Below are 52287 nucleotides of genomic sequence, written 5' to 3'. Positions count from 1 at the left end.
CCAGCACCACGGCACGAACCTGGGAAGACCGTGAAACGAGCCGAAACCCTCACCGAACACGTCCGCCTGAAACAGCAGCGGGGATAAAAATCAAGCTAAGCGCTTGGCCGCAGGTTCGAGTCCTGCCGGGGGCGCCTTTGTCAGCCCTCCCTAGTGGGAGGGCTTTTCGCTGGTCAGGCCGGGTTTCACCTTCGAGCCGCCTCTTGAGGTCGGGAAGCTGCCCCTCGACACAGCGGGCATACGTGGCCAGAGACACCGGCTGCCGCAGGATGCGCGTCAGAGCGGGATGCCCCGGCACGGTGCGGGTCTCCCCCTCGACACGGCCCTTCAGATCGCGCTCTTCGTGGATCTCCCCCGTGTCGGTCCACTGCTTGCCGACCTCCGGCGTCGCCGTGTGGATCAGAAGTTCACCCCACTGGTCCTCGGCTCCAGGAACGGGCAACGTCACATCTTTCACCCGAACGGCCACTGCTTCCTCGGGACGCGGACCGCAGTAGTACAACGTGGCGAAAAAACGCATGCAAGCGCCTGCCTCCGCGCGGCCACCAGGAGGGGGGCGCCGTCTCCGACCGCGGGTCCGTCGTGGCGGATGTTGGGGGCTCCCATCCCGCACACCATCGACCCAGGCAGAGCCGAGCAGACGCGGCCCCTGGCGTACGGGATGGGAGCTGGGGAGGGTGGTGGGTTGGGGAAGGTGGGGCGCCACCGGTACAGCAGATGGTGACCACCCGCACGGGTCAGGGCGCATGCGCGGTCAGGACTGCCGGGATTGACTCCACGTATGAGTACCGATCAGCCACCGCCGGGCTCCGAGGAACCGCCGGAGGAGCCGTTGAGGGGGAAGCCTGACGTACCCGGTCCGCCGGCCGGTATGCCACCACTGGCGGCCAGGTGGCGGCGGCTTCTGGCACGGATCATCGACTACGTCCTGATCATCGGAGTCCCCTCCAACCTCATTGTGTGGATCTACGGTCGCATTCACCCTGCTCTCGGTTTGATGGGGAGCGCGCTACTGGGCGTGATCTTCTGGCTCGTGTACATCGGCTACGACGGCTACCTGCTCACCACCCGCGGCCGGACCTTCGGCAAGCAGTGGATGAGGATCCAGGTCGGTATGCTCCATGACGGATCACTCCCGGCCGGCCGGCCTGGCTGGCTGCGCGCCGCGACTTACGGCCTGCCGGGGGTCCTCACGAACGCCGGATGGGCACTCTGGGCGATCAACGTCCTGCCGGAGTCCGTCCCGTCCACGGTATGGGTGCTCTGGCTGATCAACGTCCTGTGGTTGCTGTGGGACAAGCCCTATCACCAGGCGCTGCACGACAAGGCGGCCAAGACCGTCGTGGTCCCGGCCCAGTGAACGGTACTCACGGTTCGGCGGCGCTCCGGCAGCCGTATCGCCCGATACGCGGGCTCGGCCAACCTTGTTGAGCCCCGACGTCCCGGGCTCGGAGCCCGCGCCCCCGACGTGCTAGGGGGAGCTTCCTCATGCGTGCTCGCAGAATCCTGGTCGCGGCGGCGGCGTCCGCCTGTGTCCTCCTTCCGGCGACCTCCGCCGTGGCCGGCACAGGCCCCGCTCCGTCGCCGAACAAGCAGCACATGACCGCACGTTCGGCCGCTCCGTCCGAGGCGGGCAACCCGATGAGCGTCAAGGCCCAGGCCGTCGGCGTCTGCACGGACGCGTACCAGATCGGCGCCACCGCCTACATCGACCGAGGAGGAGCGCACGTCGCCTCCGTGAAGCAGTTCTACTCGCCGAAGTGCGGCCGCAACTACGGCTACCTGTGGGTGTGGCAGAGCTTCCGCGGCAAGATCAAGGACTACGACGTCAGCACCGGCGTGTACAGCTACGCGCGCGACAAGGTCGTGGGCCAGGCCTCGTGGAAGGCCACCAACGTCCAGGAGTTCTGGTCCCTGCCGGCGGACACGGTGACGGAGTGCACCGCGGCCATCGGCAGTCTGCGCGCCCCCGGCGACCCGGTGGCGGGCCAGGCGGTCACGTCGAAGCGCTGCTGACCAGCCGACCGCTCCGCCCCGCCTGTCGGGATCCGGCGGGGCGGAGCCGTCCTTCCCAGCAACGCCCCAGCGTACTGAGGCCCGTCCCGCGGAGCTTGTCGGATCCGACCACACCCGCCGCGCGACTGATGTCTCCGGCATCGACAACCGGAGACTACCCGGCGAAGTGTGGGCCCGTGTGATGTAAGCGCCGCCGTGCGGGCTGCAGGATCACTGGGAGACCCTCCGCGGGACGGGCCCCGGACCAGACGAAATCGAGGTCGCGCTGGGCGGCGACTCCCTCGCGGACGTGGGCATGCTCTCGGAAACCGAGTCGACCGCGTTCGGTCCGGTGTGGCCTCCGCACCGCCTCGTCGGCACATCGCGCACTCCGGCGAAAAGGGAGCCGGAGCGCTTCAATGTGTCAGGACGGTGGCTGGAGAACGGAGTCGATGACATACACAGTGGCGTTCGCGACCTTGATGTTGCCGAGCCCCGGCAGCGGGTGCGGGTGGTCCGTTCGTCGGCGCGTGAGCCCAGGCTCGTGGCCGTTTCCGGGAGTCGGCAGAGAGCTCGGACAGCTTTGATCAAGAGCCCGATCCCTATGTGTCCCGTTCAGGAAGGACGTTGGATCGTCGGGCGCATCCCGCCTTACGGTGGCGCCATGAGCGATCACTCGGAAGCGCCTGCCGCGCCCGTCGAGGCCTTTGAACCCCCCTACTACGTGGCTGTCTTCACTACGGTGCGCACCCAGGACCAGAGCGGCTACAGCGAGACCAACGCACGCATGGAAGAGCTGGTGAAGGACGTCCCTGGGTTCCTGGGGATGGACCACGCGCAGACCCCTGGCGGGCTGGGCATCACCGTCGGGTACTTCCGCGACGCCGACGCACTCGCGGAGTGGCGGAGCAACGCCGAGCACCGCGCGGCGCAAAAGCGCGGGCAAGCCGAGTGGTACCAGAGCTACACGCTGCATGTGGCGAAAGTGGAGCGGAGCCACGGGTTCACGCGAACGTAGGTCCCGCAGAGCCCGACAGCAGGCTGACCAATGGCCGGGTTTCACCGGGCACGACGAAGCCCCGGGCACTCCCCCGATGATCACGGAAGGCTCCGGGGCTGTCCCGCTGTAACCGGTTTCACCTGGATGGCCACCGCTTCCACGGGACGCGGACCGGAGTAGTACAGCGTGGCGAAATACGCGTGCAGGCGTGTTCCGACGGCCCGTGAGACCGACGTGTGTTCCGGCACACGCCCCGTCGGAGTCCTCACGCTCCGGCGGTGTCAGTCTCCGGCCGTGCCGCTCGCGGCGGCGGTCTGCTCGTCCCAGTCCTGCATGACGTCCTCGACGTCCTCGACGTTCATCGGGTCGAAGTCCACGACGTCCGCGATGGCACTCACGCCCGAGATCATCGAGATGAACCCGACACGCGAGTTCTGCGTGACCATCTTCTGGATCTGCAGGGCCCGCTCCTCGTACTCCTCGCGCAGCCGGGTCGGGTCCATGAAGAAGCGCACGTAGGCCAGGATGTCCTTGAACATCTGGCGGTACAGCGTGTCGAACCGCTCCAGGGCGAGTTGCTCCTGCTCCGCGTCCTCCAGTGCGGCGCCGATCGCCCGCGCCGCCAGCCAGGCCGCGGAGGTGCCGAGCCACACTCCGGAGGAGAACAGGGGGTCGATGAACGCGGCGGAGTCGCCCACCGCGACCCAGCCGGGACCGTGGAAGGTGTCGCACACATGGGACCAGTCACGTGTGGTCTTCAGCTCGCCGACGGCCCCCAGGTCGACCATGGTCCTGGCGAGGTGACTGGACTCCAGGCAGTCGAGGAAGACGTCCCGCTGGGTGCGACCGCCACGGGTCTCCTCGGAGAGCCTCCCGGCGGACAGCACGTAGCCCATGCTCAGCCTGGTGTCCGAGAGCGGAATGCCCCAGACCCAGCCGCCGCCCTGAATGGCCTCGACAAGGATGTCGTCCTTGTACTCGATGGGGGTGTAGGAGTCGAAGTAGGTCCACACCGCGACGTTGCGCAGGTCCTCCTGCCAGGTGGTCTCCGTCATCTGACGGGTCAGCACACGGCCCTGTCCGGAGGCGTCGACCACGAAGCGGCTGGTGGCCCAACGGGACTCACCGTCCTGCGTGTACGCCACCCCGGTCACCCTGCCGGCCTCGTCGCGCAGGATCTCGGTGACGTGGGCCGCCTCGTGGACCGTGGCGCCGAGCTTCCGGGCGTTGTCGAGCATCAGTTGGTCGAACTCGCTCCTGGTGACGTGCCAGGCGTGGGTGAAGTGGCTGCCCGTCGCGGAGAAGGCCGCCGAGAAGTCGCTGCGCCAGGGTTCGGGGTCCCTGCCCCACCGCAGGGAGATTCCGCTCTTGTGCTGGAAGCGCGCGTCCAGCTCTTCTATGAGGCCCAGCTCCTCCATGAGCGGAGCCATGCCCGACACCATGGACTCCCCGATGTGATAGCGGGGAAAGGTCTCCCGTTCCAGGATGAGCACCGTGTGGCCGGACTTGGCGAGCAGGCTTCCGATCGTGGAACCGGCCGGGCCCCCTCCCACGACGACGACATCGACGTTCTCGGTACGGGACATGCGGTCACGCCCTCTCTGCTGACGAATGGACAAGTTGTGTGATCAGGGGAGGGGAGATGACGCCGTCCCCGGCCAGGAGAACCCGGCTCCTACGCGCCACGCCGGGCAGGCGGTACGCCCGGCTGCCCACGCGTCATGTCAGTCCGACGTCCGATGCCGACACGCCCGACGCGCTTCCCAGGATCTGCAGGAGGTCCTGGGCGGCCGCCTTCGGACCGTGGACCTGCGCGACACCGATCGTGTTCAGGACCAACTCGTCCACCCCGGCCGCGGCGAACTCGGCGAGCCGCTCGTGGATCTGCTCGACGGTCCCGTACAGGAACGCGCCCGCGTCCACGACCCGCCCGGCGTCCTGCGCGTCGCCCTGGTCGGACACCGCTATTCCGGCCTTCCGCAGTGCGTCCTGATAGTGGGGTGCCTGCAGATGGTTTCCGCAGGTCGCCTGGACCAGGGCGGTGACGTCGCGGTCCGGGCGCGCGACCGCCAGCGGCACAATGGCCGTGGTACGCACCGGCTGTTCGAGCTTGCGGTCGGCGCCGCGCATCGCCGGGACCAGCGTTTCGGCGAGATAGCCGGCCGGCAGCAGCCAGGTGATGGCCCGGTCGGCCACCTCGCCCGCGAGGGCCGCCATCTTCGGGCGCAGCACCCCGAGGCCCACCTCCACCTGTGGCGCAGGGCGCTGCAGCAGCCGGGCGGCCACCGAGAAGTACTCGCCCTCGACCATGGCGTCCTCACCCGACACCAGAGCACGCACGATCGTCGCGTACTCCCGGGAGGCCTGCAGCGGTCTGGCGTACGGCCGACCCAGAAGGGCGCTCTGGAACGACACCGGACCTGGCCCGAACCCGGCCACGACGGAATGACCGGTGGCGAGTGCGACCGAGCGCGCCTCGAAGGCCGCCTGGTAGGGCGACCGCATCGGCATCAGGGACACCCCGAATCCCATCGGGACGCGGATGCCGATTCCGGCGAGCCACTGGGCCAGGTGGTGGGGGTCGAGCACCAACGACTGCCCCTGCCAAAGACGTTCGGCAGCGGTCCACTGCACGAGGTTGGCGAACATCACCGCCGGTTCGGGGCGGGCCGGCACCACCGGCAGTAACACGGAGTACTTCATCGTCGCCTCACCGCCTCCGCCGACGTACCGACACGATCAGCGAGATGACGGCGCCGGCCGCCACACCGAGCGCGGCCCCGCCCCAGTTGTCCTGCGAGATGGCGACGGTCGCGATGACAACCCCGATGAACAGAGGGAACGCGGGTGCCATACTGCCTTGCTTGCCTTGCTTCATGACTGCTACTTCCTTGCTTTCGGTCGTGATCGCCAGTCTTCCGCGACGACGGTCGCGTCACGCTGCCGTGGTACGGCCGGGGCCGGTACGGGCGGTGCGGTCAGCGCGACCGGCACGAAGGCCGGGTCGGTTCCGTCGAGTGCGGTGTTCAGCATCAGATCGGTGTGGCCGATGCCCGACCAGCCGAACATGTAGCCCAACAGCGAGGTCCTTCCCGGGCATCCGGTGTGGAACCCGTTGCCGCGGGCCGTCTCCGCCACCCGCCGCCGGAAGCCGGCCGCCCGGTCGAGCAGGGACCGGTCCCCGAGGATCCGGCTCGCCGCGATCAGCGACTGGATCACGCCGCTGGTGCCGTGGCACACCGACAGGTCCACCGGACCCTGGGCCGGCAGCCGCGTCGCCCCGTCCGCCAGCTCCGGCAGGCGGCCGTCCGTCAGCACCTCCGGCCGGTCCGCCGACGTGAGGATCTCCGCCGCGACCAGCAGCAGACCCGCGTGACCGTTGCACCAGCCGGGAACCGGGGGCAGCTCGCCCTCGGCCAGTTGCTCCGTCAGCCAGTCGCCGGCCGCGCGGGTCAAGCCCCGGTCACCCGTGAGGCGGCCGATCCGCGACAGGGCCCACTGCATCCCGAGGTCGCCGTGCGCGACGTCGAACCACGCGCGGTCCCGTGCTCCCTTGGCCTGATCGAGCACCAGGTCGCGCAGACGCGACAGCCGGCCGGCGTCCAGCAGTGCGTCCTGGCCCGCCTCCAGACGGGCCAGCACGGCCATGAGGAATCCGGCGGGACCGTTGGCCAGGTCCGTCTCCAGCGTGCCGGCCTCGATCCGCTCCGGGATCCTCCGGAGGAGCTGCTCCACCCAGGCCCGGTCCTGCTGGTCGGGCCGGATGAGCAGCATCGAGGCCGCGCCGGTGAACACGCTCTCGGGAGCGGTCATCAGCGCCTCCCCGTACGTTTCGAGGAGCGCGTTCAGACCGCGGTCAGCACTCAGATACAGCTCCCGCAGCCCCGGGTCCTGCCGCGCGGCGTCCTGAAGGAAGGTGACGACCCCTCCGGTGTCGTGGAACGAGAGGTAGTTCCCCGGGATGATGGTGGGCACCCCGCGGTCGGGACCCACTCCGCCGATCCAGCCGGCCTCCGGACCGTGCTCGCCCTGGTGGGACACCCGCGTGTCCTGGAGGGTACGGGCCACACCGGGCCACCAGGGCTCGTCCGGGGCGGTGTGGACGACGGGGGCGAAGACGCTGTGGGAGGACACCACGTCCGGTGCCGCCTGGGCGAGTTCGCCGAAGCACTCCTCCAGCACGAACCGGTGGTACACGTCGCTCTGTCCGGCGTTGAGCGCGAGGCCCGCCCGGGCGAAGTCCGCCGGTGACGACTCGTGGGCTCCGTCGAACCGCGAGGTGCCGGAGGCCAGTTCGGTGGATCCGGCCCGTAGCGTGAAGTAGGGCACGTTCCCGGTGTCCATGGCGGCGCGCTCCGCCTCGGCGACGTAGGCGCGGGCCTCGGGCGACAGGTGTCTGGGGTACTGCTTCAGCAGCCCCAGGAGGCGCTGGTTCTCGCCCGTGTCGCGGAGGTAGCGCGGCTGTGTGGCCGCGTCGAGGAAGCGGCCGTACACCATCGTCGAGCGGATCAGGCAGCGTATGGGCAGCTCCGCGTACCGGTCGAGCACGCCCTCGATCGCATCGCGCTCCCGGACGGCCCGAAGCGCGTCGGTGTATCCGGCGACGATGTCCCCGAAGTACCGAACGGACGCCAGCTTCTCCTCTCCGAGCCGCGGCACGTTCTCCTTGTGCTGGTACACAAGGGGTTCCCAGCGCAGGCGGACGGCGTCCGTGCCGGCGTCCTGGATCACGGTCTTCTTCATCTTGCCGGACACCTGCTCGCCGCCGACGCCGACGCCCGCCATGATCACGTCGATCGGCGAGTCGGGCCTGACGTTCGGGACCAGCATGGTCGCCGAGACGGACAGCTCGACATGGTTGATCAGCCGGTGCTCCAGCGAGTCGTTCCCGGGTCCGGTGCCCGGCCGCAACATCATCTCCGAGTCGATGACGCACGGGTGCTCGCCGGCGGCCAGCAGGTTCTCGTCATGGAGATCGGACGCGCCGATGGCACCGAAGAGCGCGCACAGCGCGCCGAAGCGGTAGAAGTACCGGCCCGGCTGGTCGGGCGTGGTCATGGCCCGCGGGGTGACGAACTGCTGCCATCCGTGGTCGCCGACGGACAGGGACTTCGGCACACATCCGTCGAGGGTGTGGGCGAGATAGGGCTCGGCCACGGCATACAGGTCGCGGACGAAGGTGTCGGTGTCCAGCGTGCGCGGCTTGTAGACCAGCTTTCCGCCGGAGGCCAGGCGCACTCCCATGACCCGCCGGTTGTCGTTGTGGGGGTCGCCTCCCGTGGCGAGCAGGCCGGCGAGCGTCTCGTCCTCGCTCTCCAGCAGCCCGCGCGCCACGAGCTCCGGCCGGTCCTGACGCCAGGCGGCGAACAGGTCGTCGTAGGCGTCGAGGAAGTGGTCCAGGACCAGGGTCAGCCGGCGGCCGAGCACCTCGTACCGGGCCAGGAGTTCACGGCAGTTGCCGGGATCGGCCAGGTGCCGGCGGAACTTCCGGAGCGCCTCGTCGCTCTCGGCGGACATGGGGAGTCCCCGGGACTCCCGGAATTCGTGGAACTCACCGACCAGCACGCGAAGGGAGTGTCCCTCCACGGTGGTCACCAGGTCCTCCCAGATCTGGTCGACCAGTTCTTCCGCGTGCTCGGGCGCGGCCACCCGGGAGATACCGGCGAGCAGCCGGTCGGCCACCGTACGACGGGGTATCCGGTTCGTGTAGAACGGCAGGAACTCGGCGACTGCCACCTGCGGGTCCGTCATGCTCGCTCGCCTCCCACCAGCGTGTCCTCCCGGCGGTCCTCACCGTAGAGATCCGCGTACACGGCGCCTTCGCCGAGGAGTTCCTCGTGCGTCCCGGCCTCCGTGATCGTGCCGTTGTCGAGGACATAGATCCGGTCGGCCGACCGCACCGTGGCGAGGCGGTGCGCGATCACGACCTGAGTGGCCCCGATGTCCTCGATGACCCGCATGACACGGCGTTCGTTGATGTTGTCGAGTGCCGCCGTGGCCTCGTCCATGACCAGGATCTTCGGATTTCCCAGCAGCGCCCGGGCGATGGCGATCCGCTGCCGCTGGCCGCCGGAGAAGTTGGCTCCCATGTCGGAGACCAAGGTGTGGAACCCCATGGGCAGTTCGTTGACGAAATCCAGGATGCCGAGCTTGGCGCAGAAGTCGCGGACGTACTCCTCGGACAGGTCCTTGCCCAGCGTCAGGTTCTCCAGGATGGTGCGGTTGTGCATGTGCACCTCCTGGGGGATGTAGCCGATGGTGCGGCGCAGGGAGCTCTTGTCGTACTCCGTCAGGTCATGGCCGCCGAACTCGATCGTGCCGGCCGTGGCCTCGTAGAGACCGCAGATGATCCGGCCGAGCGTGCTCTTCCCCGAACCCGAGGGGCCGACCAGGGCTATGCGCTCCCCCGCGCCGATCGTCATGGTGACGTCCCGGACCACCAGTTCGCTGTGCTTGGTGAACCGGAAGCCGACGTTCTTGAGGCTGATGGACGGGACGTCGAGCTCGGTACGGCTGCCGCCCGTCGACTCCGGCTCCTCCTCGGAGATCTCCGACAGCCGGGTCACGTACCGGGACACCTCGTTGAACGAGGTGTACGTCTGGAACACCGAACTCGCCAGGGCGAAGTAGGTCGCGGAGATCGCCTGGACCGACACGGCGGCCCCGAGGGAGATACGGCCGTGACCGACCAGGTAGAGGCTGAGCAGCAGCAGGACGAGCGGCCCGAACATCTGCGTGGTGGTCGACAGCCCTGCGATGCGGCCCTGTTGGAGACGCATCCGCGTCCTCATCGCGTTCAGCGAGTTGCTGAACGTCTCGTTCCAGCCGCTCAGGAACTCCTGGGCGTAGCCGCCCATCTTGATCGCCGGAATCGACACGATGGCGTCGAGCTGGGTGCCCTGGCTCTTGGCGAGATACGCGATCTCCGAGTCGACGGCCTCGGTGACCCGGTACCGGGTCTTCATCAGGTACAGGGCGTTCAGCAGGAAGACAGCGACGGCGACCGAGCCCAGGCGCCACTCGGTGACCAGCAGATACACCGTGACGCAGATCAGTGTCCCCACGTCGAGCACACCCTGGGCCACCCGGGACGAGATCAGGTCCCGTACCGACGTCACACTGTTGAGCCGGTAGATCAGTTCGCCCGGCGGCCGTGTGGTGAAGAACTTGAACGGCAGGTTGAGGAGCCTGGCGAACGTCTGGCTCATCAGGTCCTTGCCGAGAACGGCGATCAGCGAGGACAGCAGGACGATCCTCGTCAGGTGCAGCGCGAAATAGCAGAGGGCGGCGCCCAGTACGGCCCCCAGGAGGACGGCCGAATCGCCGAGTCCGTGCCAGTCGGCGTACCGGTCGACGGCCCAACGGGTGAGGACGGGAATGCCGAGCACCGTCCCGTACCCGCTGAGCGACAGCAGCGCCACCATGCCTATGCGCTTCTTGGCCTCCGGCGTGACCAGCAGGAACTTGCGCCAGTCGGAGAGCGGTCTGGCCCGCTTCCGCTCGAACCGCTCGCCCGGCTCGGCGGCGATGACGACCTCGGTGAAGCTGCTCTCCAGCTCCTCACGGCTGATCCGGCGCCGTCCGACCGCCGGGTCCATGACGACCGCCGTCCGGCCGTCGAAGCTCTCCATGACGACGAAGTGGTAGTTCTCCCAGTAGAGAATCACCGGCGAGGTGAACTTCTCGAGGGCGGCGATGTTCCTGACCCGGTACGCCTTGACCCGCATGCCGCGAGATTCCAGGAACTGCGCGAGCTGGCTGGCCGACAGGCCGTCACGCCCCGCCTCCATGACCTCGCGGGCGCTGACGATCTCCTCCGCGCGCCCGTAGTACCGCAGCAGGGCGACGCACGAGCACAGCCCGCACTCCGTCTGCGTGACCTGGGTGACGGTCGGCACCCGGCGGGCCGTGAAGACCTTTGTCCGCTTGTCCTTCGTCTTGTCCGTGGTCATGGTCAGCGCTCCCCCGCGGTGAGGGTGAGCGGGCAGACGCGCAGGTCCGGCTCGATGCGGTTGAGCAGGTGCAGCGCCAGGCCGGCACTGCCGACCATGAGGCTGTTGGTGTGCGCGTAGCGGCTGTGCGGGTCGGCCATCTTGCGGCGGAACACGTCCGGCTGGAGCCACCTGCGTTCCTGCTCCCGCACGTCGGCGTGCAGCGGTGCGCCGGCCGGTCCTGCGATGGAGCGCAGCGCGCCGTGGCTCCCCAGGTCGCCGTGGCACCAGGTGAGGTTGCGCCCGAAACCGAGGCTCAGGATGTTCCCGACCGCCTGGTCCAGCGTGGCCGTGACGTCTTCGGCGCCGGTAACGGTCGCGTATGCGGACAGGCCCAGGGCGATACCCGTCGAGCCGTGGCACCAGCCCGTCGCGAAGGTTCCCCGCCCCGACGCCCGGGACGTCCAGTTCTGCTCGTCCGCGTCGAAGAACACGTCGAACCGCTCCACGAGCGAGGCCAGCGCAGACTCGACCAGTGGTCTGCGTTCCTCCGGCAGCAGGGGATGAGCGCGGCTGAGGGCGTGGACGACACCGCTGATGCCGTGGGCGAACCCCGACTGGTCCAGTACCGACCGGGCGAAGAGTCCATCCCGCTGGAGGGCTTCGACGAGCAGGACCGCCACTTCGGTGACCGCTTCCGGCGCGTCGGGGCCACCGATGGCGATCACGCAGCTCAGCACACCCGCGAGGCCACCGATGACGTCCAGCATCAGCCTGTCGGGCCGCTCCCCGCGGATCTGGTCGAGGACCAGCGGCACCGCTCCCTGGGCGGCGCGCACCCAGTCGTCCTCACCGATCAGGCGGCCCGTCGCGGCCAGGCTGAACAGGGTGCCCGCCATGCCGGTGTAACCGCCGTAACCGGCATGTTCGACGCTGCGGGCCTCATAGCGGTGCGAGGACAGGATCTCGGCGGTCGCCGAGAAGATCTGCCGGGACACGTTCAGGTAGCGCTCGTCGTCCAGGACACGTCCGGCGGCGCCCAGCGTGAGAGCGAGTCCGGTCCGCCCGGTGTACAGGTCGTAGCCGAGCACGCCGGGAGGCCAGGGGCGGTCCGCCTCGGCGGACGCCAGCGGGCCGATCCAGGTCCGGGGCAGATGGGCGAAGCGATCGGGCAGGGAGGTCTCGACCAGGACGTCGCAGAGTTCACGCGCGAGAGAGACCAGGGCCTGGCGCTCGCCGGAGCCGGCACCACCGTCCGCGGGGGCTCCCGTGTGCTGTGCGGGAATCAGATGGTTGTCCGGGAACTGAGCGGTGAACGCCGAACGGATCAGGTGCAGTTGCTGCGCGAGGTCGAACTCGCCGAGACCGGCTGCCTTCTGGAGGGCCAGATCCAGAGGGGAGCTGTCGAGCGCGGCGCCGACCTCCATGCCGTCTCCGTCGCAGACCTCCGTGCCGGTGGCGCCGACCGTGAAGTACGGCACGTCACGCTCGGCCATCTGACGGAGCTCCGAGACGATGATCTCCCGGGCGGAGTTCTTGCTGGCTATGGAGATGCGCTTGAGCAGCGCGAGATAGGTGGCCGGATCGTCGAGCGCGCTCGGTCCGGTCGTCATGCGCAGCGTCTGCCCGTAGAGCGCGGTGGGATTGTGGATGTAGCGGATCCGCAGGCCGTCGGCCGTCGTGCGCAGCAGATCGGTCCATGTGCCGGGTGCCGCCAGGACGGCGCGGTACACCCGGGTGAAACCCTCCGCCATCCTCTGACCGAGATGGAGTATCTCCTCCTCGGTCCGCTCGCCCACGACGGTCTTCCGCGCGGTCACCTCCTGCTGCTTGAGGAGCAGCCTGATCCGGTCGGTGTACGGATCCTCGAAACTCACCTGCTTGAAGGGAGAGGTACCGGCTCCCGGCCCGCCGAGGAATCCGAGGTCCACATGGCCGGCCTGGTCCTTCTTGCCGGCCATCACCAGCGGCAGGATGCCCACGCCGTAGACCGAGTGCGCGATGGTGTCGTACGCGTTTCCGTCGGCCTCCGGGACCTTTGCGACATGGATCCGGTCGGGATGGAGGATGGTCTCCAGGTCCACCGGAACGGGGCCGCGCCGGGTCGGCACGATGTTCTCGAAGTGCATGTCACGCGCGTTCAACAGATAGAGGACAGCCCCGAGTTCGCCGCTGTCCCGCATGAAGCGCTCGGACATGTCCGACACGTCCTCGGTCTCGATGTACTCGACGTACCCGTAGCCGTCGCGGGCGAGCACCTTCGCAGCGACGAGACGGGTGCCGAAGGCCGCGTTGAATTCGTCCGCGAGCTTCGCGAAGCCCGCCTCGCAGGACACGTCGCGCGGTTTGCAGACCAGTCGCTTTCCGGACTCGAAGGTGAGCACGCAGACCGCGCGCCCGTGATGGTGGGTGTCGCCTTCGGGCGCGCCGAACGAGGTCAGCCGGTCCTCCGGCGCGAGGCCGAAGGTGTCGCGGAGCGCCTCCCGGTCGGCGACCAGCCTGGCGCAGAGTTCGACGACGCTGTCGACCGTGCCGGCCAGTACGACTGGCGTGAGGTTCCGCAGCACGGGAAAGCTGAGGCCGCCGATGTCGGTGAACGAGCTGCGGATCGCCTCGTCCAGGAAGTACTGGTAGCGCTCGTGCGGGGTGTCTCCTTCGAGGAGGCCCTTCTCACGGGCGTGGTTGACCGCTGCTACCAGCGGGCGGGTGTACATCTCGCGAATGCGGATCTCCGCCCGGCCGAGCAGTTCGACCAGTACGTCGTCCGGGTCGGCGAACAGGTCCGGGAAGGCGGCCAGCGGATCACCGTCCGCGACGCCCGCCGCGACCGCCCTGATCACATGCTGGAACGAATATTCCTCCGGCTGTGACAACCAGTCCTTGACGACCGCGGGCCGGCCTGCCGCCGCGGAACCCTCGGCCGGCTTCTGCGGCTCCCCACCGACAACAGCAAGAACATGCTCGTCGAACGACGCCAGCGGTGTGATCGTTTCCTCGATCTCCGTGTCGTCGAACTCCGGATAGAAATTGATCGCAGGTGTCATTGCCTGTCCTTCTGCACGCGATGTCAAGTGACCCCCAAAAGACGGGGCGGAAATGGGATCCTTGGGGGTCCAGACCCATTCCGCCCCGTCCGCTTACACCGACCTACAGAGAACTCAGCAGCTGCTGGTGCACTTGGTGGTCGGGCAGAAAGCAACGCTCGCCGCGACGGTGATCGCGACGGAGACCGGCGTGGTACCGCCGGTCACGTCGGCCTCGCTCAGCTCGATGAGCACGGCCTCGTCGTACATCCCGAGAATGTTCTTCTCGTCCTTCATGATGCTTTTCCCTTCCGTAGACGAGGGTCAGCTGCAACTGGCCGGGGTTTCGGACGCCGTGCCGGCTGTTCGACCGGCGCCCGAAACCCATCCTGGGAGGGCGACATTCGACCTCCGCACTCCCGACGTCGGGGAGCGCGCATCGGCCGCGCATACGGTCCGCACGCCGGACCACCGCCCAACCGACGCCGTCAGACGTCGCGCTCCCTCCGCTTACACCGACCTACAGAGAACTCAGCAGGACTTGGTGCACTTGGTGGTCGGGCAGAAGGCAACGCTGGCCGCGACGGTTATCGCGACGGAAACCGGCGTCGTACCGCCGGTCACGTCGGCCTCGCTCAGCTCGATGAGCTCGGCCTCGTCGTACATCCCGAGAATGTTCTTCTCGTCCTTCATGACGGTTCTTCCCTTCCGTGGACGAGGGTCAGCTGCAGTTGGGCTGGCATTCCTTGGTGAGCGTGCACCAACCACCCTTGTTACCCAGGAAGTCCGAAAGGGAGAAGGTGTTCGTGGTGCACGCACCGTACGCAACACCCTCGAAGTCCTGCTCCTCGATCTCCTCGAGGAGAGACAGGTCACCCTGGTACATTGGAGCCTCCTTGTGTGATGGGGTTTCGGACGCCGTGCCGGCTGTTCGACCGGCGCCCGAAATCCATCTTGGGAGGGCAACATTCGACTCCCGCACTCCCGACGACGGGGAGCGCGCATCGGCCGCGCATACGGTCCGCATAGGCCGGATCAGGAAACTCGACCACCGGCCCCGGCGCAGCAATTCGACCGGCCCCGACTCGGCCGGACCACCGCCCGGCCGACGCCGTCAGACGTCCCGGCGCCGCATCGCCAGATACCCGGCCACCGCCGCGGCTCCGGTCCACACGGCGAGGACCGCCAGCCCCGACCACGCGTCCAGCACGTAACCCTTGGGCGCGTCCCGGTAGAGGACCATCCCGCCGGCCACGTCGGGCAGGAACTGCGCGGCCTTGCCGACGCCGGGGATGCTGGTGAGGATCGTCGAGACCGTGAAGAAGAGCGGCACCAGAATGCCCATGGTGAGCGCGGAGGAGCGCAGGACCGTGGCGACGCCCATGGTGAACAGGCAGAGCATGGTCATGTACAGCACCGCCCCCACCAGCGCGCGCGGCACGCCGTCATCGCTGAGGGACACCCTCTGCCCCGCGCCCATGGTCGCCTGGGTGGCGAAGAAACTGGTGAGCGCGACGACGACCGACGTCCCGAGTGCCGTCAGCCCGCCGGTGAGCATCTTGCCCGCGTAGAAGGCCCCGCGCCGCGGCACCGCGGCCAGAGAGCTGCGGATCGTCCCGGACGAGTACTCGCTGGTGACGATCAGCACGCCGAACACCACGAGCCCCATCAGGCCCAGCCGCAGCCCGCTGAATCCGGTGGAGATCGGATCGAAGGAGGCACGGGCCGGCTTGTCGGGGTACTGGTGCTGTACGACCAGTCCGGTCACGACGGCGAGCACGAGACTGAGTACGGCGAAGAGGACAAGGCTCCACACCATGGAGCGCAGGGTGCGCACCTTGGACCATTCGAAGGCGACGGACGCGCTCACATCGCTGCTCATCGCACTGCCTCCTGCTCGGCCTGCGCGGCCCGCTCCGCGCGGAACTCCACGGAACCCGCGGTGAACTGCATGAACGCCTCCTCCAGTGAGGCCGTCCTGGGGCTCACCTCGTAGACGGGGATCCGGTTCTCGGCCGCCAGGGTGCCCACTGTCCTCGGGTCGGTGCCCACCGCCTCGAGGGACCCGTCGGCCCCCTGGTCCACGTGGATGCCACGCGCGGCCAGGAGGTCGCGCATGCGCTCGGGCTCGGGCGTGCGGATGAGGACGTAGGAACGGGAGTTGCCCGCGATGAACTCCTCGGCGGGGGTGTCGGCCAGGAGCCTGCCGCGTCCGATCACGACCAGATGCCCGGCGGTCAGCGCCATCTCGCTCATCAGATGGCTGGAGACCAGCACCGCACGGCCCTCGTCCGCCATGTGCTTCATCAGATCGCGGATCCACTTCACGCCCTCCGGATCGAGGCCGTTGACCGGTTCGTCGAGCAGGAGCGCCTGCGGGTCACCGAGAAGCGCGGCGGCGATACCGAGCCGCTGGGCCATGCCCAGCGACAGCCCTTTGGCCCGCTTGCCGGCCACGCTCGTGAGCCCGACCATCTCGAGGAGTTCGTCGACTCGCCGCAGCGGCAGACGATTGCTGCGGGCCAGACCCGTCAGATGCCCCCGCACGCTCCGTCCACTGTGCACCGCGCGCGCGTCGAGCAGCGCGCCCACAGTCGTCAGGGGGCGGGGCAGGTCCTCGTAGCGCTTGCCGTCGATGAGGACTTCCCCGGAGGTGGGACGGTCGAGACCGATCATCGCGCGGATCGTCGTGGACTTCCCGGCGCCGTTGGGTCCCAGGAATCCGGTCACCCGCCCCGGCTGGACCCGGAAGGTGAGCCCGTCGACCGCCCGGGTCGTCCCGTAGTCCTTTGTCAGCTCTCGAACCTCGATCATTACGATAAGCCTCCCATCAATTACTCTCCGCACATAAAATGGGGCACGAAAAAGGAAAGCCCGGGGATCACGCCAGGCGCCCGGCGGGAAACACCGCCCTACGGCTGGTCGGACTCGTCGGCCGGCATGGCGTGTGCCGTCGCCGCGATCCGCTGCAGCGCCGACGCATGCCGCACGAAGGCCTCCCGGCCCTTGGGAGTAAGCCGTACGAGCGTGCGCCGCGCCCCCGTGCCGAACTGCTTGCGCACCTCGACATACCCCTCACCGGCGAGCGCCGACAACTGCTTGGACAGCGCGGAGTCGCCCATCGCGAGCGAATCCCGGATGAACGCGAACTCGGTCCACCCGGCGGGTGCCAGCAGCGCGACGATCGTCAGCCGGGGTACGGCGTGCAGGAACTCGTCGAAGTCGCTGCCCGTGTCCATCAGCCCTGCCCGCCCGTCCGGCGGCGCAGGCGCGCCTCGGCGACTCCTCGGGCGCGGGTCGCCACGAGCAGGCCCGCCCCCACCACGACCACCGCCGCGATGAGATGCGGCACCGGTGCCCCAGCCGCCTCGAACGCCGCCGCCAGGCCGCTGAACACCGCGAACACCGCGATCCCGCCGACGATCGCGAGCAGCCACGCACCGGCGCCCGGCTTGCCGCGGACCGGCGCGCGGTACGCCCAGCGGGACGCCATCAGCGCCACCAGGACCAGTCCCGGGAGCAGCACCGCCCCGCCCCAGGGATTGGGCAGGTCGAAGGAGGCGAAGGCGGCGAACAGCAGCAGCGCCGCCGCCAAGAGATAGAAGCGGGACAGACCGTGCCGCAACTCGGCCATGCCGGACTGTTCCCGCCGCCTGCGGATGTCGTCGAGCGCGGCCTGCGCGGCGGCCGGCGTCACCTCCTGCCGGTCCGGGTGGTTGCTGCCCTGCGTGTCGTCGGATCCCATGGCCCCTCGCATCCTCCTCGGGAGCACTCCTACTTTCCTCTTGGGAAAGTAGCAGGTACTTTCCCAAGAGGAAAGTACGCTCCGCGGAAGACCATGCGACTGGGAAGCAGAAGGAGGGGGTGGGCTCGTGAAGCCTCTCGGACTCGAGAGCGTGTCGAAGAGCTTCGGATCCCAACAGGCACTGGACTCACTGACGTTCACCGTCAGACCGGGCGAGATCTTCGGTTTCGTCGGCGGCAACGGGGCGGGCAAGACCACCGCCATGCGCATCGGCGTCGGGGTCCTCGCACCGGACCAGGGGCAGGTGCTCTGGGGTGAAGTACCCGTCGGACGGCTGGAGTCGGCGCGGTTCGGCTACATGCCGGAGGAGCGCGGACTATATCCCAAGATGACCGTCGCCCGGCAACTGATCTATCTCGGCCGGCTCCACGGCCTGTCCCGGGCCGACGCCCAGGACGCGATGGTCCGTTGGACGGAACGGCTGCGGATCACGCACCACCGCGAGAAACCGGTGGACAACCTCAGCCTGGGCAACCAGCAGCGCGTCCAGCTGGCCGCCGCCCTGGTCCACGACCCCGAAGTGCTCATCCTGGACGAGCCGTTCTCCGGTCTCGACCCGATCGCCGTGGACGCCATGAGCGAGGTCCTGCGCGACAAGGCCGCACAGGGCGTGCCCGTGCTCTTCTCCAGCCACCAGCTGGAGCTGGTCGAACAGCTCTGCGACCGGGTCGGAATCGTGCGCGCCGGGCGCCTCGCGGCCTGCGGCTCCCTGGAGGAACTGCGGCCCACGGAGGTGAACAGCCAGGTGTACGTCGAGGTCGAGGGCGCCCCCGAGGACTGGCCCGCGCATTGCGCGGCGGTCGCCGGGTTCCGGACGCACCAGCAGGGTGTCCTGGTCGACCTGGCCGCGGACCGCGCCGAGAACGACCTGCTGGCGGAGGCCGTACGGCACGGCACCGTACGCCGGCTGCAGCGGCAGACACCCAGTCTTGCCGAGCTGTTCCGGGACCTGATCGAGCCGGCCAAGGACTTACCGCCGACGCACGCCGAGGCCCCGCCAAAGCCCCGCAGTGCCAAGCTGGACGAGGTGTCCTCATGAAGCGCCCCGACGCCGAGCAGCGCTCGCTGCGCCCCTCCCGGGTCCGCCTGGTCTACCTCCGGGAACTGAGGGCGCGGATGATGACCAGGGGCTATCTCATGAGCCTGGTCTTCCTGTCCCTCATCACGTTCGGCCTGGTGTTCGGCTTCAATCTGATCGGGAAGAGCAGCTCCGCCGATGTGGCCGTCTGCGGCGCCCCGGCCTCGTCTTTCGGTACCGCGCCTCCCGACGTCCGGGTGAAGACGTGCGCCGGCGCGGGTGAGGCGCGGAAGCTCGTCGAGGACAAGCACGTGGACGCGGCCGTGGTCGTCGCGGGCGGCCACACGTCCGTACTGGTCCGCGCCGACACCGGTGACCAGGCACGGGCCGGAGCCGCCGCACTGGCCGGGAACCGGGCCACCACCCAGGCCCTGATCCGGCAGAAGGTGGACCTGGGGCAACTGGCCCAGGACACAGCGGCCGCGGCGCCCACCACGGTGACCGTGGGGAACGCCGTCGGCGGCCTCCAGGTGGGCGCCGCCGCCAGCCTGATCGTGATCCTTTTCATGCAGATCGTCGGTCAGGGATCGATGATCGCGCAGGGCGTGGTCGAGGAGAAGTCCACACGCGTGGTGGAGGTGCTGCTCGCCACGCTCACCCCCCTGGAACTGCTCGTCGGCAAGGTCTCCGGCATCGCCACGTCCGCCATGGTGCAGGTGGGCACGATGCTGGGCGGGGTGGTCGCGGCCCAGTCGATGGTGTCCGACCAGGTCGCCACGATGCAGGGGCCGAAGGACATGATGGTGACGGTGCTGTGGTTCCTCCTGACCTTCGCCATGTTCGCCTCGCTGTACGCCGCGGCGGGGTCACTGGTGTCACGACCGGAGGACCTGCAGGGTGTGCTGACACCGGTGATGGTGCTCGCGCTGGCCCCGGTGGGCGTCGCGACGGCGGCTGCCGCCCATCTGTCCGCGCCCTGGGTGTCGGTCGTGCAGTACATACCCCCGTTCTCCGGCCTGGTGATGCCGCTCAGGTCCTCGGTCGGCACGGTGACGACGGTCCAGCAGTTCGCCGCCGCCGGCGTCCTGCTCCTGGTAACGGCCTGCTGCATGGCCCTCGCCGCGCGGATCTACCGCAACTCGGTGCTGAGGGTCGGTGCGCCGGTCCGGTGGCGGCAGGCCCTGGCCGCCTGACGGGTGTTTCCGGCGGCAGGAGGCAGGGGCCCGGCGGCGAACCACCGGGCCCCCGCGCTGCCCTCGACGCCGGTCCTCTGCCCCGCCCCTCCCGTGGGTGGGCGTGCCGTCCCCTCTTCCCGAAAGCTGCCCGAGAGCCGGAGGATGCCATGGGCGCCAACCCTGACCTTGTGCACCTGTTAGTGGGACTCGCCGCCGCCGTGCTGCTGTCCCGGATCGCCGGACGGGTCGCCGTCCGGCTGCGGCAGCCACCCGTGGTCGGCGAGATCGCCGCCGGCGTGCTGATGGGCCCCACGATCCTGCACGGCGCCGTCGGCGAGTTCCTCTTCCCCCACGACATACGCCCGCTGCTCACCGCGGTCGCCAACATCGGGCTCGCCCTCTTCATGTTCGGCGTCGGCCTGCACCTGCAACCGGCAGCCCTGCGGGGCCAGTTGAGAGTGGCGGGAGTCGTCGCGGCCGGTGCCACGGCTCCCGTGTTCCTGCTCGGCACCGGTCTTGGACTGCTGTTCTTACCGGAAGGTGCCGACGACCGGTCCGGCGGCGGTCAGGCCGGTGCCGTCATCTTCCTCGCCCTCGCGCTCTCCGTCACCGCCCTGCCCGTCCTGGCCCGGATCCTCGTCGACCGGGGCCTGACCACCACCCGCGAGGGCGCCGTGGCCATGGCGTCCGCCGCGGTGGTGGACGTACTGGCCTGGATCGCGCTCGCCGCCGTCACCGCGGCCGTGTCGGGCGGCGGGGCCGGTGCCCTGCTCTTCGTGCCGTATCTGCTGCTCATGCTGATGGTGGTACGGCCGCTGCTCGCGCGTATCACCTGGCGGCCCGGGCCGCTTCTGCTGATCGTCGGCGCGCTGCTCTCCGCTGCCGCCACCGAGGCGATGGGAACGCATCTCGTCTTCGGTGCGCTCCTCTTCGGCCTCGTCGTCCCGCGCGACCACGGGAACTCCGGCTCCGCGTCCCCGGGCTCCGCCTCCTCCGGCTCCACCCCCTCGGCGTACGACCGGCTGCGCGACACCGTGGAGCAGTCCTCCTCCCTCCTGATGCCGGCCTTCTTCGTGCTCAGCGGCCTCACGGTGGACCTCACCGGCCTGAACGGCCACGGGTTGCTCGAACTGGCGCTGATCCTGGTGACCGCGGTGGCGGGCAAGACCGGCGGCACCTACGCCGCCGCACGGCTCGGCCGCCTGCCGGCCCGTTCGGCGGCCGTACTCGCCACCCTGATGAACACCCGCGGCCTGACGGAGCTGGTGATGCTCTCCGTCGGCCTCCAGCTGGGCCTGCTCGACCAGGACCTGTACTCGATCATGGTGGTGATGGCCCTGGTCACCACTGCCATGACCGGTCCGCTCCTCTCCCTCCTCGAGCGCCGCCGCCCGGCGTCGGATCCGGCGCCCGAAGACGCCGGATCCGACGACAGGCCCGTGGCCGGCGCCGGGCGCCCGGCACCCTCCGACACCTTCGGCTGAGGCCCACGGCACCTTTCACGGACGGGCCCTGGCCGCGATGCCGGGCAGGATCCGACGAGGCCCCCTACCTCCGGGTGTAGGGGGCCTTCGACGGCTGCTGCGTCGCCCCTTCGCCCAGTCCGCGCCCTTCACGATCACGACTCCGGGCACTAACGGGCAGGCTCGCAACCTGCCCTATCCGCGGGCCGGCGGAAATGCCGCTGTGAACTCGTCACTTGTGGTGAGATCGCCGCGTGTTCAATGTCTCACCCGTCAACGGAATACCAAGACCGGTCACAGCGTGGGCAAATTCACTCCACAGCCTCGACTCATCGGGTCCAAAGACAGGAACAACACTCCGCTTCGCATACAACACGGAGCGTCAGTGCAGCTCAGCGGCATGGCCTTGATCTTTCGAATACACCTGGCCACAGACGCTTCGCGCAGCCGCGCATGCATTTCGTGAGGGGCGTCACTCGGTTACTTGAAGGTCACATCGGGCACAGTGATACACCGTCCCTTCAAACAAAATCCTCCTGTTCTCCCTGGAGTCAGGGATGTCCCATAGGTAAAGTCCGCTGAAATTTGAAGGAAAACATCCGTACGCATCGGCTTCCGGCCCGCGGCCATCTGAGCGCGCAAGTCGGCAAGTCCGTGCACAAGGATGGTGATTGGCCTGGAGCCCGCGAAGTTGTCAGCAATACCCCCACCCGCTCGGTTGCGCACCGCCGCGGCGCGCCTCCTCCTGCCCGCAGTGCTCGCCCTGTCGTTCGCCGCTCAGGCAGTAGGTGCGCTCCTCCCCAGCGTTCCCCTGCTCGTGGCCTCCACCACTGTCGGGCTGGCGGCGGACATGGCCCTGCACCGGTGGCAGCGGAACGTGACCACCGCCCTCGGGAAGCTGCACGCGACCGTGACCGTGCGCCAAGTCATCCGGGACCTTCTGCTGGTGACCGGCCTGACCCGCATCAGCAACGAGGACTACGAGACGAAATACCTGGCTCTGGTCTGCGGTCTGCTGCTCTTCTACGCCCTGCACTTCGCGTCCCAGGCGCTTGCGATCCTCGTACGCCGCACCCGCACCCTGCCCGTGGTGACCCGGAACATCGACACCTCGCCGCTGCTGCTGAGCCCCGCTCCCCCGGCGCTGCTGACGCAGCGCTCCGGGCAGCGGCTCCTCGCGTTCGGTCTGCCCTCGGCGGCCGGACTGCTGACCACCGCGGTGGGTGGCTCGGCCTGGTGGGCCGTCGCGGGAATCGCCCTGTCAGCCGCCCTCGCCCTGGTGGCCAACGGCATACTGCTGCGGCGGCTGCTGCCGGGACGCAGGCCGGTGACGAGCAAGCAGGCGCTGGAGTGGTTCGACGCCTGGCTCGCGGAGTACCAGCCGACGGTGGGCATGTACTTCTCCGGCGGCACGAGCTCGGCCTATCAGGCGAACATGTGGCTGGAGCCGCTGTCCCGGCTGGAGGGCCGCCCGCTGATCGTGCTGCGTGAGCGCTTCATGATGAACCAGATCGCGTCCACCGACATCCCGATCGTGTGTCTGCCGAAGGTCGCCGACCTGATGAGGCTGGAGCACTCGACCCTGACGATGATGATCCATCCGTCGAACTCCGGGAAGACCTCGCAGGTGCTGCGCATCCCGACCATCAAGCACGCGTTCGTCAACCACGGCGAGAGCGACAAACTGTCCAGCTGCAATCCGTATGCGAAGGCGTACGACGAGGTGTGGGTGGCCGGTCCCGCGGCGCGCGAGCGGTACGCCCTGGCGAACGTGGGTGTCGACGACAACGACGTCGTGGAGATCGGACGCCCGCAGCTGGACGTGATCGAGCCGTACGCCGGTGCGCCCGTGGGCCCGTACACCACGGTTCTCTACGCCCCCACGTGGGAGGGGTGGGACGGCAATCCGGGCAACACCTCGGTCATCGAGGCCGGCGAGAACATCGTCCGCGCCCTCCTGGCCGACCCCGGGGTCCGGCTCCTGTACAAGCCGCACCCGCTGACCGGCTCGGTCGATCCGCGGGCGGCATCCGCGAACACCCGGATCCAGGAGATGATCCGCGCCGCGAACACGCTCCGTGCCGCGGAACACTCCGATGAGCGACCCGCGCCCTCCGCGGCGGCGGAACTGGCCCGGCGGACCGCCGAACTCGACCGGCTGACCACGTCCTCGTTCCGGGCGAGCGCGGACAACACGGAGCGGATGCTGTTCCAGTCGGTCCCGGAACCCGGTCGAGCCGAGGCCGTGGCCGCGGCGACCGCCACCTGGGAGACCGCGTACTGGGCCTCGTTCCCCGCGTGGGAGCACCGGATCATCACCGAGGCGCGGCCGACCGTCTACGCCTGCTTCAACGTGGCCGACCTGCTGGTCAGCGATGTCTCCAGCGTCATATCCGACTATCTGGCGAGCGAGAAGCCCTACGCCGTCGCCAACACCAGCGGCCTTCCGGAGCAGGACTTCCGCGACACCTTCCCCACCGTCCGGGCAGGCGCCGTCCTCACTCCGGACGCCTCCGGTGTACCGGCCCTCCTGGAGTCCGTGCGCCACCCCGAGAAGGACACCCACACCGAGACCCGTGCCGAGCTCAAGCGGCACCTGCTGGGCCCGAGCGATCCGCCCTCCGCCGTCCGCTTCAACGAGGCGGCCCGTGCGCTGAGCGCGGTGCCCGGCGGACACCGGGCGGGTACGGCGGCGCGAGCGCTCGCCGCCATCCCGGCACAGCGGGACACCAGGTCACCGCTGGACAGCAAGCACGTCAGGCGCTGATCCCGCAGGCCTGTACGCCGGTGCCGCCCGTGGGGCGGAGATGCCCGCGGACAGGAAGGCGGGGTCCAGCGGGCGGTCAGGGCCGGGTCACAGCGTCCCGTCGTCCCACTGGTCGAGCAGGTCGCCGCCCACGGGGCCGTCGGCCGACCCCGTCCCGCCGTGCAGCGGCTGCTCGGTCCAGATGACCTTGCCGGTGGGGGTGTACCGGGTTCCCCAGCGCTCGGCGTACCGGGCGACCAGGAACAGACCCCGTCCGCCCTCGTCCGTGGTCGCCGCGTACCGCAGGTGGGGCGAGGTGCTGCTGCCGTCGGAGACCTCGCAGATCAGTTTGCGGTCACGCAGCAGGCGGACGTGGATGGGGGCACTGCCGTAGCGGATGGCGTTGGTGACCAGTTCGCTGAGGACGAGTTCGGTGGTGAAGCTCGCGTCCTCCAGGCCCCAGTCCTTCAGCTGCCGGGCGACGTCGGCGCGGACGCGGGAGACGGCCGCGGGGTCGGCCGGCACGTCCCAGTCGGCGACCAGATCGGGATCGAGTACGCGGGTACGGGCCACCAGCAGGGCGATGTCGTCGCTGGCGTGGTCCGGGGGAAGGGCGTCGAGCACCGCTCGGCAGGTCTGCTCCGGGGACCGGTCGGAATGGGCCAGCGCGGCACGCAGGAGTTCGAGGCCGGCGCCGATGTCCCGTTCCCGGCCCTCGACGAGCCCGTCCGTGTAGAGGACCAGCTGGCTCCCCTCGGGCAGCCGCAGTTCGGTGGCCTCGAACGGCAGGCCGCCCAGGCCCAGGGGCGGTCCGGCGGGCAGGTCGGGGAAGGCCACGCTGCCGTCCGGGGAAACGAGGGCGGGCGGCGGGTGGCCGGCCCGGGCCAGGAAGCAGGTGCCCGAGGACGGGTCGTAGACGGCGTACAGGCAGGTGGCCCCCGCGAGCCCCTCCTCACCGCCGTCGGCCGGGCCGTCCCGGTCGAGCCGGGCCACCAGGTCGTCCAGGCGGGCCAGCAGTTCGTCCGGGGCAAGGTCCAGGGTGGAGAAATTGTGCACCGCGGTGCGCAGCCGTCCCATGGTGGCCGCCGCGTGCAGCCCGTGTCCCACCACGTCGCCGACCACCAGGGCCACCCTGGCTCCGGACAGTTCGATCACGTCGAACCAGTCCCCGCCCACCCCCGCCCGGGCCGGCAGATAGCGGTAGGCCACCTCCAGGGCGCTGTATTCGGGCAGGCCGCGGGGCAGCAGGCTGCGTTGCAGGGTGACCGCCATGGTGTGCTCGCGGGTGTAGCGGCGGGCGTTGTCGAGGGCGACGGCGGCCCGAGCGGCCAGTTCCTCGGCGAACGGTACGTCCTCCGCGTCGAAGGCCTCCTCCCGCCGGCGCCAGAAGTCCACCACCCCCAGTACCGTGCCGCGGGCACGCAGCGGCACCGCGATCAGGGAGTGGATGCCGCGCTCCAGGACGCGCCGTGCGCGATCGGGATCGGCCGCCCGCCACTCCCCCGCCTCCGTCAGCTCCGCCTCGAGCACCCCTCGACCGCTCTCCACGCATCGGGCCTGCGGTGAGCCGGGCGCGAAACTGAGCCGCCGGCCCACCTCCACCAGCGGCTGGTACCCGGGACGGCCCCGCGCCGCGGCCCGGCGCACCTCGCTGATCGCCCCGGTCGGCTCCTGGCCGCGCAGGACCTCCTCGACCAGTTCGACGGTGACGACGTCGGCGAAGCGGGGAACGGCCACGTCCGCCAGTTCCTGCGCGGTGCGCGACACGTCCAGGGTGGTGCCGATCTTCATGCCCGCGTCGTAGAGGAGTTTCAGGCGCTCGCGCGCCACCTCGGCGCGTCCCGACAGCGCCCGCAGCTCCGTGGTGTCCCTGAGCGTCACCACACTCCCCTCGTACTCGCCGTACGGGGCGGTGGGCCGCTTGTTGACCGCGAGCAGGGTGTCGGCCGTGAGGTGGACCTCGTCGCTGGCCGTGCGCTCCGACGTCAGCAGCTCGGCGATGCCGGCGTCCAGGGGCAGGTCGGTGACCTTCTGCCCCTCCGCGTCCGGCGGCAGTTCCAGCAGCCGCAGCGCCTCGTCGTTGGCGAGCAGCAGCTGTCCGTCGCCCCCGACGATCAGCACGCCCTCGCGCACCGCGTGCAGGACGGCGTTGTGGTGGTCGTACATCCGCGTCATCTCGGCCGGCCCCAGGCCGTGGGTCTGACGCAGCAGCCGTCGGCTCACCAGCGCGGTGCCGGCCGCGGCCAGGACCAGCGCCCCGGCCGCCGTCCCCAGCAGGACCGGGAGCTGCCGGCCCGCCGTGGTCTCCACCTTCTGGACCGTGATCGCGACCGCGACGGTGCCGACGGCCCCGCCGCCCGGCTTGGTGACGGGGACGTACGAGACCACCGAGCGCCCCTGGGTGGTCTGGATGGTATGGGTGACCGCGGAGGGCGGCGGCTTGCGGGCGCCGAAGACCGGTTTGCCGATGAAGGCCGGGTTGGGGTGGGTGTAGCGGATCCCGTCCTTCGAGTAGATGACGACGAGGTCGACGTCGGTCCCCTTCATGATCTTTTGCGCGACGGGCTGGAGCACCTTGGTGGGGTTGGGGCCGGTCATCGCCTTCAGCGTGTCCGGCGCGTACGCCAGCGTCTCGGCGATGCCCAGGGAGCGTTCCCGGGCGTCCTTGGCGCTGTCGTCCCCGGCCTGGAGCACGAGGGCGACCAGCGCGGCCGCGACGATCAGTACCGCGATGACCACTTGCAGCAGGAACACCTGGCCCGCGACGGTGCGCGGCCTGAACAGTGACCGCAGCCGCCCCGTGGGCGGCGTCGGCGAGTTGTCGCGCCCGCCGCGCCGGAGGGATCGACGGGAGTGTGCGATCACTCCTCCATTTTGCTCCCTGTGTCCCGGTCGGCATTCCGGCAAGGGCATGATGGAGCGCACCATGGCAGGCAATACGACGGACGAGATCCCCGACAACGGTGCGGCCGGCTCCGGGCGCGGTATGACCGTGCTGCGCAACGGCATCGGGGTACTGCGCACCTTCAGCGTCGACGAGCCCGAGCTGGGCGTCACCGAGATCGCCACCCGGACCGGACTGCACAAGTCCACCGTGTCCCGCATCCTCGCCACGCTGGAGCAGGACGGCCTGGTCGAGCGCGACCCGGGCTCCCGGCGGTTCCGGCTGGGGCTCGGCGTGATCGCGATGGCGGGTCCGCTGCTGGCCGACCTCGATGTGCGCCGGGCGGCGTATCCGGTGCTCCAGGAGCTGAGTCACCGCACCGGCGAGACCGCGGCGCTGCTCGTGTGGAACGGCGCCGAGGCGGTCTGCGTGGAGCAGGTGGCGAGCCGGCACGAGGTCAAGCACAGCACTCCACTGGGCACCCGCTACCAGACCGCGGCGAGTTCCTCGGTGCAGGTGTTCCTCGGCCGGCTGCCCTCCGAGCGGGTACGGGCCCTGGTCACCGGCGGGGCCGTGGTCCACCCCGGGCTCAGCGACGCCGCGGTCGACGCCTATCTGCTCCGCCTCGCGGAGAGCGCCGAGCGCGGCTACGCCGTCAACTACGGCGAGACCTCGGTGGAGGAAGTGGGCGTCGCCGCCCCGGTCTTCGACCACCGCGGCGAGGTGGTCGCCTCGGTCCTCGTCTCCGCGCCCCGGTTCCGGGTATCCCCCGAAGGGCTCCCGGTTCTGGGCGAGACGGTGCGCGATTCCGCCGCCCAGGTCACCGCGCGCCTCGGCGGACGCCGGCCCACGTCGGACGGCTGACGTCTCTCCGTTGCCGCTACAGGCCCGGACCGGCCGTCAGGTCGGCGCCCGGTGTGGTGCGCAGTACGGGAGCGAGGACGGCCAGCTCCGGCTGCTTCAGGGCGGGCAGTTCACCGGGGTTCGGGGCGGTCAGGGGGGCGTCCAGGGCGAGGCCCGGGGTCAGGCTCCGCACGTCGGAGGCGGGCAGGCCGACGCCGACGTGGTCGAAGCCGTCGTCGAGGGTGTGGGCCAGCGGGGCGCGCAGCTCCAGGCCGGGCAGCCCGCCGTCGACCGGCAGCCGCGGCACGGCGCGTTCGGGCAGGAGCCGTCCCTGGACGAAGCGCGGGGGCTCCGGCACGCCCGCCGTGGGCAGCGGCAGTTGTCCGCCGACCTCGGGCAGTTCCGTGCCGAGGGCCGCCTCCGCGCCGCCCAGCGGGACGGGGACGGGAACCGTGCCGGCCGCGGCGGCGGGGGTCGCTGCCGCGCCCATGGCTGCGGCGACGCCCGTGATGACGGCGGCGAGGGTTCCTCGGGTGATCGACTTCATGTCAGGTACGGTCCCTTTCCGGGTTCGGGGCTCGACGTCCGTACCGCCCAACGATCCTGACGCCACCACCAGCACGGGATTCCCCCGAGTGCCGCGGTAGTACGACGGGTCCGGTCGGTACGGGGCGCCGGGCTCACGCCTCTCTCGGCTCAGCGCTGCAGCGCCAGGCCGCCGAGCAGCGGCTTGGGGGCGTTCAGGGTCTGGGTGGCGCCGTTCACCGTGTGCAGCAGCGAGTTCTGGTTCTCGGTGTTGAGGGCGTCGGACTGGTGCTGGAGCGGCATGACGTCGACGGGGCCCTTGGTGAGCGTGTTCACGGCGCCGTTGAGGCTGTTGGGCGTGAGGTCGGCGGCGTTCTGGGCGAACGCGGGCGCGGCGGCGCCGGTGAGGGCCAGGGACCCGGCGAGGACAGCGGCAGCCTTCAGGGTCTTCATCGTGTTTCCTTTCTGCGGCGACGTCGGTCACCGCGAGGGATTGCGTCGCCCTGCCCAACGAGCCGCGGCCGGACCGGAAACCCCGGCGGCCCGAATTCGCCGGGTACTCATACGGGATCTGCGACACAGGGGGTCTCCTACGCGTCCGGCCGCCGTCCCACGGGAGGAACCCGGGGACGGCGGCCGGACGGAGGAACGCGCGCGGACGTCAGGCGTTGACGCAGGCGTTGCCGAACGTCGGGTTCAACACGCCGACGACGTCGATGGTGTTGCCGCAGACGTTGACCGGAACGTGCACGGGAACCTGGACGACGTTGCCCGACAGCACGCCCGGGGAGTTGGCGGCGCCGCCGGTCGCGCCGCTGCTGGCGGCGGCGATGCCGGCACCACCGGCGACGGCCGCTGCGGCGACGGAGGTAAGGACCAGGCCCTTGGCGATACGCGACATGGAGAGGTGCTCCTTGGATTGATGCAAAAACACCCGGGCGGGGATGCCCGGCGTTGTGTCAACGCGTGGCAGTCCGACGAGTTGTGCCGCCAAAGGGGTGATCTCAAAAGTTTCCGCAAGCACGTCCGGCTCGCCTCCCAACTCCGAGGACGGGCCACGGCCAGGGGCCGGCCGGTGCCGCCGCCAAGCCAGGACCGAGGCGGGCCGGGACTGGAGCGAGCTACGGCCGGAGGCGAACCAGGACCCGGGGGTCGGACCGGGACCCGCAGCAGGCCAGGACCGGCAGCGGGCCGGAACCGGAGGCGGACCAAGACTGGAGGTGAGCCACGGCCAGGGGCGGACCAGGACCAGCGGCGGGCCAGGGCCAGAGGCGCGGCAGGGTTGGCTGCGGGCCGGGAGTGGCGCGGGCCGTAGCCGGTGGTCGGTCGGCCGCGGACGGTCGCTCCGGACGTCGGCAAGACAAGTGCGCCCGGACGCCAGGCAGGCGAGCGTGCGGCCGGCAGCAAGACAGACGCGACGGCCGGCAGCAAGACGAGCCCGCCGGCCCCAGCCAGTCGAGACCGTCGGCCTTCAGGAGGACCGGCGCGAGCCTGCCAGCCCGCAGGCAGACGAGCGCGACGGCCGGCAGGAAGACGGGCACACCAACCGTCAGTACGACGGGCACGCCGGCCGTCAAGGACAACAAGAACGGGTGCCGGACAGCATGTCCGGCACCCGTAGAGGGCCGCTTCGCCGGCCCGCGAGATCCAGCCCTAGCGCTGCGACGCCGCGCGGCCGCGTCGGTAGAGGATCACGCCGCCGGCGATCAGGGCCGCGCTGGCGGCCGAGGACGCCAGCAGGGCACCGGTGCCGGTCTCGGCCAACTGCGGGGCCGCGTCAGGCGTGGCGTGCTCGAAGGCCGCCGGAGCCGGCAGGGTCTGGGCGCGCTGGGGCTCGGCCACCGGCTCGTCCACCAGCTCGTCCACCGGCTCGTCTACCGGCTCATCCACCGGCTCGTCCACCACGCGCGGCGGGGTGTTCGTGGTCGGCGTTTCGGCGGCCGGCGTGGGCGTCGGCGTGCCCGGGGAAGGCGGAGTCGTGGAGCCGCCGCCGGTCGGCGGCGTGACACCGGGTTCCGGCTCCGTGACGGGCCCGGGCCCGGGCCCGGGCACGGGCCCGGGCGCCGGTGAGCCGTTGGCGCAGCCGTTGCCGAACGTCGGGTTGAGCGCCGCCACCACGTTCACGGTGTTACCGCAGACGTTCACCGGCACCGAGACCGGTGCCTGGATGGTGTTCCCGGACAGCACGCCGGGCGAGTTGGAGGCGGCACCGTCGGCCTGCGAGTCGGCCAGGGCGGAGCTGCCGCACAGGGTCAGCATGCTCGTCGCGGCGGCGGCCGCGAACACTCCCCTGCTCAGAGTCTGTCGCAATCTCGTTGTCTTCCTGCTTGCAGCCGCCAGTTCTATGCGGCTTGAAGAAGTGGGAAGGCCGGCCTTGGGCGAGAGATCGATGTCCAAGGCCGGCCGTGACACAGCCGGTGCGGCTGGGTGCGCCGGACGGTCAGCCGTTGGCGCAGGTGTTGCCGAACGCCGGGTTCAGCAGCGCGATGACGTTGACGGTGTTGCCGCAGGCGTTGACCGGAACGTGCACGGGAACCTGGATGACGTTGCCCGAGAGCACACCCGGGGAGTTCGTGGCGGTACCCGAGGCCCCGGAGTCGGCGAAGGCGGGGCCGGCCATGCCCAGGGCCACGAGGGCGCCGGTGACGACAGCAACGCTCTTCTTCATGAAATGTTCCCTTCTTGGGGACGATGCCCCGATGACGGTCAGAAACCGATTGAACACAACCGATACGGTCGTGATGCTGAACGAGGAATAGCCGTAATGGGAAAACGCGGAACGTGAGTCGCCGAGCACTTCACTCGATTGACCCTCGCGGCCATACGATTCACCCTCGACTGCATTGCCGGAAAGAGTTCTTCGGAAAGGTCCGGGCAGTCCTCGGCCGAAGCGGCAAAGGACCATGGGCCACCTGACTCGGCTCAGCTCCCGGTGTTGGCGGAGAGAACTGACAGGTTGTCCCGGAGGTGCGAAAGCGCGGCGTCCCGCTGGGCCTGGGTGGAGGTGTCCGAGCGCTGCTGGTTCTGCTGGTCCGACAGAACCGGAACGTCCTGGACGTTGACGGCCTGCAGCACACCGGCGCTGGTGTCGCCCAGGCCGAGGCACGGCTTGTTGAGCGACCCCCGGGTCGGCGAGAACCGCGGGCTCACAGTGCCCTCGTGGCCGAGTTGCCGAACGACGACGAGGCTCCGGCGCCGTTCGAGACGGTCGGGCCACTGTCGTCGCCGATGGCAAGCGCCGCGGGAGCGGCCGTCACCGACATACCGACGACAGAAGCGGCGGCCGCCGCGGCGACCTTTGCCTTCTTGAGCACTGCGCGTTCCTTTCCTCTTAGCGACGCAGGTCCTACGCCTTCATCAACCCGGCGCCGCATGTTTGGTTGCGGGGGTTCACCCGCTTGGACGCCACCGCATTCAAAACTCCGGAAAATCACGGATTCCAAAAAACACACAATCGGTCCGGACCCTCGACCGACGGAGTGAACGGGAGAAACCGGGGTGTGGCCACGCAGTTGACCAGAGCGCTCCGGTGTGGAACGCGGCTTTTCAGAAAGGACTGGTCAGTGATGAGGAAGTCTGTCGCCACCGCGGCCGTCGCCGCGACGGCGGGCCGACCGTCACGAACGGCCGGTCTCGGTCAGGGGTGCGTTACGGTGTGGCACGAGGGCCTTTCGCTTGGTGTAGACGTCGCAATCCACACCGAACCGGAAGGCCCTCACCTGTTCAAGATCCCTCAGCCGAGACCTGGCTCACCCGTCAACAACCTCCCGGGTCAGTACAACTAGGACACCACGTCCTTGCGGGCGAACCCGCGGAAGGCCAGGGCGAACAGCACCAGCGCGTAGCTGACGGAGACCGCCGTGCCCTGGATCATCCCGGACCACTCGGGGTGCGGCTGCACGGCGTCGGCCCAGGCGTACTGCCAGTGCGCGGGCAGGAAGTCGCGCCAGTGCCCGAGGGCCGTGACGGCGTCCAGGACGTTGCCCACGATGGTCAGGCCGACGGCACCGCCCACGGCGCCGAGCGGCGCGTCCGTCCTGGTGGACAGCCAGAACGCCAGTGCCGCGGTGACCAGTTGCGACACGAAGATGTACGCCACGACCACCAGCAGCCGCTGCGCTGCGGTGCCCGCGTCCAGCGCGCCACCGGTGGGGATCTCCAGCGGGCCCCAGCCGTAGGCGGCCGTGCCGACGGCGAGCGCCACCAGCGGCAGCAGCAGCATCGCCGCCAGGCTGAGCCCGAGTCCGACGACGAGCTTGGACCACAGCAGCCGGGCCCGCGGCACGGGCGCTGCGAGCAGGTAGCGCAGGGAGGACCAGCTCGCCTCCGAGGCGACCGTGTCCCCGCAGAACAGCGCCACCGGGATCACCAGCAGGAAGCCGGCCGAGACGAACAGGTTCACCGCGGCGAAGTTGGCCCCGGACGCGGTGGCCGTGTCCATCAGCGTCACCCGGCCGCTGCGGCCGCCCGGACCGCCGCCGATCGCGAAGGCGACGGCCAGCACGAAGGGCAGCGCGGCCAGGATGCCGCCCATGACGAGCGTGCGGCGCCGCTTGAGCTGCCGCACCAGCTCCACCCTCAGGGGCAGGGTGCGGCCCGCCCGGTAACCGGAGGCGACCTCGGTGCTCTCGGCGAGCGTGCTCATGCGGAACCTCCGATCAAGGTGAGGAAGGCGTCTTCGAGCCGGCGGTGGGGGCCGACCGAGACGACGGGCACCTCCAGCCGGACCAGCTCCACGACCAGCTCCCGCGCCGTGCCGCCGGTCTCCAGCCGGACCAGGAGGCCGTCCTCGGTCCGCAGTGCCGAGGCGACGCCCGGCAGGGCGGACACCTTCTCCACGACCGGGTCCTCCACCGGGGTGGCGGTGCCGACCAGCAGGGTGTCCCCGGAGCCGACGATCTCGCCGACCGGACCCGCCTGCACCAGCCGTCCCCGGTCCATCACGACCAGGTGCGTGCAGGACTGTTCGACCTCCGAGAGCAGATGGCTGGAGACGATCACCGTGCGGCCGTCGGCCGCGTAACGGATCATCACCTCGCGCATCTCGCGGATCTGGGGCGGGTCGAGGCCGTTGGTGGGCTCGTCCAGGATCAGCAGGTCCGGCAGGCCCAGCATGGCCTGCGCGATCGCCAGGCGCTGGCGCATGCCCTGCGAGTAGGTGCGTACCGCGCGGGCCAGCGCGTCGCCGAGGCCGGCGATCCGGAGGGCCTCGTCCAGGTGTGCGTCCTCGGGCGGGCGGCCGGTGGCCTGCCAGTACAGCTCCAGGTTCTCCCGGCCGGACAGATGGGGCAGGAACCCGGCGCCTTCGACGAAGGCGCCGACCCGCGACAGCACGGGCGCGCCGGGCCGGACGGCGTGGCCGAAGACGCGGATCTCGCCGGCGTCCGGCTGGATCAGGCCCATCAGCATGCGCAGGGTGGTCGTCTTGCCCGCGCCGTTCGGCCCGAGCAGGCCGAGGACCTGGCCCTTGTCCACCTGGAACGACAGGTCCCGTACCGCGTACCGGTCCGCCGACCTCGCGTACCGCTTGCTCAGGCCGGTGATCCGCAGCGGGACGTCGGCCAGTTCCGGGTCGGGTGCGGGCGCGGCGGTGCGGCGGCGGGCGGTCAGCAGCAGGGCGAGCGCGACCGCCGCGCCGGCCGCCGGCAGCCACCACACCCAGCCGGGCAGCGGCGCCGCCGCGGTGGTCACGCCCGGCGCGGTCGGCACCTTCAGATCGCTCTTCAGGCCGACGGTGTACGTCGCCGGGGCGGCCGGTGAGGCATAGCCGAGGTCGGTGGAGGCGAGGACCAGGCGGAACCGGTGGCCCTTCTGCACCTCGTGGTCGATCGCCGGGAGTGTGAGGGTGACGTCCTTGCCGGCCTTGGCGCCCTCGACGCGCACGGGGGCCACCAGCTGGGCGGGCAGCACCGGCTGTTCCTTGCCCGGTCCGACGTCGTACAGCTTGGCGAAGAGCACCGCGTCGTAGGCGGTCGAGGTGACGTGGACGGTCACCGTGGGCGATCCGGTGATGCGCAGGCCGCCGCCGAGCGGCGCGGAGTCGAACCGCGCGTACTGGCCGGGGAAGTCAAGGGACACCCCGACGCCGAGCGAGGACAGCTGGGCCAGACCGCCGGAGCCGCCGAGGCCCGGCAGGGAGGACACGGCGGGCGGGTTGGCCCCGGCGGGGTTCTCGAAGCGCCGCTCGCCTCCGCGCAGCGCGATGGACCGCTGCCCGCCGTCCAGTCCCGGATAGGCGCTGCCGCTCGCGCCCCGCAGCAGGGCCCGGCCGTCGGTGGAGTCGACCCCGCCGGTGCGGGTGATGCGGAAGGCGGGGCCCGTGTCGGCGGTCTTGTCGCCCTTGAGGTACCGGTCGAACCAGGTCTTCACGCGTGCCTGGACCCGGCCGGTCTCCAGGTCGCCGCCGTCGTGGCCGCCCGCGATCCAGTCGACGTCGACCGGGGCGCCGTTCGTCCGAATGGCCCGGGCGGCGGCGTCGGCCTGGCCGAGCGGGAAGAGGGAGTCGGTCTGGCCCTGCACCAGCAGGGTCGGCACCTTGATGCGGTCGGCGACGGCGGACGGCGAGCGCTCCTGGAGCAGTGCGCGCGCCTCGGCGTCCGGCTTGCCCGACTCGGCGACCCGCTCGTACATCCGGCACAGCGCGGGCTCGAACGCGGCGCATCCGCCGCCGGAGTTGATGAAGGCGCCCGCCCACAGCTTCTTGAAGACGCCGCCCGGGAAGAGCGCGTCCGCGAGGTTCCAGTAGGTGATCGCCGGGGCGATGGCGTCCACCCGGCGGTCGTGTCCGGCGGCGAGCAGGGAGATCGCTCCGCCGTAGGAGGCTCCGGCCACGCCCACGCGCGGGTCACCGGGCCCGTCGAGCTGCACCTCGGGCCGCCGCGCGAGCCAGTCGATCAGCTTGGAGACGTCGGCGACCTCGCCCTCGGGGTCGTTCAGCCCGATCTTGCCGGTGGATCTGCCGAAGCCGCGCGCCGACCACGTCAGCACCGCGTATCCGTCCCTGGCGAGGCCCTGCGCCTGCCGCCGTACGTCGGCCTTGCTGCCGCCGAAGCCGTGCCCGAGCAGGACGGCGGGGTGGCGGCCGGGCGTGGCCGGGGTGAAGTACGAGGTGTCGATCCGCACCCCGTCGCCCGTGGTCATCATCCGGTCGGCCCGGTGCACCGGGGGTGGGTCGTCGGAGGCGATCGCCGTCCACGTGCCGGCACCGGCCAGCACGACGACGGCGGCCCCGGCGGCCAGCAGGCGCCGGGGCCTCCGCGGCAGCCCGCGCAATCCGGGCAGTCGAAGATCCATGTCCTCCACGGTACGGGCCGCCGCCGGCGACCGAAGCCGCCGCCGGACCGAACCTCCGCCCCTCCCCGGGGAGTACGGGGCCGCCGCGGTGTACCGCGGACGCGGTACGCGGCCCGTCGTCCTACGGCTGGGTGTCCTCCGGGATCGACACCAGCCAGCGGGTGTCGCGGCGGGGGCGGAGGTAGAAGGCCCAGTAGAGGGTGGCGACCGCCATGATGCCGCCGGTCCACAGCAGGTAGGTGATCTCCTGCCGGCTGAGGATGTAGGCCAGGAACGCGATGAGCAGCACGGGCACGGCCGGCCACAGCGGCATGCGCCAGGCGGCCGTGTGCTTGTGGGAACCGCGGCGGGACAGCAGCGCGGCGACCGCGACCAGCAGGTACATGCCGGTCACCGAGACGCCCGTGACGCCGTACAGGGTGTCCAGGTTGACGAAGCACAGCAGCGCGCCGGGGACGCCCACCGCGAGGGTGGCGACCCAGGGGGAGCCGAAGCGGCCGAGCCGGGAGAAGACGTTGTTCACCGCCGAGGGCCAGGCCTTGTCGCGGGCGGAGGCGAACAGCACGCGGGAGTTCTGGATGACCATGACGATGCCGGCGTTGATGATCGCCAGGGCCACGCAGAGGCTGACGAAGGTGCCGACCGCGGAGTTGGACCAGGCGATCACCATCGAGCTCAGGTTGCCTGCGGTCAGCTCCTTGATGTCGGAGGCGCCCATGGTGATGGCGACGACCGGCACGAGGATGATCACGGAGGAGATGGCGAGGGTGGCGAGCACCGTGCGGGCGACGTTGCGGCGCGGGTTCTCCAGCTCCTCGGAGAGGTAGACGGCGGTGGAGAAGCCCTGGGTGGCGAAGAGCGCGATGGCGAGCCCGGAGATGACGAGCATGGCCGTCACGGCGTCCGTGTGCCCGTCCGCGCCGGCCACCTGCATGGAGACCAGGCTGCCGACGCCCCGGTGGCTGTGCGCGAAGCCCAGCAGCGCGACCACGCCCGCCGCGATGACCTCCAGGACCAGGAAGATGCCGGTGATCCAGGCGTTGGCGCGCAGGTCCAGCAGGCCGGCGAGGGTGGCCAGCAGCATCACGCCGGCACCGGTCCAGGCCGGGTCGAGGTGCACGATCGGCGCCAGGTAGTCCGCGGTGCCCATCGCGATCACCGGCGGGACGATCATGACGACGAGCAGGGACAGCACGAAGACCAGCCAGCCCGCCAGCCGCCCGGCCATGGTCGACACCATGGCGTACTCGCCGCCCGCGCTGGGGATGAGGGTGCCCAGCTCGGAGTAGCAGAACGCCACGGCGATGCACAGCAGGGAGCCGATGGCGATGGTGAGGGCGGTGGCGGTGCCGAGCGTGCCGAGGAGGTCGGGCACGACCACGAACAGCGTGGAAGCGGGGGTCACGCACGAGAGGGTGAGGAGGGTGCCGCCGACGACCCCGATGGAGCGCTTGAGCTTGGTGGGGCTGTCCGTCGCCTCTGTGGGACTGCCGGCCACTTCGGGGACGGCGTTCTCGACAGAGCGGAGCATGTCGGTCATGCAGCGGTTCCGATCGACTTGTGCAACAGGTGAGGGGGCCGGGGAGCGCGCTATCGCCTCCGGCGGTTCGCGGTCGTACGTGCTCTCGTCCGCTCCCGGCCCGGATATCGAACATCAACGAAAACCGCCGAGTCAATGGTCGTTAACCTACGGAATTCGCGGCGGAACAGCGATCTACAACTGATTCACTCGTCGAACGGTCCGATTGTTCGGGCCCTTACGGGCGTACGGGAACCGCAGCGCGCACCCGAAAAAAGATGAGGCCGTCCGCATAGCGGACGGCCTCGTCATCGCCTGCGGCGACGGTCGGGGTGCGACGGTCAGTGGTTGCGCGGGAACCCGAGGTCCACGCCCGCCGGAGCCTCGGACGGGTCCGGCCAGCGGGTGGTGACGACCTTGCCGCGCGTGTAGAAGTGCGTGCCGTCGTTGCCGTAGATGTGGTGGTCGCCGAAGAGCGAGTCCTTCCAGCCGCCGAAGGAGTGGTAGCCCACCGGCACCGGGATCGGCACGTTGACGCCGACCATGCCGGCCTCGATCTCCAGCTGGAAGCGGCGGGCCGCGCCGCCGTCCCGGGTGAAGATCGCGGTGCCGTTGCCGAACGGCGAGGCGTTGATCAGCGCCACGCCCTCGTCGTAGCTGTCCACGCGCAGCACGCACAGCACCGGGCCGAAGATCTCGTCCTGGTAGGCCTTCGCGCTGGTCGGCACCTTGTCCAGCAGCGAGATGCCGACCCAGTGGCCGCCCTCGAAGCCCTCGACCGTGTAGCCGGTGCCGTCCAGGACGACCTCGGAGCCCTCGCTCGCGGCGTTCTCCACGTACGAGGCCACCTTGTCGCGGTGTGCCTTGGTGATCAGCGGGCCCATCTCGGAGGACGGGTCGCTGCCCGGACCGATCTTGATCTTCTCGGCGCGCTCGCGGATCTTCTCCACCAGCTCGTCGCCGATCGAACCGACCGCGACGACGGCCGAGATGGCCATGCAGCGCTCGCCCGCCGAGCCGTACGCGGCCGAGACGGCGGCGTCGGCGGCCGCGTCCAGGTCGGCGTCCGGCAGCACCAGCATGTGGTTCTTGGCGCCGCCGAGGGCCTGCACGCGCTTGCCGTTCGCGGAGGCGGTGGTGTGGATGTAGCGGGCGATCGGGGTGGAGCCGACGAAGGAGACCGCCTTGACGTCGGGGTGCTCCAGGAGGCGGTCCACGGCCACCTTGTCGCCGTGGACCACGTTGAAGACGCCGTCGGGCAGCCCGGCCTCGGCCAGCAGCTCGGCGATCTTCAGGGAGGCCGACGGGTCCTTCTCGCTCGGCTTCAGCACGAAGGTGTTGCCGCACGCGATGGCGATGGGGAACATCCACATCGGGACCATCGCCGGGAAGTTGAACGGCGTGATGCCGGCGACCACGCCCAGCGGCTGCCGGATCGCGGCCACGTCGACGCGGGTGGCGACCTGGGTGGACAGCTCGCCCTTGAGCTGGACGTTGATGCCGCAGGCCAGGTCGACGATCTCCAGGCCGCGCGCGACCTCGCCGAGCGCGTCGGAGTGCACCTTGCCGTGCTCGGCGGTGATCAGCTCGGCGATCTCGTCGCGGTGGGCGTCCAGCAGCGCGCGGAACTTGAACAGGATCGAGGTCCGCTGGGCCAGCGAGGACTGCCCCCAGGTCAGGTACGCGTCCTGGGCGGCGGCGACCGCGGCGTCCACCTCCTCCACGGAGGCGAACGCGACCTTCGTGGTGACCTCGCCGGTCGCCGGGTCCGTGACCGGCCCGTACGTCCCCGAGGCGCCTTCGGCGGTCTTCCCGCCGATCCAGTGGTTGACGATCTTCGTCATGCCCGGTTACTCCTTCACAGATGGCGGCGACGGGTCGAAACGTGCCGTTCGTCGAGCTCGTGTGCCGTGACCGGCGACGGGCGCGTCGCGGTCCCGGCCACAGGTACATCCCACCAGGCACGCGCCCAGGGCGCGCCCGACACTGTGTCTGCGGTTTCCGTCTCCGCGTAGACACATGTGGGAGTGTCCGCCGCGCGCCCCGGTGCGGACGGTGTGCGGATTCCGCGGTCGAGCGGGGTGCGGCGGCCGCCGCCCCGCGGTGGGCTGTCGGGACCTCCGGCGCGGGGCCGTAGCGGGCGGGGAGTCGACGCTCGCACTTCGCTCCTGCCAGGGCGAAGCGGCGTCCCGCGCCGGAGGCGTTCTGTGCCCGGGCGCCACGGGGCGCGTGCGGGTCTGCACCCAGCGTGCCCTCGCCGCTCGGGTGGGGAAACTCTTGGCCGGACGGGCCGTCCCGGGCACGCCGGCGTGTACGGCCCCGCGGTGATCAGGTCGCACGCCATCGGCTGCCCTCGGCTTCCCTTCGCCTCGACTCCCCCGGTTCCCCCGGTTCTAGTGCCGGGCACGGACCCCTGTCAATGGTTTGTCCGGACATACGGACGAGAGGGTCCGCCATCCGGTCGCGTAAACCCTCCGGCAGGTAGATCGCTTGCTTCAGCTGTGTCACAAAAACCTCTGCCGTGTCACACATGTCGCGGGTACGCGGCCCCCCGGTCACACCCGGCCGACAGCCGCTTGCCGGTGCGCGGTCCGTGTCGTTCACCGATCACAGGCTTGGAGATCGCCAGCGCAGCGCCCGGCTCCCCCGACGGCCTCTCCGGCCGCCGCCGTGGTGCGCGCGGGGAGGTGCACGTCATGACCGACCGAAGGCTCTGGTCGTACAAGGAGATCGCGGCGCACATCCGGGTACAGCCGGACACCGTGCGGTCCTACCGCAAACACGGCCTGCTGCCACCACCCGACCACGTGGAGCGCGGCAGGCCCTACTGGTACGCCGACACCGTCCGCGCCTGGGTCGCCGCCCGGCCCGGCAACCGCGGCCGCAGAGCCGACTGAACCACCACTGCCGGGCCGCGGGCCCGGCTCCCTTCCCCGTTCGCCGGCATGACGGTGCCCCACGCGAGGTGGGGCACCGTCAGGTCAGCTCCACGGCTCGATGACCGTGACCCCGGATCCCGGTGCCGTGCCCATCGCCGCGAGCGCGTCCGGGACGGCCGCCAGCGGGATGGCCGACGTCACCAGCAGGTCGGGCCGCAGCACACCGGCCCGTACCAGCTCCATCATCTCCGGATAGGCGTGCGCGGCCATGCCGTGGCTGCCCAGGAGTTCGAGTTCCAGGGCGATCGCACGCGCCATGGGCACCGGGGTGGTGCCCGTCGTGGAGGGCAGCAGACCGACCTGGACGTGGCGGCCCCGGCGGCGCAGGCCGTTCACCGAGGCCGCGCAGGTGGCGGGCGAGCCGAGCGCGTCGAGCGAGAGATGGGCGCCGCCGCCGGTCAACTCGCGCACCCGCTCCGCCGTGTCCTTGACGGCGGAGGCGTCCACGCACTGCGCGGCGCCGAACCTCCGCGCCAGGTCCAGGGCCTGGGCGGACACGTCCACCGCGACCACCCTGGCCCCCGCGGCCGCCGCGATCATCACCGCCGACAGGCCCACACCCCCGCAGCCGTGCACGGCGACCCAGTCGCCGACGGCGGCCCGGCCCTGCTGGACCACCGCACGGTACGCCGTGGCGAACCGGCAGCCGAGCGAGGCCGCCGTGGCGAAGGAAAGGCCCTCGGGCACGGCGACCAGGTTCACGTCGGCGTGGTCGAGCGCCACGTACTGGGCGAAGGAGCCCCAGTGCGTGAAGCCCGGCTGGGTCTGCCGCTCGCACACCTGCTGGTCGCCCGCCGCACAGGCGGGGCAGGTGCCGCAGGCGCAGACGAAGGGGACGGTCACCCGGTCGCCGGGCCGCCAGCGGGTCACCCGGGGCCCCACCTCCTCGACGGTCCCGGCGAGTTCGTGCCCCGGCACGTGCGGCAGCGCGATGTCGGGGTCGTGGCCCTGCCAGCCGTGCCAGTCACTGCGGCACAGGCCGGTCGCCTCGACGCGCACCACGACCCCGTGCTCCGCGGGCCTCGGGTCGACCACCTCGCGCACTTCGGCCGGCTCCCCGTACCGCTCGAACACCACAGCCCGCATCCCGCCGCCTCGCCTTCCGTCCGGTTCGCCGCGGCACACCGCCGCCGGCGAAACCGTAGTACGCGGGCACATCCCGGGCACGGGCGGCCTGTCGTACGGCCTGCCTCGACCCGGCTTCGGTCATCGGCCGCGGTTCCTTGGAGGAATACCCCCTAGGGGTATAGTCTGGAAATTGGCGGGCCACCGTGGCCCCCTGTGCCCCACCCACCACGACGAGGAGAACGACATGACCGCCCAGACCGGCACCACGGACACCGTCACCACCGTCTACAAGGTGAGCGGGATGAGCTGCGGACACTGCGAGGGTTCCGTGTCCGCCGAGATCTCCGAACTGCCCGGCGTCAGCTCGGTGAAGGCCGTCGCCTCCACCGGCGAGGTCACCGTCGTCTCCGCCTCCCCGCTGGAGACGGAGGCGGTGCGCGCCGCCGTGGACGAGGCCGGCTTCGAACTCGTCGGCGAGGCCTGACGAGGGCCGGTCCACCCACCCGTACGTCGTCTGGAGTTCCGAGGATGAACACCCGCGCCGCCCCGCAGACGCCCACGGCCGACCAGCCGGGCGCCGCCGAGGTCGAGCTGCTCATCGGGGGAATGACCTGCGCCTCCTGCGCGGCCCGCGTCGAGAAGAAGCTCAACCGCATCGACGGCGTCACCGCGGCGGTCAACTTCGCCACGGAGAAGGCCAGGGTCTCCCACCCCACCGGGGTATCGGTCGCCGATCTGATCGCCACCGTGGTCAAGACCGGCTACATGGCGGAGGAGCCCCCGCCGCCGGCACCCGGACCGGCGGCGGACGCGGAGTCCCGGCCGGACGAGGAGCGGGCGCCGCGGGATCCCGAACTCGCCTCCCTGCGCGGGCGCCTGATCGTCTCCGCGCTCCTCGCCGCCCCCGTCGTGCTGCTCGCGATGGTCCCGGCCCTTCAGTTCACGAACTGGCAGTGGCTCTCGCTGACCCTCGCCGCGCCGGTCGTCGTCTGGGGCGGACTGCCGTTCCACCGGGCGGCCCTGACCAACGCCCGGCACGGCGCGGCCACCATGGACACGCTCGTCTCGATCGGCACCCTGGCCGCGTTCGGCTGGTCGCTGTGGGCGCTGTTCCTGGGCGACGCGGGCATGCCCGGCATGCGCCACGAGTTCCGCCTCACCGTCTCCCGGGTGGACGCGGCCTCCACGATCTACCTGGAGGTCGCCGCCGGGGTCGTCGCGTTCATCCTGCTCGGCCGCTATCTGGAGGCCCGCTCCAAGCGGCGGGCGGGCGCGGCGCTGCGGGCACTGCTGGAACTGGGCGCGAAGGACGTCTCCGTACTGCGGGGCGGAGCGGAGACCAGGATCCCGGTGGCCGCGCTGGCGGTCGGGGACCGGTTCGTCGTACGGCCCGGCGAGAAGATCGCCACCGACGGCGCGGTCGTCGAGGGCGGCTCGGCGGTCGACGCCTCGATGCTCACCGGCGAGTCGGTGCCCGTGGACGTCGGCCCCGGCGACACGGTCACCGGCGCCACGGTCAACGCGGGCGGCCGGCTGGTCGTCGAGGCCACCCGGATCGGCGCGGACACGCAGCTCGCGCGGATGGCGCAGCTCGTCGAGGACGCGCAGAGCGGCAAGGCCGAGGTCCAGCGGCTGGCCGACCGCATATCGGCGGTCTTCGTGCCGGTCGTCCTGCTCATCGCCATCGGCACCCTGCTCGCCTGGCTGTTCGCCACCGGTGAGGTGACCGCCGCGTTCACCGCGGCCGTCGCGGTGCTGATCATCGCCTGCCCGTGCGCGCTGGGCCTGGCCACGCCGACCGCGCTGATGGTCGGCACCGGCCGGGGCGCCCAGCTCGGCATCCTCATCAAGGGCCCCGAGGTGCTGGAGTCCACCCGCCGTGTGGACACCGTCGTCCTGGACAAGACCGGAACGGTCACCACGGGCCGGATGACCCTCCAGGAGGTCCACGCCGCCGAGGGCACCGACGAGAAGCAGCTGCTGCGCCTCGCGGGCGCGCTGGAGCACACCTCGGAGCACCCGATCGCGCGGGCCGTGGCCGCGGGCGCCGAGGAACGGGTCGGACCGCTGCCCCCGGTCGCGCACTTCGAGAACGTCCCCGGACGCGGCGTGCGCGGGCGCGTGGAGGGCCATGACGTGGCCGTGGGACGGCTCGTGGAACTCACCGCCGGGCTGCCCGAGGAGGTGGCCCGCGCCCGGCGCGAGGCGGAGAGCGAGGGCCGTACGGCGGTCGTCGTCGGCTGGGACGGGGCGGCACGCGGTGTCATCGCCGTCGCGGACGCGGTCAAGGAGACCAGCGCGCAGGCGGTGGCGCAGTTGCGCGCGCTGGGGCTGCGGCCGGTCCTGCTGACCGGGGACAACCGCGCCGTCGCCGAGGCCGTGGCACGCGCCGTCGGGATCGACCCGCAGGACGTGGTCGCCGAGGTGCTGCCCGAGGAGAAGGTCGAGGCCGTCAGGCGGCTGCGGGCCGAGGGGCGCACGGTGGCGATGGTCGGCGACGGGGTCAACGACGCCGCCGCGCTCGCCACCGCCGACCTGGGTCTGGCCATGGGCACCGGGACGGACGCCGCCATCGAGGCCGGCGATCTGACCCTGGTGCGCGGGGACCTCCGGGTGGCCGCGGACGCCATCCGCCTGTCCCGGCGGACCCTTGCCACCATCAAGGGCAACCTCGTGTGGGCCTTCGGCTACAACGTGGCCGCGCTGCCGCTGGCCGCCGCCGGACTGCTCAATCCGATGATCGCGGGAGCGGCGATGGCGTTCTCGTCGGTGTTCGTGGTGACGAACAGTCTGCGGCTGCGCACGTTCCGCTGAATGAAAAGCAGTCGAGACCGAAGTAAGAGTCCCTCTAGAGTCCAACGCGCGCCTCACATAAGCTCTTCACAAGGCTCGCGCATCATCCTTACGCTTGGGTACCGTCGCCATACTTGGGCTCTTGCGTACCTAACGGACATATGCAAGAGACGCAGATCACAGTGATGTGAACGTAACCATCGAAGGGGTTCGAAGGTCTAAGTTGGCGATGTCGGGCAGCGTCTTGGGGGGCGCTGACCGGCATCTGGGGATGTCTTGGGGGACTTCCTCAGAGGTGCGTTGCCGGGGCACGTACACCGGGAAGCTTTGAGCGGCCCTCCCGCGCGTGCGCGTCCCGGCAGACCGCACAGCACCAGGTGCGACGAGTTCTGCTCGTTGTGCTCACAGCGATTCAGGCGCTGGTCCTTGAACGCCCGGCCGGATCCCGTGGGGGGAATCCGCACCGGGACATGGGAAGGCGCCCTGGTCGTCGGCCCGTGGGGGGACCGGCGTTCCGGGGCGCCTTCCGCTTCTTCCTCGGCCTTCTTCCTCGGCCTTCTTCCGGGCCGCGCTTCCCCTGTGGTCCGTTCCCGTACCGGTACGCCTCCGGGGCGCTCCGCACAGCACGAGGCCCCGCACCCGCGAACTCGCGCGGGATACGGGGCCGGGTGACGCTACGGGGCCAATGGCGCCGCCGGGAGGCTCAGCGCTCCTCGACCGGGACGAAGTCGCGCTCGACCACGCCCGTGTAGATCTGGCGCGGGCGGCCGATGCGGGAGCCCGGCTCCTTGATCATCTCGTGCCACTGGGCGATCCAGCCCGGCAGCCGGCCGAGGGCGAACAGGACCGTGAACATCTCGGTCGGGAAGCCCATGGCCCGGTAGATCAGGCCGGTGTAGAAGTCGACGTTCGGGTAGAGCTTGCGCTCGACGAAGTAGTCGTCGGACAGGGCGTGCTCCTCCAGCTTCAGGGCGATGTCGAGGAGCTCGTCCTCCTTGCCCAGCGCGGAGAGCACGTCGTGCGCGGCAGCCTTGATGATCTTGGCGCGCGGGTCGAAGTTCTTGTAGACCCGGTGGCCGAAGCCCATCAGGCGGACGCCGTCCTCCTTGTTCTTCACCTTGCGGATGAAGGTGTCGACGTCGTTGCCCGAGTCGCGGATGCCCTCGAGCATCTCAAGGACGGACTGGTTGGCGCCGCCGTGCAGCGGGCCCCACAGGGCGCTGATGCCGGCCGAGATCGAGGCGAACATGTTGGCCTGCGAGGAGCCGACCAGGCGGACCGTGGAGGTCGAGCAGTTCTGCTCGTGGTCGGCGTGCAGGATCAGCAGCTTGTCCAGCGCGGCGGCCACGACCGGGTCCGGCTCGAACTCCTGCGCGGGCACCGAGAAGGTCATGCGCAGGAAGTTCTCGACGTAACCGAGGTCGTTGCGCGGGTAGACGAACGGGTGGCCGATCGACTTCTTGTACGCGTACGCCGCGATCGTCGGGAGCTTGGCGAGCAGGCGGATCGTGGAGAGGTTGCGCTGCTTCTCGTCGAACGGGTTGTGGCTGTCCTGGTAGAAGGTCGACAGCGCCGAGACGACCGACGACAGCATCGCCATCGGGTGGGCGTCGCGGGGGAAGCCCGTGTAGAAGTTCTTGACGTCCTCGTGCAGCAGGGTGTGCTGCGTGACCTCGTTCTTGAACGAGGTGAGCTCGTCGACGGTCGGCAGCTCACCGTTGATCAGCAGGTAGGCCACCTCCAGGAAGGTTGAGCGCTCGGCCAGCTGTTCGATCGGGTAGCCGCGGTACCGGAGGATGCCCTGCTCACCGTCGAGATAGGTGATAGCGGATTTGTAGGCGGCCGTGTTGCCGTATCCGCTGTCCAAGGTCACGAGACCGGTCTGGGCGCGCAGCTTCCCGATGTCGAAGCCCTTGTCGCCGACGGTGCTGTCGACCACCGGGTAGGTGTACTCGCCGCCGTCGTACCGCAGAACTACAGAGTTGTCGCTCACGTCTTCCCTCACCGACGTAGTGCCTCATCTTCGAGGTGCCCTGACTGTCTCTACCATCCCCCATTTGGCTCAGGAGAGTGCACTCGGGGTCGACCATTGGGCCCATTGGCGGCACTCAGTGCCGTCAACCTGTTCATCCTGCCCCCTCGCTCCGGCCACGGGAAGTGCTGTGTGACCTTTACGACTCATTTGATCGATCATTTTTTGTGACATGGCGTCAGGCGGCGGCTTCCGGCCCACGGGACGGCGGTTTTCAGCCGCCGAGGCGGAAGTCCAGCGCCGTGCAGCGCCGTCCCGCCGACACCGTGCGCACCGCCTGGCCGATGGCCTTGCGCGAGCCGACGAGGACGACCAGCTTCTTGGCCCGGGTCACCGCCGTGTAGAGCAGGTTGCGCTGGAGCATCATCCATGCGCCCGTGGTAACCGGGATCACCACGGCCGGATACTCGCTGCCCTGCGAGCGGTGGATGGTCACCGCGTACGCGTGCGCCAGTTCGTCCAGTTCGTCGAACTCGTACGGCACCTCCTCGTCCTCGTCCGTCAGCACCGTCAGACGCTGGTCGACCGGGTCGAGCGAGGTGACCACGCCCACGGTGCCGTTGAAGACACCGTTTTCCCCCTTCTCGTAATTGTTGCGAATCTGGGTGACCTTGTCTCCGACACGGAAGACCCGGCCGCCGAACCGCTTCTCCGGCAGGTCGGGGCGGCCCGGGGTGACCGCCTGCTGGAGCAGGCCGTTCAGCGTGCCGGCGCCCGCCGGGCCCCGGTGCATGGGCGCGAGCACCTGCACGTCCCTGCGCGGGTCGAGCCCGAACCGGGCCGGGATCCGGCGCGCCGCCACGTCCACGGTGAGCCGGCCGGCCTCCTCGGTGTCGTCCTCGACGAAGAGGAAGAAGTCCTTCATTCCGTCGGTCAGCGGATGCTGCCCGGCGTTGATCCGGTGCGCGTTGGTCACCACACCCGACTGCTGGGCCTGGCGGAAGACGCGTGTGAGGCGGACGGCGGGCACCGGGCTGCCGTCCGCCAGCAGGTCGCGCAGCACCTCGCCGGCGCCCACGCTGGGGAGCTGGTCCACGTCCCCGACGAACAGCAGGTGCGCGCCCGGGGGCACGGCCTTGACCAGCTTGTTGGCCAGCAGCAGGTCCAGCATGGACGCCTCGTCCACGACCACCAGGTCGGCGTCCAGTGGGCGGTCCCGGTCGTAGGCCGCGTCCCCGCCGGGCTTGAGCTCCAGCAGGCGGTGCACGGTGGAGGCCTCGGCGCCGGTGAGCTCCGACAGGCGCTTGGCGGCCCGGCCGGTGGGCGCGGCCAGCACCACCTTGGCCTTCTTGGCCCGCGCCAGCTCCACGATCGAGCGCACCGTGAAGGACTTGCCGCAGCCGGGGCCGCCGGTCAGCACGGCCACCTTCTCGGTCAGCGCCAGCCTGACCGCCGCCTCCTGCTCGGGGGCGAGGTCGGCCCCCGTACGGCCCTTCAGCCAGGTCAGCGCCTTGTCCCAGGCGACGTCCCGGAAGGCGGGCATCCGGTCGGCGTCGGCGCGCAGCAGGCGCAGCAGCTGGGCGGACAGGGACAGCTCGGCCCGGTGGAAGGGCACGAGGTAGATCGCCGTCACCGCCTCGCCGCCGTCCTGGCCGGGCACCTTCTCGCGTACGACTCCGGGGTCGGCGCCGTCCTCGGGGGGCTCGGCGAGTGCGGCGAGGCACTCGATGACGAGCCCGGTGTCCACCTGGAGGAGCTTGACCGCGTCCGTGATCAGCCGCTCCTCGGGCAGGAAGCAGTGGCCCTGGTCGGTGGACTGCGACAGCGCGTACTGGAGGCCCGCCTTGACCCGCTCCGGACTGTCGTGCGGGATGCCGACGGACTGCGCGATCTTGTCGGCGGTCAGGAAGCCGATGCCCCAGACGTCGGCGGCCAGCCGGTACGGCTGGTTCTTCACCACCGAGATCGACGCGTCGCCGTACTTCTTGTAGATGCGCACCGCGATCGAGGTGGAGACCTCGACGGTCTGGAGGAAGAGCATGACCTCCTTGATCGCCTTCTGCTCCTCCCAGGCGTCGGCGATCTTCCTGGTCCGCTTGGGGCCGAGGCCGGGCACCTCGATCAGGCGCTTGGGCTCCTCCTCGATGACCTTCAGGGTGTCCAGGCCGAAGTGCTGGGTGATGCGGTCGGCGAAGACCGGCCCGATGCCCTTGACCAGGCCGGAGCCGAGATAGCGGCGGATGCCCTGGACGGTGGCCGGGAGCACGGTGGTGTAGTTGTCCACCTGGAACTGCTTGCCGTACTGCGGGTGGGAGCCCCAGCGGCCCTCCATCCGCAGCGACTCGCCGACCTGGGCGCCGAGCAGCGCGCCGACGACCGTCAGGAGGTCACCGGCGCCCCGGCCGGTGTCGACGCGGGCCACCGTGTAGCCGTTCTCCTCGTTGGCGTACGTGATCCGCTCCAGGACGCCATGCAATTCGGCCAACGCCGGACGGCTCGACTGCTCCACATCACCACCCCCTTGTGACGCAGGTCACGCTGGATTGGTGATGTGGGATCCGCTCGAGCACGCCCTCCAGCACGGCCGGACGCCGCTCCCCGGCACCGGCCTGCCCGCTCCGACTCGCCTCCGTGGTCATGACCCGACGGTACCGCCGGGCTGTGACAGCCCCGCCGGGCGAGCCGGGGCGGTCCGGCTCCACGCCGACGGGCCCGCCGGCCGGGCCGGCGGCGGAGCCCGCCGCTCATCCGGCCTTGCCCTCGGCGAGGGTGTGAGCCACCAGGGCGTTGGCGTGGCCGTGCCCCAGGCCGTGCTCGGACTTGAGCCAGTTGACGAGTTCCATGTGCTTGGTCAGCGGCGAGGAGCGGATGAGCTCCTTCCACTCGGCGATCGCCCGGCCGTACTTCTTCTCGATGGAGGGGAAGTAGCTCGCGGGGCCCTTGGCGGCGGCGGACATGGCGGGTGCCTTCCTGTGGCGGACGTTGTCGTGTGTGATGACTGACGCCGGAGGGCGGACTCATCGCTCGGACGGGGGCGATTTCGCGCCACTCCCCGGGCCCCGAAGGGCAACGATCCGGCAACGGGCCCTTGCGGCCGGCACGTGTAATCGTTTCCAATCGGCTGTGTAATCGATTCCACGAGGAGAGGTGGAACGGCGATGGCGAGCATCAAGGACGTCGCCGCCGCGGCGGGCGTGTCCGTCGCCACGGTCTCGCGCGTCCTGAACGAGCACCCGTCGGTCAGCACCGACGCACGCGCACGCGTGCTGGCCTCCGTCGAGGCACTGGGCTACCGCCCGAACGCCGTCGCCCGGTCCCTGCGCACCCACCGGACCCGCACCCTGGGCCTGGTCATCAGCGACGTGCTCAACCCGTACTTCACCGCGCTGGCCCGCTCCGTCGAGGAGGAGGCCCGCGCCCTCGGCTACAGCGTGATCATCGGCAACGCGGACGAGCGGCCGGGCCTCCAGGACCACCATGTACGGACCCTGCTCGACCGCCGTATCGACGGCCTCCTGGTCTCCCCCACCGACGGCGGCTCCCCGCTGATGCTGGACGCCGCGCGCGCGGGCACGCCGATGGTGTTCGTGGACCGGTGGATCGAGGGCGTGGACGTGCCCGTCGTCCGCTCGGACGGGCAGGCGGCGGTACGGGATCTCGTCGCGCACCTGTACGGGCTCGGCCACCGGCGGCTCGCGATCATCGCGGGCCCCGCGGCCACCACCACCGGCCGCGAGCGCGTCGAGGCGTTCCGCGAGGCGCTGGCCGCCCACGGCCTCCCGCTCCCGGACACGTACGTCGGCCAGGGCGACTTCAGGGCCGGGAGCGGCCGGCGGGTCACCGAGGGCTTCCTCGGGCTGCCCGAGCCTCCCGAGGCCGTGTTCGCCGCCGACAACCTGATGGCGCTCGGCGCGCTGGACGCCATCCGCGCACGCGGGCTGCGGGTGCCCGACGACATCGCGCTGGCCGCGTTCGACGACATCCCGTGGTTCCCGCACACCGACCCGCCGATCACCGCGATCGCCCAGCCCACCGGCGAGCTGGGGCGGGCCGCCGTACGCGCCCTGGTCGACCGCATAGCGGGACGGCCCGCGCGATCCGTCGCCCTCCCCGCCCGGCTGGTCGTACGCCGCTCCTGCGGCGAGCCGGGCGGCGACGCGGTGACGGCGACCTGACCGGTTTCCGCCAGTCGTCCGGGCCCCCTCATGCATCAGCCCCGTGGCGGCCCCCTCGTGAATCACCCCCGTAAGGAGAGAGCGCACATGTACGACTACGACCTCCTGGTCGTGGGGTCGGCCAACGCCGACCTGGTGATCGGTGTCGAGCGGCGACCCGCCGCCGGGGAGACGGTGCTCGGTTCCGATCTGAGCGTCCACCCCGGCGGCAAGGGCGCCAACCAGGCCGCGGCCGCCGCCCGGCTCGGGGCCCGGACGGCGCTGCTGGCCCGGGTCGGCGACGACGCCCACGGCCGGCTGCTGCTCGACGCCCAGCGCGCGGCCGGGGTCGACCCGGCGGGCGTGCTGGTCGGCGGGGCGCCCACCGGGGTCGCGCTGATCACGGTGGACCCGTCCGGTGACAACAGCATCGTGGTCTCGCCGGGCGCCAACGGCCGGCTCACCCCCGAGGACGTCCGCGCGGCCGGCGCCCTCCTGCGCGCCTCCCGGGTGGTCTCGGCGCAACTGGAGATCCCGCTGGAGACGGTCGTGGAGGCGGTGCGGAACCTCGCGCCGGGAAGCCGCTTCGTGCTGAACCCGTCGCCGCCGTGCCCCCTGCCGCAGGAACTCCTGAAGGCCTGCGACCCGCTGATCGTGAACGAGCACGAGGCGAAGGTGCTCCTGGGCGGCGCCGAGGCGGGCGACACCCCCGAGAGCTGGGCGCGGGACCTGCTCGCCCTGGGCCCGCGCTCGGTGGTGGTCACGCTGGGCGGCGAGGGCGCGCTGGTGGCGTCCGCCGACGGGGTCGCCCGGGTCCCGTCCGTGAAGGTGGACGCCGTGGACACCACGGGCGCGGGCGACGCGTTCACCGCGGCGCTGGCCTGGCGGCTGGGCGCGGGCGCGTCCCTGGAGGAGGCGGCGGCCTACGCGGCCCGGGTCGGCGCGGTCGCCGTCACCCGGCGGGGCGCGCAGGAGTCCTACCCGACGGCGGCGGAGGTCGACGCCCTTTGAGGGGGTGGGGTGTTCGCCTTGAGCGGTGCGGGGCGTCCGACTTGAGCCGTGCGGGTGTTCGTCCGGGACCTGTCCGGGGGTGCGGCGCCCAAACGGCTTCGAGGGGGGCCCGGTCCGTCGACCCGGCCCCCTCGGCTCTTCGCCTGCGTCAGACGGTCATCGGATCACGTGCTCCACGAACCGGTCCGCCGTCTCCGCCAGTACCTCCCGTCCGTCCCTGGCCCACAACTCCTCGTTGAACAGCTCGACTTCGATGGCGCCGGTGTAGCCGGCCGCCTCCACGTACCGCTTCCACTCCCGCATGTCGATCGAGCCGTCGCCGATCTGGCCGCGGCCGTTGAGCACGCCCTCGGGCAGCGGGGTGGTCCAGTCGGCGAGCTGGAAGGTGTGGATGCGGCCGCCCGCGCCCGCCCGCGCGATCTGCTCGGGAGCGGTGTCGTCCCACCAGATGTGGTACGTGTCGACGGTGACGCCGACCTGGCCGGCGGGGAAGCGTTCGGCGAGGTCGAGCGCCTGGGTGAGGGTCGAGACCACGCAGCGGTCGGCGGCGTACATGGGGTGCAGCGGCTCGATGGCCAGGCGGACACCGCGCTCGGCGGCGTACGGGCCGAGGACGGCGAGGGCGTCCGCGATGCGTTCACGGGCCCCATGCAGGTCCTTGCTGCCGGCGGGCAGTCCGCCGGAGACCAGCACCAGCGTGTCCGTGCCGAGCGCCGCTGCCTCGTCGATCGCCGCGTGGTTGTCGCCCAGCGCCTCGGCCCGCTCGACCGGGTCGATCGCCGTGAGGAAGCCGCCCCGGCACAGGGTGGTGACGGTGAGGCCCGCGTCCCGTACGAGCTTGGCGGCGGCCTCCACCCCGTACGCCCGCACCGGTTCGCGCCACAGGCCTACGCCCGGCACTCCCAACTCCAGGCAGATGTCGACCAGTTCCGGCAGTGACAGCTGCTTGACCGTCATCTGGTTGATCGAGAAGCGTTCCAGGCCCGCGCTCATTGGTTCACCCCGTACAGCGACAGCAGGTTCTTCATCCGCTCCTCGGCGAGCTTCGGATCCGGGAACAGGCCGAGTCCGTCGGCGAGTTCGTAGGCGCGGGCGAGGTGCGGCAGGGAGCGGGCCGACTGGAGGCCGCC

General features: G+C 70.6%; 45 protein-coding genes and 2 pseudogenes (1 of these 47 running past the window's edge). 13 read left to right on the top strand and 34 right to left on the bottom strand.

Annotated elements, in window-relative coordinates:
- Positions 1–49: 49 nt before the first annotated feature.
- On the bottom strand, positions 50–520 hold the full coding sequence (locus ACWEK3_RS03215) for a hypothetical protein (RefSeq protein WP_453248771.1): 471 nt from the start codon (positions 518–520) through the stop codon (positions 50–52).
- 261 nt (positions 521–781) lie between these two features.
- On the opposite strand from ACWEK3_RS03215, the gene ACWEK3_RS03210 reads away from it, so the two are divergent.
- The 3 genes from ACWEK3_RS03210 (at position 782) to ACWEK3_RS03200 (ending at position 3013) form a co-directional block, all read left to right on the top strand.
- A complete protein-coding gene (locus tag ACWEK3_RS03210; protein WP_450538224.1) occupies positions 782–1360 on the top strand; it encodes an RDD family protein in 579 nt (192 codons plus the stop codon).
- A gap of 128 nt (positions 1361–1488) precedes the next feature.
- Positions 1489–2016 carry a hypothetical protein gene (locus ACWEK3_RS03205; protein WP_453248770.1) on the top strand — a complete coding sequence of 176 codons (528 nt, stop codon included), beginning with the start codon at positions 1489–1491 and terminating at the stop codon, positions 2014–2016.
- A gap of 643 nt (positions 2017–2659) precedes the next feature.
- Positions 2660–3013: an antibiotic biosynthesis monooxygenase family protein gene (locus ACWEK3_RS03200; RefSeq protein WP_453248769.1), complete on the top strand. Its 354-nt coding sequence runs from the start codon at positions 2660–2662 to the stop codon at positions 3011–3013.
- Positions 3014–3276: 263 nt separating this feature from the next.
- Here ACWEK3_RS03200 and ACWEK3_RS03195 read toward each other — a convergent pair whose 3' ends face one another.
- From ACWEK3_RS03195 to ACWEK3_RS03135, 13 genes are all read right to left on the bottom strand, one after another.
- On the bottom strand, positions 3277–4581 hold the full coding sequence (locus ACWEK3_RS03195) for an NAD(P)/FAD-dependent oxidoreductase (protein WP_450538219.1): 1305 nt from the start codon (positions 4579–4581) through the stop codon (positions 3277–3279).
- Positions 4582–4714: 133 nt separating this feature from the next.
- Entirely contained in the window at positions 4715–5698 is a 984-nt protein-coding gene (locus tag ACWEK3_RS03190) for an LLM class flavin-dependent oxidoreductase (protein WP_453248768.1), read from the bottom strand.
- 7 nt (positions 5699–5705) lie between these two features.
- Positions 5706–5873, bottom strand: a complete 168-nt coding sequence (locus ACWEK3_RS03185; protein WP_361424052.1) for a hypothetical protein — start codon at positions 5871–5873, stop codon at positions 5706–5708.
- A 5-nt stretch (positions 5874–5878) separates the two neighbouring features.
- Positions 5879–8746, bottom strand: a complete 2868-nt coding sequence (gene lanM / locus ACWEK3_RS03180; protein WP_453248767.1) for a type 2 lanthipeptide synthetase LanM — start codon at positions 8744–8746, stop codon at positions 5879–5881.
- Complete coding sequence (locus ACWEK3_RS03175) at positions 8743–10947, bottom strand: peptidase domain-containing ABC transporter (RefSeq protein ID WP_450538214.1); 2205 nt, start codon at positions 10945–10947, stop codon at positions 8743–8745. The genes lanM and ACWEK3_RS03175 overlap by 4 nt, the downstream gene beginning before the upstream one ends.
- 2 nt (positions 10948–10949) lie before the next feature.
- Positions 10950–13970 carry a type 2 lanthipeptide synthetase LanM family protein gene (locus ACWEK3_RS03170; RefSeq protein WP_450538212.1) on the bottom strand — a complete coding sequence of 1007 codons (3021 nt, stop codon included), beginning with the start codon at positions 13968–13970 and terminating at the stop codon, positions 10950–10952.
- A gap of 114 nt (positions 13971–14084) precedes the next feature.
- Positions 14085–14246 carry a class II lanthipeptide, LchA2/BrtA2 family gene (locus tag ACWEK3_RS03165; protein WP_453248766.1) on the bottom strand — a complete coding sequence of 54 codons (162 nt, stop codon included), beginning with the start codon at positions 14244–14246 and terminating at the stop codon, positions 14085–14087.
- 234 nt (positions 14247–14480) lie between these two features.
- A complete protein-coding gene (locus ACWEK3_RS03160; RefSeq protein ID WP_376542507.1) occupies positions 14481–14642 on the bottom strand; it encodes a class II lanthipeptide, LchA2/BrtA2 family in 162 nt (53 codons plus the stop codon).
- Between the two features lie 28 nt (positions 14643–14670).
- A complete protein-coding gene (locus tag ACWEK3_RS03155; protein WP_384425748.1) occupies positions 14671–14835 on the bottom strand; it encodes a plantaricin C family lantibiotic in 165 nt (54 codons plus the stop codon).
- 228 nt (positions 14836–15063) lie between these two features.
- Positions 15064–15831, bottom strand: coding sequence for an ABC transporter permease (locus tag ACWEK3_RS03150; RefSeq protein ID WP_453248765.1), 768 nt, complete (start codon positions 15829–15831; stop codon positions 15064–15066).
- The gene (locus tag ACWEK3_RS03145) at positions 15828–16763 is read right to left on the bottom strand and encodes an ABC transporter ATP-binding protein (RefSeq protein ID WP_450538208.1); all 936 of its coding nucleotides are present in this window, start codon (positions 16761–16763) and stop codon (positions 15828–15830) included. Before ACWEK3_RS03145 ends, ACWEK3_RS03150 begins: the two co-directional genes overlap by 4 nt.
- A gap of 98 nt (positions 16764–16861) precedes the next feature.
- Positions 16862–17188 (bottom strand): winged helix-turn-helix domain-containing protein, encoded by a 327-nt coding sequence (locus ACWEK3_RS03140; RefSeq protein ID WP_450538206.1) that lies wholly within the window; start codon positions 17186–17188, stop codon positions 16862–16864.
- Positions 17188–17694, bottom strand: coding sequence for a hypothetical protein (locus ACWEK3_RS03135; protein WP_450538204.1), 507 nt, complete (start codon positions 17692–17694; stop codon positions 17188–17190). The genes ACWEK3_RS03140 and ACWEK3_RS03135 overlap by 1 nt, the downstream gene beginning before the upstream one ends.
- Positions 17695–17821: 127 nt before the next feature.
- Between ACWEK3_RS03135 and ACWEK3_RS03130 the strand changes: the two genes are divergently transcribed.
- The 4 genes from ACWEK3_RS03130 to ACWEK3_RS03115 all read left to right on the top strand — a co-directional run bounded on the left by ACWEK3_RS03130 (position 17822) and on the right by ACWEK3_RS03115 (position 24177).
- The gene (locus ACWEK3_RS03130; protein WP_453248764.1) at positions 17822–18793 is read left to right on the top strand and encodes an ABC transporter ATP-binding protein; all 972 of its coding nucleotides are present in this window, start codon (positions 17822–17824) and stop codon (positions 18791–18793) included.
- On the top strand, positions 18790–19965 hold the full coding sequence (locus ACWEK3_RS03125) for an ABC transporter permease (RefSeq protein ID WP_450538201.1): 1176 nt from the start codon (positions 18790–18792) through the stop codon (positions 19963–19965). The genes ACWEK3_RS03130 and ACWEK3_RS03125 overlap by 4 nt, the downstream gene beginning before the upstream one ends.
- 149 nt (positions 19966–20114) lie before the next feature.
- Positions 20115–21431, top strand: coding sequence for a cation:proton antiporter (locus ACWEK3_RS03120; protein WP_453248763.1), 1317 nt, complete (start codon positions 20115–20117; stop codon positions 21429–21431).
- A 643-nt stretch (positions 21432–22074) separates the two neighbouring features.
- Positions 22075–24177, top strand: a complete 2103-nt coding sequence (locus tag ACWEK3_RS03115) for a hypothetical protein (RefSeq protein WP_453248762.1) — start codon at positions 22075–22077, stop codon at positions 24175–24177.
- 87 nt (positions 24178–24264) lie between these two features.
- Here ACWEK3_RS03115 and ACWEK3_RS03110 read toward each other — a convergent pair whose 3' ends face one another.
- Positions 24265–27084, bottom strand: a complete 2820-nt coding sequence (locus tag ACWEK3_RS03110; protein ID WP_450538195.1) for a SpoIIE family protein phosphatase — start codon at positions 27082–27084, stop codon at positions 24265–24267.
- Between ACWEK3_RS03110 and ACWEK3_RS03105 the strand changes: the two genes are divergently transcribed.
- Positions 27083–27904 (top strand): IclR family transcriptional regulator, encoded by an 822-nt coding sequence (locus ACWEK3_RS03105; RefSeq protein WP_384425720.1) that lies wholly within the window; start codon positions 27083–27085, stop codon positions 27902–27904. The genes ACWEK3_RS03110 and ACWEK3_RS03105 overlap by 2 nt on opposite strands.
- Before the next feature lie 16 nt (positions 27905–27920).
- Here ACWEK3_RS03105 and ACWEK3_RS03100 read toward each other — a convergent pair whose 3' ends face one another.
- The 13 genes and pseudogenes from ACWEK3_RS03100 to ACWEK3_RS03040 all read right to left on the bottom strand — a co-directional run.
- Positions 27921–28430 carry a hypothetical protein gene (locus ACWEK3_RS03100; protein ID WP_450538194.1) on the bottom strand — a complete coding sequence of 170 codons (510 nt, stop codon included), beginning with the start codon at positions 28428–28430 and terminating at the stop codon, positions 27921–27923.
- A gap of 149 nt (positions 28431–28579) precedes the next feature.
- Positions 28580–28861, bottom strand: coding sequence for a hypothetical protein (locus ACWEK3_RS03095; protein ID WP_450538192.1), 282 nt, complete (start codon positions 28859–28861; stop codon positions 28580–28582).
- 208 nt (positions 28862–29069) lie between these two features.
- The gene (locus ACWEK3_RS03090) at positions 29070–29309 is read right to left on the bottom strand and encodes a chaplin (protein ID WP_450538191.1); all 240 of its coding nucleotides are present in this window, start codon (positions 29307–29309) and stop codon (positions 29070–29072) included.
- 752 nt (positions 29310–30061) lie between these two features.
- The gene (locus ACWEK3_RS03085; protein WP_453248761.1) at positions 30062–30718 is read right to left on the bottom strand and encodes a chaplin; all 657 of its coding nucleotides are present in this window, start codon (positions 30716–30718) and stop codon (positions 30062–30064) included.
- Positions 30719–30848: 130 nt separating this feature from the next.
- Positions 30849–31076, bottom strand: coding sequence for a chaplin (locus ACWEK3_RS03080; RefSeq protein ID WP_390725650.1), 228 nt, complete (start codon positions 31074–31076; stop codon positions 30849–30851).
- A gap of 254 nt (positions 31077–31330) precedes the next feature.
- Entirely contained in the window at positions 31331–31558 is a 228-nt protein-coding gene (locus ACWEK3_RS03075; RefSeq protein ID WP_450538187.1) for a rodlin, read from the bottom strand.
- On the bottom strand, positions 31555–31722 hold the full coding sequence (locus tag ACWEK3_RS03070; RefSeq protein ID WP_450538186.1) for a hypothetical protein: 168 nt from the start codon (positions 31720–31722) through the stop codon (positions 31555–31557). Before ACWEK3_RS03070 ends, ACWEK3_RS03075 begins: the two co-directional genes overlap by 4 nt.
- Before the next feature lie 467 nt (positions 31723–32189).
- Complete coding sequence (locus ACWEK3_RS03065) at positions 32190–33053, bottom strand: ABC transporter permease (RefSeq protein ID WP_450538184.1); 864 nt, start codon at positions 33051–33053, stop codon at positions 32190–32192.
- Entirely contained in the window at positions 33050–35701 is a 2652-nt protein-coding gene (locus tag ACWEK3_RS03060; protein ID WP_453248760.1) for a CocE/NonD family hydrolase, read from the bottom strand. The genes ACWEK3_RS03065 and ACWEK3_RS03060 overlap by 4 nt, the downstream gene beginning before the upstream one ends.
- Before the next feature lie 121 nt (positions 35702–35822).
- Positions 35823–37241, bottom strand: a complete 1419-nt coding sequence (locus ACWEK3_RS03055) for an APC family permease (RefSeq protein ID WP_384425690.1) — start codon at positions 37239–37241, stop codon at positions 35823–35825.
- Positions 37242–37561: 320 nt separating this feature from the next.
- Positions 37562–39064: a CoA-acylating methylmalonate-semialdehyde dehydrogenase gene (gene mmsA, locus ACWEK3_RS03050; RefSeq protein WP_453248759.1), complete on the bottom strand. Its 1503-nt coding sequence runs from the start codon at positions 39062–39064 to the stop codon at positions 37562–37564.
- Positions 39065–39078: 14 nt separating this feature from the next.
- Positions 39079–39270: pseudogene (locus tag ACWEK3_RS03045) on the bottom strand (3D-(3,5/4)-trihydroxycyclohexane-1,2-dione acylhydrolase (decyclizing)); the annotation flags it as partial.
- Between the two features lie 32 nt (positions 39271–39302).
- A pseudogene (locus ACWEK3_RS03040) lies at positions 39303–39452 on the bottom strand (5-deoxy-glucuronate isomerase); the annotation flags it as partial.
- 464 nt (positions 39453–39916) lie between these two features.
- Between ACWEK3_RS03040 and ACWEK3_RS03035 the strand changes: the two are divergent.
- Entirely contained in the window at positions 39917–40117 is a 201-nt protein-coding gene (locus ACWEK3_RS03035) for a helix-turn-helix transcriptional regulator (RefSeq protein ID WP_365428747.1), read from the top strand.
- An 84-nt stretch (positions 40118–40201) separates the two neighbouring features.
- Here the strand turns inward: ACWEK3_RS03035 and ACWEK3_RS03030 are convergent, their stop codons facing one another.
- Positions 40202–41245: a zinc-dependent alcohol dehydrogenase family protein gene (locus ACWEK3_RS03030; protein WP_453248758.1), complete on the bottom strand. Its 1044-nt coding sequence runs from the start codon at positions 41243–41245 to the stop codon at positions 40202–40204.
- A gap of 226 nt (positions 41246–41471) precedes the next feature.
- Here ACWEK3_RS03030 and ACWEK3_RS03025 point away from each other — a divergent pair, with 226 nt between their 5' ends.
- Positions 41472–41711, top strand: coding sequence for a heavy-metal-associated domain-containing protein (locus tag ACWEK3_RS03025; protein ID WP_450538174.1), 240 nt, complete (start codon positions 41472–41474; stop codon positions 41709–41711).
- A 44-nt stretch (positions 41712–41755) separates the two neighbouring features.
- The gene (locus ACWEK3_RS03020; RefSeq protein WP_453248757.1) at positions 41756–44041 is read left to right on the top strand and encodes a heavy metal translocating P-type ATPase; all 2286 of its coding nucleotides are present in this window, start codon (positions 41756–41758) and stop codon (positions 44039–44041) included.
- Between the two features lie 682 nt (positions 44042–44723).
- Here ACWEK3_RS03020 and ACWEK3_RS03015 read toward each other — a convergent pair.
- The 3 genes from ACWEK3_RS03015 to ACWEK3_RS03005 all read right to left on the bottom strand — a co-directional run bounded on the left by ACWEK3_RS03015 (position 44724) and on the right by ACWEK3_RS03005 (position 48949).
- Positions 44724–46013, bottom strand: coding sequence for a citrate synthase (locus ACWEK3_RS03015; protein ID WP_225075241.1), 1290 nt, complete (start codon positions 46011–46013; stop codon positions 44724–44726).
- 253 nt (positions 46014–46266) lie between these two features.
- A complete protein-coding gene (gene recD2 / locus ACWEK3_RS03010; protein ID WP_453248756.1) occupies positions 46267–48477 on the bottom strand; it encodes an SF1B family DNA helicase RecD2 in 2211 nt (736 codons plus the stop codon).
- A gap of 259 nt (positions 48478–48736) precedes the next feature.
- The gene (locus ACWEK3_RS03005; protein WP_450538168.1) at positions 48737–48949 is read right to left on the bottom strand and encodes a DUF4287 domain-containing protein; all 213 of its coding nucleotides are present in this window, start codon (positions 48947–48949) and stop codon (positions 48737–48739) included.
- 201 nt (positions 48950–49150) lie between these two features.
- On the opposite strand from ACWEK3_RS03005, the gene ACWEK3_RS03000 reads away from it, so the two are divergent.
- Entirely contained in the window at positions 49151–50167 is a 1017-nt protein-coding gene (locus ACWEK3_RS03000) for a LacI family DNA-binding transcriptional regulator (RefSeq protein WP_453248755.1), read from the top strand.
- A gap of 87 nt (positions 50168–50254) precedes the next feature.
- Positions 50255–51157 (top strand): ribokinase, encoded by a 903-nt coding sequence (locus ACWEK3_RS02995; RefSeq protein WP_450538164.1) that lies wholly within the window; start codon positions 50255–50257, stop codon positions 51155–51157.
- A 156-nt stretch (positions 51158–51313) separates the two neighbouring features.
- Here the strand turns inward: ACWEK3_RS02995 and ACWEK3_RS02990 are convergent, their stop codons facing one another.
- Together ACWEK3_RS02990 and ACWEK3_RS02985 are read right to left on the bottom strand one after the other, a co-directional pair.
- Positions 51314–52150, bottom strand: a complete 837-nt coding sequence (locus ACWEK3_RS02990; protein WP_453248754.1) for a sugar phosphate isomerase/epimerase family protein — start codon at positions 52148–52150, stop codon at positions 51314–51316.
- Positions 52147–52287 carry the end of a dihydrodipicolinate synthase family protein gene (locus ACWEK3_RS02985; protein WP_453248753.1) on the bottom strand. The gene runs 1011 nt beyond the window's last position, so the window shows 141 of its 1152 coding nt (coding positions 1012–1152); its start codon lies off the right edge, out of view; the stop codon is at positions 52147–52149. Before ACWEK3_RS02985 ends, ACWEK3_RS02990 begins: the two co-directional genes overlap by 4 nt.

It is taken from the genome of Streptomyces sp. NPDC004721 (assembly GCF_053601495.1).
This window is presented reverse-complemented; position numbering and strand designations above follow the sequence as displayed.

Bases quoted from the DNA above. Each gene is read 5' to 3' on its own strand.
- ACWEK3_RS03215 (WP_453248771.1), bottom strand. From the start codon at position 520: ATGCGTTTTTTCGCCACGTTGTACTACTGCGGTCCGCGTCCCGAGGAA.
- ACWEK3_RS03210 (WP_450538224.1), top strand. From the start codon at position 782: ATGAGTACCGATCAGCCACCGCCGGGCTCCGAGGAACCGCCGGAGGAG.
- ACWEK3_RS03205 (WP_453248770.1), top strand. From the start codon at position 1,489: ATGCGTGCTCGCAGAATCCTGGTCGCGGCGGCGGCGTCCGCCTGTGTC.
- ACWEK3_RS03200 (WP_453248769.1), top strand. From the start codon at position 2,660: ATGAGCGATCACTCGGAAGCGCCTGCCGCGCCCGTCGAGGCCTTTGAA.
- ACWEK3_RS03195 (WP_450538219.1), bottom strand. From the start codon at position 4,581: ATGTCCCGTACCGAGAACGTCGATGTCGTCGTCGTGGGAGGGGGCCCG.
- ACWEK3_RS03190 (WP_453248768.1), bottom strand. From the start codon at position 5,698: ATGAAGTACTCCGTGTTACTGCCGGTGGTGCCGGCCCGCCCCGAACCG.
- ACWEK3_RS03185 (WP_361424052.1), bottom strand. From the start codon at position 5,873: ATGAAGCAAGGCAAGCAAGGCAGTATGGCACCCGCGTTCCCTCTGTTC.
- lanM (WP_453248767.1), bottom strand. From the start codon at position 8,746: ATGACGGACCCGCAGGTGGCAGTCGCCGAGTTCCTGCCGTTCTACACG.
- ACWEK3_RS03175 (WP_450538214.1), bottom strand. From the start codon at position 10,947: ATGACCACGGACAAGACGAAGGACAAGCGGACAAAGGTCTTCACGGCC.
- ACWEK3_RS03170 (WP_450538212.1), bottom strand. From the start codon at position 13,970: ATGACACCTGCGATCAATTTCTATCCGGAGTTCGACGACACGGAGATC.
- ACWEK3_RS03165 (WP_453248766.1), bottom strand. From the start codon at position 14,246: ATGAAGGACGAGAAGAACATTCTCGGGATGTACGACGAGGCCGTGCTC.
- ACWEK3_RS03160 (WP_376542507.1), bottom strand. From the start codon at position 14,642: ATGAAGGACGAGAAGAACATTCTCGGGATGTACGACGAGGCCGAGCTC.
- ACWEK3_RS03155 (WP_384425748.1), bottom strand. From the start codon at position 14,835: ATGTACCAGGGTGACCTGTCTCTCCTCGAGGAGATCGAGGAGCAGGAC.
- ACWEK3_RS03150 (WP_453248765.1), bottom strand. From the start codon at position 15,831: ATGAGCAGCGATGTGAGCGCGTCCGTCGCCTTCGAATGGTCCAAGGTG.
- ACWEK3_RS03145 (WP_450538208.1), bottom strand. From the start codon at position 16,763: ATGATCGAGGTTCGAGAGCTGACAAAGGACTACGGGACGACCCGGGCG.
- ACWEK3_RS03140 (WP_450538206.1), bottom strand. From the start codon at position 17,188: ATGGACACGGGCAGCGACTTCGACGAGTTCCTGCACGCCGTACCCCGG.
- ACWEK3_RS03135 (WP_450538204.1), bottom strand. From the start codon at position 17,694: ATGGGATCCGACGACACGCAGGGCAGCAACCACCCGGACCGGCAGGAG.
- ACWEK3_RS03125 (WP_450538201.1), top strand. From the start codon at position 18,790: ATGAAGCGCCCCGACGCCGAGCAGCGCTCGCTGCGCCCCTCCCGGGTC.
- ACWEK3_RS03120 (WP_453248763.1), top strand. From the start codon at position 20,115: ATGGGCGCCAACCCTGACCTTGTGCACCTGTTAGTGGGACTCGCCGCC.
- ACWEK3_RS03115 (WP_453248762.1), top strand. From the start codon at position 22,075: ATGGTGATTGGCCTGGAGCCCGCGAAGTTGTCAGCAATACCCCCACCC.
- ACWEK3_RS03105 (WP_384425720.1), top strand. From the start codon at position 27,083: ATGGCAGGCAATACGACGGACGAGATCCCCGACAACGGTGCGGCCGGC.
- ACWEK3_RS03110 (WP_450538195.1), bottom strand. From the start codon at position 27,084: ATGGTGCGCTCCATCATGCCCTTGCCGGAATGCCGACCGGGACACAGG.
- ACWEK3_RS03100 (WP_450538194.1), bottom strand. From the start codon at position 28,430: ATGAAGTCGATCACCCGAGGAACCCTCGCCGCCGTCATCACGGGCGTC.
- ACWEK3_RS03095 (WP_450538192.1), bottom strand. From the start codon at position 28,861: ATGAAGACCCTGAAGGCTGCCGCTGTCCTCGCCGGGTCCCTGGCCCTC.
- ACWEK3_RS03090 (WP_450538191.1), bottom strand. From the start codon at position 29,309: ATGTCGCGTATCGCCAAGGGCCTGGTCCTTACCTCCGTCGCCGCAGCG.
- ACWEK3_RS03080 (WP_390725650.1), bottom strand. From the start codon at position 31,076: ATGAAGAAGAGCGTTGCTGTCGTCACCGGCGCCCTCGTGGCCCTGGGC.
- ACWEK3_RS03065 (WP_450538184.1), bottom strand. From the start codon at position 33,053: ATGAGCACGCTCGCCGAGAGCACCGAGGTCGCCTCCGGTTACCGGGCG.
- ACWEK3_RS03060 (WP_453248760.1), bottom strand. From the start codon at position 35,701: ATGGATCTTCGACTGCCCGGATTGCGCGGGCTGCCGCGGAGGCCCCGG.
- ACWEK3_RS03055 (WP_384425690.1), bottom strand. From the start codon at position 37,241: ATGACCGACATGCTCCGCTCTGTCGAGAACGCCGTCCCCGAAGTGGCC.
- mmsA (WP_453248759.1), bottom strand. From the start codon at position 39,064: ATGACGAAGATCGTCAACCACTGGATCGGCGGGAAGACCGCCGAAGGC.
- ACWEK3_RS03035 (WP_365428747.1), top strand. From the start codon at position 39,917: ATGACCGACCGAAGGCTCTGGTCGTACAAGGAGATCGCGGCGCACATC.
- ACWEK3_RS03030 (WP_453248758.1), bottom strand. From the start codon at position 41,245: ATGCGGGCTGTGGTGTTCGAGCGGTACGGGGAGCCGGCCGAAGTGCGC.
- ACWEK3_RS03025 (WP_450538174.1), top strand. From the start codon at position 41,472: ATGACCGCCCAGACCGGCACCACGGACACCGTCACCACCGTCTACAAG.
- ACWEK3_RS03020 (WP_453248757.1), top strand. From the start codon at position 41,756: ATGAACACCCGCGCCGCCCCGCAGACGCCCACGGCCGACCAGCCGGGC.
- ACWEK3_RS03005 (WP_450538168.1), bottom strand. From the start codon at position 48,949: ATGTCCGCCGCCGCCAAGGGCCCCGCGAGCTACTTCCCCTCCATCGAG.
- ACWEK3_RS03000 (WP_453248755.1), top strand. From the start codon at position 49,151: ATGGCGAGCATCAAGGACGTCGCCGCCGCGGCGGGCGTGTCCGTCGCC.
- ACWEK3_RS02995 (WP_450538164.1), top strand. From the start codon at position 50,255: ATGTACGACTACGACCTCCTGGTCGTGGGGTCGGCCAACGCCGACCTG.
- ACWEK3_RS02990 (WP_453248754.1), bottom strand. From the start codon at position 52,150: ATGAGCGCGGGCCTGGAACGCTTCTCGATCAACCAGATGACGGTCAAG.